We start from the raw sequence: 57,671 nt of genomic DNA, 5'->3' as shown, positions 1-57,671 counted from the left end.
GACTAATGACTAATCCCGGATTTCTCACAAAGATTTAAACGACTAACCCAAAACGTTTATGCCACTTAGACTTGAGATAAAATACCCCGTTCACATACTGTTGTGATTCGTGCAGTGTCTAAAACGCTCAAAATCTAAGCTCAATAAAGGTTTGGGTAATAGCGATCGCACCCCTTGTGAGAAATGCGGGTAATGACCAATGACTAATGACCAATGACTAAAATCCAGGTAATTCCAACCCACTGGTCAATTCTTCCATACGTTCCCGCATTGTTGCTGTGGACTTGTTGTATGCTTCTTTCATTGCCACTGTCACGAGATCGGAAAGTACTTCTGCACCTTCCCCAAGAGCATCTGGAGAAATTTCTACCCGCTTGGGTTCTTGGTTCCCACTGACAATTACCTTCACCAGACCACCGCCAGATTCTCCTAGAATCTCCATTTGCTCCAATTCTTCTTGGAGTCGCTTTGCGCCTTCTTGAACTTGCTGTGCTTTCTTAAAAGCATCGGCCAGTTCCTTCATTTTTCCTAAGCCAAAGCCGAATCCCTGTCCTTTTCCTGTCATAATTATTTGTACGCTTGTGCGTTGAATAACAAATCAAATTCAATTATAGATGCGGTAAGTAATTTGCCTCTTTTTTTACCAATAATTAATGCATTCGGGAATTGGGCATTGGGCATTGGGCATTGGGCATTTCTCCCTCATATCCCCATTCCCCATTCCCCATTCCCCACTCCCTATCCACAAGCACCTTGAAACTCTCCGAGCATTTTGACTTCTGGCTCTAAATTAATAGACCAACGTTCTTGTACCTGATGTTGGATGTGGCGAATGAGACAGAAAATGTCACTAGCTTTGGCTCCACCCCGGTTAACGATGAAATTAGCATGGAGTAGTGCTACCTGCGCTCCACCAATTTGGTAGCCTTTGAGGCCAGTTTGTTCAATTAACCAGCCAGCACTGTAAGGTTTGGGATTGCGGAACACACTCCCACAACTGGGGAAGTTGTATGGTTGGGTATTTAATCGATGTTTTTTGTGTTCTTTGGTGATTGCCACAACTTTTGCTGGGTCTGCACCTGGCGCAAGTTGTAAGGTGGCTTGGGTGACTATGCGATCGCCACCTTGCAATAATGAAGTCCGGTAGCTATAACCTAACTGTTCCGGGGTAAGAGTCTCCAGCGTCCCATCGGGTGAAAGTACTTCGGCACTCACTAACATATCTGCAATACAGCTATTATGTGCCCCTGCATTCATTACCACAGCACCTCCGGCTGTTCCAGGAATGCCAACAGCCCACTCCAATCCTTGCCACCCTAATTCTGCTGCCGCCAATGCCAAACTGGGAATTGATTCTCCCGCAGCAACGGTTAATTGACCGGTTTGGGGGTCAAAGTTGCTGAAGCGGAGATGACGAGTCGCAATGACTAAGCCTGATATCCCGCGATCGCTCACTAGGAGGTTAGAACCGGCTCCCAATGTTGTCACTTTTAAATCACGTTCTTTTGCGTATTTCAGACTGGCTTGCAGTGCTTCTAAATTTCGGGGGGCAACGTACAAATCAGCTGCTCCTCCAACCCTATAGGAAGTAAACGCTGACAAGTAAGCTTGGGGCCTGATCGCACAATCAGTATTTGGTAAATAAATTACTTCACTATCCACCGAATTAGTTGTTTGATGTTTCTTTGTATTCAAAGCAGAAACTGTGCAGACGTTTCCAGCTGCCTGGGAAATGGTCATCTTTACTTTGTATGGGTAAAATTTTTACATTAATTTACCGCAAAGATACGGTAATAGAGTTCATAGATGGAACCGTTGCTAGACGGGTGCTTTGCTCAGAAATGAAGTCTTTGCAAAGTCTCCACTTAAGATGTGGCTTTAGCAGGTTCGCAAAGTGCAGTAATTACTTCAGGAATCACCTGATTCAAGTTTCCAGCCCCCAAAAACAGCGCCAAGTCTCCTGGACGTAATGTTTTTAACAAGTACTCACACACTGAGGATAAAGTTGGTTGATAAACTACGTGCGAATGCTGTTTAGCAATTTTTGCTGCTAGCTGTTCACCAGTAATTTGCCCTAAATTGGGTTCGCCTGCACTGTAAATATCAGTCAGCACAACTAAATCAGCATGGGTAAAGGACTCGGCAAATTCTTCTAAAAAGGTCAGTGTCCGGCTATAGCGATGGGGTTGGAAGATAGCAACCACTCTTTGTCCTGGTCTTGCCTGTAAACGTGCGGCGGCGAGAGTAACGCGAATCTCGCTAGGATGATGAGCATAGTCATCAATGAAGGTAATACCATCAACTTCACCCCGGAGTTCAAAGCGTCGTCTTGCTCCTTCAAAGGTAGCAATTCCCTTAGCGATCGCTCCAAATTCTAAACCCAAAACGCGACCAACAGCTACTGCTGCCAGAGCATTGCTGAGATTGTGCCGACTGAGCAGCCGCAACTTCAACACGCCTAAGGCTTTGCCTTTTTCCCAAACTAGAGCCGTGGTGCCATCAGCACGATAATCAATATTAGTAACGGTGTAGTCAGCGTTGGTATCTGAGTGTAAGCTGTAGCTGATTGTGGGTTGTAAGCGATCGCGCACTGTCGCACAGTCAATACTACCGATTAAAGTTTTACAACCCTTAGCAAATGTCTGGAAGATGTCAATGACTTCTTCTAATGTATCGTAATGGTCAGGATGATCGAGTTCAATATTGGTGATGATGCCAATTTCTGGAGCGTGTTTTATCAAAGAACCATCAGATTCATCTGCTTCGGCTACCAAATATTGGCTTTGTCCTAATCGAGCATTACCAGACCAAGCATTGACTTCACCACCTACCAAAATCGTTGGGTCTAGACCTGCTTCCAGAAGCATATAACCAATCATGCTACTGGTTGTAGTTTTGCCGTGTGTTCCCGCCACTGCAATACTGTAGTAATCGGCAATTAAGGCGGCTAGTACATCTGAACGATGCAAAACTGGACAACCTAATTCCAGCGCTGCTTTGTATTCTAAATTATTAGTGTTAATTGCTGTTGAACAAATGACTTGAGGTAGTTTTGACTTACTATCAGCAGGTAATTGTTCTTGTGAATTTAATACTTGAGGGCGAAAGAATTCGAGATTACTTGCCTCTTGTCTACCAAAAATATGAGCCCCGATAGATTCCAATTTGTGCGTAATGTGGTTTGGACGAAGATCCGAACCTGATACTGGAAATTGACGCTTGGCGAGAACGTATGCCAGAGCAGACATACCTATGCCGCCGATGCCAATAAAATGAAATGGTCTACCACTAAAATCTACAGAATTAGTCATTTATTGCTCCTCTTACACCACACCACACCATAATCACAAATGACACGCGTATCATAACAGGAATTTGATTTTTACCGTAACTACTCCTATATCGTGTTTATGTTTAATGCCCAGATGTTGTTTCTGGTCTGGCTTTGCGCGTTCAGAATGATTTTACCTTGGTTGGAGGTTTTTACTATTTCTGAACTGTTGTTAAGATTATTCTGAAAATTTTGGCTACATCGGGAAAGAAATTCTTGTAATGTCAAATACATATTTTGTCTACCTTACTGGAATTGGCTACATAATACATTGTTTAGTGAAACTGATTTGAAATTGCATCAAGTTTAGCCGTGAATTGACTACAATAGTACATTGGTAATGAAACTATTTTTCAATTGCATAAAACCCAGGCATAACTGGATGCAGCAACTAGCAATTTTTGGTGGCACATTTGATCCAATTCATTGGGGACACCTGCTCGTAGCCGAGACAGCAATTCAAGAAGTATCCCTTGAAAAGGTAATTTGGGTGCCATCCCTAAATCCTCCTCACAAAGAAGCAGCTTTGTTTGAGCATCGCGTCAAAATGCTGCAATTAGCCATAAAAGATAACCCAGCGTTTACTGTCTCACTAGTGGAGGCAAATCGCTCTGGGACTTCTTATGCCATTAACACCCTGATTGACTTATCTGCTTGTTACCCAAATACTCACTGGTACTGGATTGTGGGCTTGGATACTTTCCAAACCTTACCCCGTTGGTACCGTGGACACGAACTAGCACAAATGTGTGATTGGTTAATCGCACCCCGACTGCTAGGTGGTGAGACTATAACTCAAAGCAAATTAATCTGCAAGCAAGTGGAGCAAGAACTGAGAGAGCAGTCACACGCCATTTACTGGCAACTCTTGAATATACCTTTAGTAGAAGTTTCGTCAAGTCTAATTCGCAAATTGTGCCGCGAACACCAGTCAATTCGTTATTTAGTCCCGGAAGCGGTCAGATCATATATCACTAACAACAGTTTCTACTCGAACAAATCTGAATAAATTATGTGTTTTTTTATTGATCTAACACTTTATGGTTAAAAGTGCCCCCCCCCTTTGCGATATGATTGGGGTCAACGATATCAACATATAAGCATAAATACAGAGGGCAAGACACTGTGATTAGAGTTGCAATCAACGGTTTCGGGCGGATTGGACGTAACTTTGCGCGTTGCTGGGTAGGTAGAGAGAATAGCCAAATTGATCTTGTCGCTATTAATGACACGTCAGACCCTAGAACCAATGCTCACCTGCTAAAGTATGACTCGATGCTAGGCAAGATCAAAGGTGCTGAGATTAGTGCCGATGATAACTCTATCATCGTTAACGGTAAGACAATTAAGTGCGTATCAGATCGCAACCCAGAGAACTTGCCCTGGAGAGATTGGGGGATTGACCTAATTATCGAAGCAACAGGGGTATTTACTAGCAAAGAAGGAGCGCTGAAGCATGTAAATGCTGGAGCCAAGAAAGTTCTGATTACCGCTCCTGGTAAAAACGAGGATGGGACTTTTGTGGTTGGTGTGAATCATCATGATTATGACCACAACGTACACAATATTATCAGTAACGCTAGTTGTACTACCAACTGCTTGGCACCTATTGCCAAGGTGTTGAACGATAAGTTCGGCATTATCAAAGGTACGATGACCACCACCCACAGCTACACAGGCGATCAGCGCTTGCTAGACGCTTCTCACCGGGATTTGCGACGGGCGAGGGCCGCAGCGATAAACATTGTACCCACCTCCACTGGTGCAGCGAAAGCAGTGGCGCTGGTTATCCCAGACCTGAAAGGCAAGCTTAATGGCGTTGCCTTGCGCGTACCAACCCCGAACGTCTCAATGGTAGATTTCGTAGTTCAGGTTGAGAAGCGTACTATTACTGAAGAAGTTAACCAAGCTCTCAAAGATGCTGCTGAAGGCCCACTTAAAGGTATTTTGGACTATAGCGAACTAGAACTGGTATCTTCCGATTATCAAGGTAGTGATGCTTCTTCGATTGTCGATGCTAACTTGACTTTGGTCTTGGGTAATGACTTGGTAAAAGTTATGGCATGGTATGACAACGAGTGGGGTTACAGCCAACGAGTTTTAGATTTAGCAGAATTAGTGGCCCAGAAGTGGCAATAATTTGTTATTTGTCATTGGTCATTAGTCATTAGTCATTAGTCATTGGTCATTAGTTTTAGACAAAGGACAAATGACAACTGACAACTGACAACTGACAAATAACTATTGATTAAAATGTTGAAATCCCTGGCTGAGACTTAGAACTTGGTCAGGGAATTTTTTTTGTTCGTCGTGCAATAGTACTGTTGATCCGGGTGTGATGTAGCCTACGATCGCAGCACCTTGACCAAGATGTTGTACTAAGGCTAATGCTGACTCTTGTGGCAAGCAAAGCACTAATTCAAAGTCTTCGCCTCCGTATAGAGCATAAGCTAGCGCTTGCTCTTCTGTGAGCCAATCTTCAAAAGCTGCTGGAGTGGAAATTTGTCTGCGTTCTAGGACAGCGCCAACACCACTGGCGCGGCAGATTTGAATAATCGCATCTGCTAAACCATCGCTGCTATCCATACCAGCGACAGGAATTTGGGATTTTAGGTCGCACCTTTGATGCGCTGACAGCGCAACTTGGATTTTGGATTGGGAATTTAAAATTTTCTGGAGGATTGGTAAGACATCTAATCGTGGTTGTGGGCGTTGGTGGGCGCGGGTTAGAGCCGTGCGTTCTGCATCTTTGAGGTTTTGCCCTAATTGGGGATGTAAGAGCAGTTCTAAGCCAGCGTGGGAGGCTCCATGAACCCCTGTAACGACGATCGCATCTCCAACTACAGCAGCAGAACGGCGGATAATTTGATTAGGGTGAACTTGACCAAAAGCGGTAATTGCCAAAGTCGTCACAGGCGATCGCACCACATCACCCCCGACAATTGAGGTATTGTATTTTTGCAGGCATTCTGTCATCCCCTGATACAGTCGCTCAACCCAACTCACCTTAACTTCACCGGGAAGTCCCAACCCGACGGTGATTCCCAATGGGGAAGCACCCATTGCGGCTAAATCTGATAAATTGGCAGCAGCAGCCCGCCAACCAGCATCTTCTGGAGAAGTGGTAAGGTTGCTAAAATGTATGCCGTCAATTAGCACATCTGTCGTTACAACCAAAGATTGCTCTGGTGCAGTTTCAAGTACTGCGGCATCATCGCCGATAATTTCTGGTGGACAGAAGCGCTGCAATCTTTCTAAAAGACCTTGTTCACCAATATCTTTGACTTTAGTCATTAGTCATTAGTCATTAGTCATTAGTCATTAGTATCCCTGCCTCCCCACTCCCTCAAGTTACGATAAAGGTATCGTCTAGGGGGATGTTGGAATGGTCTCTACACCAGTAACAAAGCTCACATTTGAAGAGTACTTAAATTATGACGATGGCAGTGGTTTTCACTACGAGCTAGTAGGTGGCAGGCTGGAATTAATGAATCCCCCTACAATTCAACATTTCTTGATTGTTGCTTTTTTAGATACCGCATTCACAGCAGAAATCCATCGGTTGAGTTTATCTTGGCTAACTTTTCGGAAAACTGGTACGAGGACAGGAAAAAATAAGTCTCGGTTAACTGACTTGTCTGTGGTGACGCAGGAGCAGGCAAGAGAATTGATCAATGTATCAGCAGTTTTTGAGTCACCACCAATTACTAATTGTAGAGGTAGTTAGCCCAGATTCAATCAAGCGAGACTATCGCTATAAGCGGTCTGAATATGGGGCGGTTGAAGTGCCAGAATATTGGATTGTAGATCCGTTAGAACAGAAGATTTCTGTGCTGTTGCTGGAAGATGGACTGTATGAAGAAACAGTTTTTACAGCCAGTGAGCAAATTGTATCGCGGACTTTTCCAGAATTAGCGATCGCAGTTGATCAAGTGTTCAGCGCCGATAATCTAAATCAGGGGAGTTAGGAGAGACGCGATTAATCGCGTCTCTACAGGAATTATTCTCCCCTTGCTCTCTTCTTATGCAGCTTGCGGCTCAACCAGATTTTCTATTCCCTGAACGACTTTTGCCGATTCAATTTTGTCACCCGCCTTTAGTTTATCCAAAACTTCCCTGCCTTCGGTGAGATAGCCAAAAACGGCATAACGACCATCCAATAGGTTGCGTCCGGCGGGGGTGAGTTCTGGTTCAAACAAAAAGAAGAAGAATTGTGAAGAACCACCATTTACTTCACTTTCGGGACGAGCCATCACCACAGCACCAAAGGCAGAAAAAGGTAGAACTGGCATATCAACATAACGACCAGCTTCTTCTAGAGTAATGCCATAAGTAGGTGCTTTATCACCCTGGACTAAGACTTCTAAGGGGATAGCGCGATATTCGCCCGTCTTGGGATCAATAAAACCCACGTCTTTCCCTGCGGGATCTCCAGTTTGCAGAAAGTACGATTCTTCAGAACGGGTAAATTCTAAGCCATTGTAAAAACCCCTCTGCACCAAATCTACAAAATTACCAGCAGTCACAGGGGCGCTATAACCGTCCACTACGACGGTCAAATCGCCTTTGTTAGTTTTGAATTCTACCTTGGCATGACCTTTAAGTTGTGGCAGGTTGCTGTATTCAGCAGGCACTTCAAAGGGAAATTCTTTCACCATTGACTCTTCTACCTGAGTCACTAGATTCAGAAGCTTGCCTCGCTCTTGCATAATTTGTTCTTTATCTTTGCTCTTCGCCAATTCTTCTAATTTACCCACCCCAGATTTCAACTCAGTAATCCAAGCTTCGGCTTGGGGTTGGCGTTCTGTGGGAACGCTTGTTAAGATTTGGGAGGGTTTATCGAGAACACGGGATGCGTTGCTGATGTCCTTGGAAATAGCACCCCACCGCCGATTTGCCCGCAGTTGGGCAGAGATGTCCTCTAAACTGGCTTGTAGTTGCCGTACAGGTTTGTTATCTATCGGGAGTGCATACCGCAACAAAGCCTTGCCGTCGGTAATTGCGTTGCCAGATGGCAGCGCGGCGCTACTGGAGGGAGTCCACCCAGCTGTAGTTATGCCTAAAAATATTGTTACCAGCAGTATTGCCATTAGGCTGTTCTTCAGCCAGGATTTTAATAAGTTAAGCATGGGATAACTCAAATGCAGCATTAAATTGTTGACTGGACGTAACCCATCAATAATCTTCCCACGTTAAGGGCGGAGGATAAATGACAAATGACAAATGACAAATGACAAATGCCCAATGACGACTCTAGAAGGGTACAATAAATGCCGATTGTCTTCCAAAATTTGAAAGTTTCATGATCTCCAGTAACGACTTTCGACCCGGTGTTTCGATTGTATTAGATGGGTCTGTATGGCGAGTGCTTGAATTCCTGCACGTCAAGCCAGGCAAAGGTTCTGCCTTTGTCCGAACTAAGTTAAAAAATGTTCAGAGTGGCAGCGTGATGGAAAAAACGTTCCGAGCCGGGGAAACTTTGCCCCAAGCCACTCTAGAAAAAAGTACGATGCAGCATACCTATAAAGAGGGCGATGAGTTCGTCTTTATGGATATGGAGACATACGAAGAAGGTAGATTGACCCGCGCACAAATTGGCGATCGCGTCAAATACCTCAAGGAAGGTATGGAAGCTGAAGTTATTAAGTGGGGCGACCAGGTTCTAGGAGTAGAATTGCCTAAGTCTGTGGTTCTCGAAATTGTCCAAACAGACCCAGGTTTAAAAGGTGACACTGCCACCGGTGGCTCAAAACCCGCAACTCTGGAAACTGGTGCAATTGTGATGGTTCCTTTGTTTATTTCTCAAGGAGAACGCATCAAAGTTGATACCCAAGAAGATAAGTATATCAGCAGGGAATAACTTTCATCTCTACAAAGATGCAAGTCCCGATTGAAATCCCTACATCTGGATTAAATCCCTGCCACACTTAAGATGCTAATTTACGGATAGGTCGAGGTAATAAAAACTGTGCCATTGGACTTTAATGAAATCCGCCAACTATTGGCAACTATCGCACAAACAGATATTGCAGAAGTCACGCTCAAAAGCGATGATTTTGAACTAACAGTCCGTAAGGCTGTGAACGTCAGCAATCAGATGTTGTCGGTAGGTCAACCGACCTTCGGCGGTGTGGTAGGTTCGGGCTTGACATCGGGTTCATCTGGGGGAAACCAGGTGAACACGAGTCAGGTAACGGAGGTGTCAACATCTCGTGTGTTTGAGAATACTGGAACTAACACACAATTACAGTTGTCAGTAAATTCTCCCTCAATTCTTGACCAGAGATTAGTAGAAGTGCCTTCCCCAATGGTGGGAACATTTTATCGCGCTCCTGCGCCTGGGGAAACGGCATTTGTGGAAGTTGGCGATCGCATCCGCAAGGGTCAAACAGTCTGTATCATTGAGGCCATGAAGTTGATGAATGAAATCGAAGCCGAAGTCTCTGGACAGGTGATGGAAATTCTTCTCCAAAATGGTGACGCTGTAGAATATGGTCAACCTTTGATGCGAATTAACCCCGATTAAGTATTAATCTATATATGAAGTGAGTCATTGTTAAAACTTCAGTCCTTGCGGGTTAATCCTGATGAAACAAACGTTGCCTTTACCGCCAGAAGTGGTGCAACAAGTAGCTGAATACTTCAGCCTGTTAAGTGAGCCGATGCGCTTGCGGCTGCTCCACTTATTACGGGATGAAGAAAAATGCGTGCAAGAGTTGGTAGAGGCAACACAGACTTCTCAGGCAAATGTGTCAAAACACCTGAAGGTAATGTGGCAAGCAGGTATCCTTAGCCGCCGCAGTGAAGGAACTTGCGCCTATTACCGGGTGGAAGATGAAATGATTTTTGATTTGTGTAATCGGGTTTGCGATCGCCTTGCCACAAGGTTAGAAGAGCAAGCCCGTAATTTTCGTGTATTAAATACTAAACTTTAGGTCAGTTGTCCTTTGTCACTTGTAAAAACTAATGACCAATGACTAATGACTAACCCTCTTTTATTACTCCGAAAAAATAAAATATTCGTAGGTTGGGTTGAACTTTAGTGAAACCCAACAAAACCAGGGATTTTTGGTGTTGGGTTTCGTTCCTCAACCCAACCTACACCTAAATTCATCAAAGTCCTTAAAAATAAGAGTGGATGATTTTTATCCGACGAGAGTCATAAAAGAGCGCTAATGACCAATGACTAAAGCTGATAATTTTTCTCAAAGCTTTCACGAGTTAGTGGCTGTTGTAACTCTACGCCTTCACCACCTAAAACATCCAACGGTTTGCCGTTCACGTCAATGTACACCTTAGCTTTGGGATTTAAAGTTGTCGCAGTATAAACAACTTGTCCCACACGTCCCATCATTGATGTGCTACCACCACCACTGGTAAAATCTTCAGATAAATTAACGTGAACTTCGTCATTTTCTGACTTCAGCCCCAACAGCTTAGTTCCTTTGGGGATAGTTGTGGAATCTGTGCCTTCTGTCGGCCCTGCCAACAAACTTTGAAAAGCTGCTTCTAAAGGCTGGTTGGCTCGTATAGAAGCGACTTTAACAGGTTGGGGAACCAAAGCAACACTTTTGTCTTTTGGTCTGAGCCAATAAACATTAGGGGTTTGCTCATTAGCTGGCTGCCTAGTTGATAGCTGTGCTGGTTCAGCGATGCGCCCAGTGGGGTTTGATGGTGTGGGAGGATTGCTGGAGTGTGTAGTAAACCAAGCCACACCGCCACCCACTGCTACAACCGCAGCTGAGACGGCCGCAATTGCGCCTGAAGAAATGCGATTAGATCCTTGTTGGTCTTTCATGTTCAAAACCTTCCTGACTGAGGGCTGATATGGGAGTTATGTGAGGAGCAGCCTGGTTAACGACGATACTTACAAGTGGAGAGTTTCCCAAAACCTGGAGGAGACTTTATGCCTCAAAATACATTAATCTGGTGAGTCCCTAATTTAATTTTAGAATTTTTACTTCTAATCCGTCACCTGCCAAATTATGTAAATTTCATTCTTTCTGGAGATGATTGAAGATTAAATTTACAACGCAGAGGAACGCAAAGTAAAGTATTTGTTCATCTGCGAAGCTTTGCGTTTAATTTTTTACCTGAATGGCGGCGGTAATCCATTGTTGAAGTGTGGTGGTAACTTCATCAATGACTATTTCTTGAGATTTACGGGTGGCTCTTTCTACAACTTCGACTTTGCCGTTAGCGATCGCCCGCCCGGTTACAATTCTGTAAGGGATGCCAATCAAGTCCGCATCTTTAAATTTCACTCCAGCCCGTTCGTCGCGATCGTCTAGTATGGTTTCAATTCCCGCTTGATTAAGTTCTGTGTAAAGTTTTTGGGAGATTTCGACTTGTTGAGCATCTTTAATGTTAGGAATTGTGACGATCGCGTGGTAGGGTGCGATCGCAACTGGCCAAATAATCCCATCTTTATCGTAAGATTGCTCTACAGCAGCTTGTGCTAACCGCGACACGCCTACACCAAAACAACCCATAAATAGCTGCTTTTCTTCGCCCTGTTCATTGGTATAAGTTGCACCCATCGCTTGGGAATATTTCGTCCCTAATTGGAAAATATGACCGGCTTCGATTCCACGAGCGCTTTGTAAGGTTTGTTCTGGGTTATGGATGGCGCGATCGCCTGGTCTTGCCTTACGAATATCTACTATTCGCTCTGGTAATTTAAATTGCTCACCCCAATTAGCACCAACTACGTGATAACCAGCTTCATTCGCACCTGTAACAAAGTTTTTTAAATCAACGGCTGTTTGATCTACCAAGCGCAAAAACTTCGGATGAATCTGTTTATTAGCAGTAATATACTCATCTGCAATGTCTGGCGCAATGTAGCCTAAAGGTAGAGATTTAGCTGTCCATGTTTGCTGGGCTTCTGCATTTGGTACATTCAAACTAATAATAGTTTTAGCGCCGTATTCCGAAGCTAATTTAGTCAATTCATTTTGCAACTTGACTTCATTAACTTCCTGATCGCCTCGGATGTTCACCAGAACTAACACCGTTGTACCATTATCATAAACTGTTTGATAAAGGACATTTTTCACCAATTGAGTGGGAGAACAGTTGAGGAGTTGACAGACCTTTTCAATCGTTTCTGTTCCAGGTGTATCGCGTTTCTCGTAGGTTGTAAACCGTGAGGTTTCGGCATCAATTGGTAAAGAAACAGCCTTTTCTACGTTAGCGGCGTATTTACCATCCTCAGTGTAGAGAACTTCATCTTCGCCAGCTTCGGCCAAAATCATAAATTCTGTGGAACCAGAACCGCCAATTGCACCAGAATCAGCTTCTACTGCCCGAAAAGCTAAACCAGAACGCCGCAGCATATTGCTGTACGCTTTATACATATCCTGGTAAGTTTCTTTGAGGCTGGCTTCATCGGCATGGAAGGAGTAGCCGTCCTTCATGATAAACTCCCGTCCGCGCATCAAACCAAAGCGGGGACGAATTTCATCGCGGAATTTGGTTTGAATTTGGTAGAGATGTAGCGGTAGCTGGCGATAAGAGCGAATCATATCACGAGCGATCGCTGTGATTACTTCTTCATGAGTTGGGCCTAATCCTAATTGTTGCTCACGGCGGTCAATTAGGGAAAACATGATCCCCTCAGCTTTGGTGTAAGTGTCCCAGCGTCCCGATTCTTTCCATAAATCAGCAGGTTGTAATTGTGGTAGGAGACATTCTTGTGCGCCTGTAGCGTTCATTTCTTCCCGCACAATCTGGGAAACTTTTTGCAGTACCCGCCACATTAGCGGCAAATAAGCATAGATACCACTACCGATGCGACGAATGTAACCTGCACGGAGTAATAATTTATGACTGGGAATCTCAGCATCAGCTGGATCATCCCGGAGTGTAACGAATAACATTTGTGACAGTCGCATCGTTTATTCCCTTATTCCCTTTCCAGAATCTCTAATTTGTTTATAAACCAATACGGTTCAGTTAAGGTCTACTGGCAACAATTTTGGGTTTTCGAGACGCGATAAATCGCCGTCTCTACAAGTGTTTTGTTGCTCATTCTGAACTGGATTGTGATAGAATCTTTGCAACTATTTAATCTCGGTCTAGGTTATGAGTCCTTTGACATTAAAACTAGACACCGTTCACTTTAGTGACGAACAATTTTATCACTTATGTCAAAATAACCGCGAATTGAAATTTGAACGCACTGCCAAGGGAGAATTAATCATCATGTCCCCCGTTGGAGGTGAAAGCGGGAATCGAGAAGCAGATTTAATTATTGATTTGGGAATCTGGAATCGGCAAACTGGCTTTGGTTACACTTTCAGTTCTTCTACTATATTCAAATTACCCAATGGTGCTGATCGTTCCCCAGATGCCGCTTGGATTCAACGAGAACGTTGGCAAGCACTTACACCTGAACAAAGACGCAAATTTCCCCCTATTGCACCCGATTTTGTCATTGAATTAAGGTCAGCAACGGATGATTTGGAAATGTTGCGTTCCAAAATGCAAGAATATATAGATGCAGGGGTGCAATTGGCATGGTTAATTAACCCCCAACAGCAGCAAGTGGAAATTTATCGCCAAAAACAAGATAAAGAAGTGCGAAATCTACCCACACAATTATCGGGTGAAGATTTATTGCCAGGATTTAGCTTGAGTCTATCCTATTATTAAGATTTGCAAGTGCTGCTAAACCTCCACTATCTGCCCACAATTCCATTGCAGCAGAAAATACTTTATAAGTCTGCGTAAGTACGCTTCATTAAAATCGGCGTTGCTGAATCAAGGGATGATTCTTGTGGGGTGGGCATCCTGCCCGCCCGAAAATATAAGGGACGGGCAAGATGCCCATCCCACAAAACTAGTAAAATCATCCCGCAATTATGCAACGCCTTAAAATCTTACTTTTCACGTCATTTGGAAAAGCCCACGAAAAACCTAACCCCCTAACCTCCTTCCCGATGCGAGAAAGGGGAAAATTCAAAGTCTCTCTCTTTTTAGGCTACGGTGTACACACAAGTCTTTTAGAGTTGCAATGGTATTGTTAGTCGAAACAATGGCATTGTTAGTCGAAACAATGGCATTGTCAGTCGAAACAATAGCATTGTCAGTTGAAACAATGGCATTGCACTCTAAAAGTTTAATATCGTTCGCGTAGCGCCCGGCTATACCCCTCGTACATCTACACCTACATCTACAATCACAACACAAATTACCGCGATTACTCGACAAACGGAGGCGGAGGAGACTGTACTAACTTTGCCTCTCAAATTCTTCGTGCTGGCGGCTGGACGGATGTGAATGGTTATTACACGGATTACCACTATTGGTGGTACACCTTTGCCAACCAAAGCTACACCTGGGTCGGTGCTTATCCTGTCTATAACTTTCTCAATTATTCCGGCCGTGGCACACCCAAAAACCGCAGCAGTGACCTTGTTGTAGGCGATATTCTTCAGGCTAATTGGGGTCACGGTGAAGGGATTAGCCACAGTATGATTGTGTCAACAAAACATAACGACGGCAGGGTATACCTGTCGTATCACACTAACGACACACTCGACCGACCGCTCTCGGATATTGTTGCAACGAGTCCTGGCGCTAGTTTCTACGCTTGGCACATTAACGATACTTTCTCAAGCTTGAAACCTCAGACAGTTGTTGGAAAGAAATAGGAGATAGGCGACAGTCAACACCATAAAACTTCGCTGAAGCACGGTGTTGACTGTTTAGTTTCCTTCCTATGGCCCACCTAAGAGTGAATAAGGCACATAACATCCTGGCTCAACGAGCATAAATACCGCTGTTGGTGTGTCTTGTTTTAGACGGCTTTCTACAAACAGCGGACGCGACGCACTCAGCAGTGTAGGAATAGACCCAACCCGTTCAAGTGGCCACCATCCTTTATTGATTAAATCTGTTTGTGACCTGCAATTTAGAGTTTTTCCATACATATAATCCCGATCACACTCCAGAGGCCCGACGTAGCTACGCTGACCGTATGGAATTGTACAAGGAATGCCGTTTCGTCCGGGCAAGGCATAACCGTGTTGCCGAAGTACACGTGGTAGGAACATGGCTGACAGTAAGGAAAATGCCAGGATTCCTGCACCAAAGCGTAAAACAGTTCTGTTAATAGCCATAAAGTCTTAACGAGGCAAATAGAGGTCAATCAGCGCATTTTCCGCGATTACAGACGGAAAGATCAATCTATAACGGGGCTTGAACAAAGTTCAAGCCCAAACAAACCCTAAACGCTTTAGGTGTAAAGCAAATACGTCTGTGTTCTCCTCTAGCCAACCAACAAAACGATAAGATATAGCTGTTCTAAACGCTGATAAAGCTTCAGTAAATGTATTCAACAGTTTATTTGCCCAGCGCCGTCTTAAAACTCCGGTTAATTGTTGCCAAACAATAAAAATACAGTTGGGGTTAGAGTAATGGCGATCGCAAATGGTAAAGGGAATGGCACAGTATCACATTTAGATAGGTTGCTGGAGAACGCGACCCACAAAAATTAGCAGCACTTAAACATCCACGGATTAAAAGTAGCGTTGAAGATATTGCAGCAGCCCTAACTGGGGACTATCGTATTGAACATCTGTTTGTACTCCAACAGGAGTTGGCTCTGTACGATGCTTATCAAGTCCAGATTACAGCTTGTGATTACCAAATTGAGCAGTGTTTTTCCAACTTTGATTCCCAGGTCGATGTTGAAGAATCACCTCTACCTAAATCAAAACGTCGTGGAACTAAACCACAAGGCAACCAACCTGACTTTGATTTACGGACTCATCTTTACCGGATCAGTGGTGTCGATTTTACCCAGATTGATGGTCTGGGGATTTTGACCGTACAAACGATTTTGTCCGAGGTGGGACTCGACCCATCACGCTTCCCCACTGTCAAACACTTTGCTTCTTGGTTGGGATTATGTCCCGGTAGCCGGATTACAGGTGGCAAAGTTAAAAGCTCTCAAACTCGTCCTGTTGTCAATCGTGCTGCAAATGCTTTCCGTATGGCTGCTCAAACCGCAGCTAAGTCACATTCTGCTCTTGGGGCTTTTTATCGTCGTTTACGCTCTCGTTTGGGAGCGCCAAAGGCAATTACTGCTACGGCACATAAACTCGCACGAATTTTTTACCGACTTTGGACGAATCTAGATTCTTACGCTGACCCTGGTATTGATGCCTACGAACAACAGTACCGAGACCGGATGCTTCAAAATCTTAAGAAAAAAGCTCAAGCTTTCGGCTTAGAACTCATCCCTATTTCTCACTCCACCGAATGAGTTTCTTGAAAGTCCTAACCGTGAAAAGTCAGCATTAAAATAACCTGCGTAGACTAAGAAGGTATCCTATTTTTTAACCTGAGTGATGTGCTGTGCTTGGCACAATAGGCAGGTTTTAACGCTACTTCATTACTCAGGGCATATTACAGCCACTAGGATATCTTAAAAGAAATAACCCCAGGCGATTAGAATCAGGGCATCTTTAGGAGAAAACTACCTTGGCAAATGTAATTTATCAAGCACAAGCACCTTTAGAATTTATTCCTCCAGCGTTTAACCCCCTATTGCTACGAGTTGTCCATCTGTTACTACCCAGTTGGATAAACTGGCAAACACCTATTACCCAAATTGAAGCAGACAACGTAGAGGTTCTGGTGGATCTCTATCGCCAGTTTCAGGAGGGTAAGATCCGTTTTATGCTGGCATTTCGCCATCCGAAAACAGACGATCCACTTTGTTTAGGTTACTTGCTGTCTCAACTTGTACCAAAGATAGCGCGATCGCAAGACACAACACTACAACTTCCGATTCACGCTCATTTTATCTACGATCGCGGCATTCCTCTATGGGCAGGTTCATACGTTGGTTGGATTGCTTCTCATTTAGGTGGGACTCCGATTCAGCGAGGTAAAGCTGACTGGACGGGTTTACGTTCGGCGCGTGACTTGTTTGCTAATGGAAAATTCCCGATGGCTGCTGCGCCAGAAGGTGCAACCAATGGTTTATCGGAGAATATCAGCCCCCTAGAACCTGGTATCGCCCAATTAGGCTTTTGGTGTGCTGAAGACTTGCAAAAAGCTGAACGCCCCGAACAGGTTCTAATTGTACCAGTTGGGATTAAATATAGTTACGTTGATGCTCCTTGGGGTGCGATCGCAAATCTTCTAGCTGAATTGGAAGCGGCTAGCGGTTTACCTGTAAATCCACCAGAAAATGCTTCTATAGAGTCGCTTTATCCCCGGTTATTGACTTTGGCAGAACATTTACTTTCGTTGATGGAAAAATTTTACACGCGCTTTTATCATCTAAAGCTGCCAGATACCAAAACAGCAGTAGGAGAAATTGAAGATAGAAATGAAGCGCTAGCAGTTCGTTTACAAGCTTTATTGAATGCGGCGCTAATAATATCAGAACAGTATTTTGATTTACAGCCAAAAGGTACTTTGAGTGACCGGTGTCGGCGGGTAGAACAAGCTGGGTGGAATTATATATTTAGAGAAGATTTTAAGGATGTAAAAGGAGTATCTGCTGTTGAAAGAGCTTTAGGCGATCGCGTTGCTGAAGAAGCGAATGCGCGGATGTGGCACATGCGTTTAGTAGAAAGTTTTGTGGCAGTTTCTGGTAATTATATTCGTGAAAATCCAACGGGAGAAAGGTTTGCTGAGACAACTTTAATTTTATGGCAAATGATTGCTAAAATCAAAGGCGATAAAAGTGTACAGCGTCCACAACTGGGTAAGCAAAAAGTAAAAATCACTGTGGGTGAACCCATATCTATCTCTGAGTATTATCCAGCCTATAAGGAAAATCGCTTGGCTGCTAGACAAGCTGTTGCTGATGTGACAAATGATTTGCAACACGCGATGGAAGGTTTGATTTGATTAGAAGGGTTGCATCTTTGGCTAGGAAGCAGAATAAAGGTGTCAGTCGTCAGGAGGCTTATTAATTTTGACCCCTGACTCCTGACTCCCTTACAGCACTTTCGGCGGCTATGAGGTACATCCTCAAAGCTGAAAGCTATGACAAAAGAGGAGCAAGAGGAAAACTGTATTGCATAATAGCCGGAAGCGCTGTAACTAGCGAGAGTGCAATATAAATGTCCCAGTCTTCATCCTAAATCAATGCAGACAAAAAACTTTTAGCGATCGCGAGTTTAGATGCCCTGTACGGAGATGCTAGCAGTATATGGTTTATTAAGCTTACACAAACCCAAAAGTTTTTCAAAACCGTCTAAGTAAATGGGTGCAGACAATCGTAGGCTACTAGTCCCACTTGGCTTTTCTTCTATTTCACCTTTAATACAATTGGGTTAGACAAAAGCAATTTTTACTAAAAGTATCATTTTTTATTTGAGTTTTATAAAATTACCGTTAAGGTTTCCAAATTATATTTTCAGAAGAATCACGCTTTTAGGTTTTTGTAATTCCAATTACAAATAGATAAGTCAAACAAATTGTGATTCTCTAAATCAATCAAGTTATAAATCATGAAAACTCAAACCTTATTCAATTTACTGAAGGTTGGCATAGCTACTTTTGGAATCTTCTTTGTGGCTGGTCAAGGAGCCTATGCTTCCGACTTAAAGGGAACAGCATTTAGCATATCTTTGGAGTGTATGAACGACACTACCGGTCTTTTGATGGGTCAAAACTCCACTGATGCTAGCGGCTGGCAGTATGCATTTGATTCAAACAAAGATGGGATGAACGGAAATTACTGGGTTGGTGCTGCACCAGGGTCAGTAAATCCCTACGATATCTCTGGTATGGCTATCAAAGAAACTGCTACCAGCATCATTGTGGCAATCAATGGCAATATGAAGTTAACAGGAGAGGCTGAACAGGGTGCTGCCGGTGGTCAGATTGGATACGGTGATTTGTTTTTCAACATGGCAGGCAAAACCTTTGAAAATGCTATGAGTAGCGGGGATTTGTTTGGTATTCATTTCGCTTCAGCGAATGCTTCAGGGGTACAACAACTAGGTGTTTATAGTTCTGTTCAGGCGAAGACAGTTACTGATATCAAAGAAGGCTACACTGTTGGATATGGTGGTTTGGCAGGAGATGGATGGATTTCTTACGAAACTCAGGTCAAACAAGGTGGTGGTGTTGTTGGTTATGGTGATTTGACCAGTAGTTACTTTACCAATGACGGCAAGGACAAGACATTTAACCTCAATGTTATCGACTCTGGAAAGTATCTGAATGGAATCTCGTTTCTAGCACAGGGTGATGTAACGCAGCAGTTGCTAACCACTGGTTATGATGCCAACAAATTCAATGGCACACAAACAATTGCATTTGAATTCAAGAAATCTGGTATTGTGCAACCAACTCCTGAGCCTGCTAGTCTCGCTGGTTTAGGAATCGTCGGTCTGGCTTTAGCTGGTAGCAAGCTACGCAAGAAATCATCGTAGCAATTGGGTGGAGACTATTCGCAATATAGCTTGATTTATCTTCAGTGATTATAGACAAGATAAAAGACTATTTTCTCTTAGAAAAAATGATAGCTGGAGTGATGGAATTTTAGATAAGGCTTAAGCGAAAAGTAAGTATCCCAACTTGTATAGATTTACTCACTAAATATTAAATAGGTAAATTGCAATGCCCTTACTTTTCAACAAGGGCATTTTTTTTGATAAGATATAGAACTCATATTTGATTTTTGATTTACAACAAATAGGGGTAAAATTTTACCCCTACAAAATCATGTATTATTTTAAGAAAAGCTAGAGAAGGTTATTACTCTGACAGGGTAAGCGCATCTCAAACCCTATTGACACGGTAGTTTTGGGGTTCACCCAAAGCACAAATAAGTTCAAAATTACTACACTGAGCCAAGGGGTGGGATTGACATTTTCGTCTTTATGTGGTTAAAAAACATAAAAAGCTATTTGACCCATGTTTTTTCAATCATTTACGACAATTCGTCCTATTTTGAATGAAAAATTGATATTCAGATAAAGTTTTAAGCTTTTTGTCTGTATCAAGAGCTACAAAATTAGATGCGCTTACCCTGATTACTCTGAAGTTAAGTGACTTTCTAGCAAAGATGCGATCGCTTCAGGATGAATATTCTTGTATTTCTTTTTACCAAGCTGTAAAACACAGTTGGGAGCGCTGCCGCAGCATTTTTGGCAACTGGTATGTTCAATGGTAACTTTGTCTAACAAACCGCGATCGCACAAAGTTTTTTCTAACTCTGATAATAACCCTTTACCACCACGTTTCAGACAACCGCCCTTTTGACATACCATAATCCTCGCTTTGGTTTGAGGTGGTAACTCTTGCTTTGGACACCCCTTAATTGGTGTTACCTGATAGGCTTTAATTTTAATTTCACTTGTACGCGAATCTATCTTACTATAACCACAAACGCGAATTTGCTGACCAGGAACTAAGGATGAACTTAAAGAACGGCGCAACTCTTTAGACAGTTTAATTTCTACATTTCCAGATGGAATTGCCAATTGCAAGTATTTATATTTTCCTGATTCACCACCAACAAAACCTAGTAACTGTCCCTCAAGGTTCAATTCTGATAACGTCAAATGCTTGTCACCCATGATTGATAAAAAGTTAGTAATCAGTCATTTGTCATTTGTCATTCGTCATTAGTTAAGAGTTAGAAGTTAAGAGTTATAATTCATCACTCCTAACTTCTAACTCCTAACTGTTTTTATGCGAGACGTTTAGCTTCTACTGTTTGAGGTAGATTTGCTGTGTCCGGCAAATCACGAAATTCTAATTCCCAACCATTTGCTAGGGTGAGAATCTTGCCATCATTTCCATCGGTTTGTTTGACGACTTCTTCTTCAAGGTCTTTTTTAGCAACGTAAACTACTAAAGTACCGGCATCATTCATGCGTAGCATTACTTTCATGAGATTCCTCAACAGATTCTAGTTCTTTTTTCTTACAGCCGACGACGAATCCTGTTTCCAAGAAATGCACAGCATAAATATAGGAAGTCTGCAAATATGTCCCTATACTCGCTATGTAGCCGATATCTCCTTTGTTCACTAAAACTTGCCCGACTTCTTTACCAGGAAAGGTACCATCGTTTTTGAGCAGTTTCCGAACTCTGACTTTTTCACCAATTTCAAAAGCAGGTGGCAAGTTTAGCTCTAATTCATCGCGTTGCATGAGAGTACCTCTGTTCTCTGACCAAATTCAATAGTTCTTCTGTCGTCAGGCTGCGTTTTTTCTGTACCGATTGATGGCGCACTGCATCTAAAACAGATTGGGTTTCTTGAGAGTTCAAGAAAATTCCATGCTGTTCTAGCAAGTTTGAAACCAAATGCCGTCCAGAATGTTTACCTAGTACTAAACGCCGTTCCCAACCCACCTCTTCAGGAGCAAATGGTTCGTAGGTAATGGGGTTTTGCAATACCCCGTGAGCATGGATGCCAGATTCGTGAGCAAAGGTGTTTTCGCCAACGATCGCTTTCCAAGGTGGTACGCTAGCACCTGATGCGGCTGCAACTAGTTGAGACAGTTCCAGCAAACTGGGAGTGTCGATGCCCAAATCAACGCCGTAGATGCGTTTAATCGCCATGACAACTTCTTCTAAAGCTGCATTACCCGCCCTTTCGCCCAATCCGTTGACTGTGGTATTCACTGATAAAGCTCCGGCTTTGATACCCGCAAGGGCGTTGGCTGTTGCCAGACCAAAATCATTGTGGGTGTGGATTTCTAGGGGAATCATCAAAGCTGAAACCAGCCGTTTGACCTTGGTGTAGGTGGTGAAAGGGTCGAGAACTCCTACGGTGTCGCAGAAGCGGAACCGGGATGCACCCCATTCTTGGGCATAAAGCGCTACATCTAAAAGGAAGTTTTCATCAGCCCTGGAAGAATCTTCTCCGCCAACTGCTACCCAAAGACCTTGATCGACGGCGAAGCTGATACAGTCTTTGAGTTTTTGTAAACTTACTCGCCATTGACCGTGGAATTTAGCGGCGATTTGGATACCAGAGACAGGAATGGCAATATGCACCCGATTTAGACCGCAAGCAATAGAAGCCTTAATATCTGAGATGACAGCGCGGTTCCAGCCGAGGAGTTTTGCTTGTAAACCTAAATCAGAAATTGCTGCGATCGCACGTGTTTCTTCATCACCCATTGCCGGTATACCGACTTCTAATTCGGGAATACCAATAGCATCGAGAAATTTAGCGATCGCTACTTTTTCTTGTAGGGTAAAAGCAACACCTGCCGCCTGTTCGCCATCACGTAGTGTAGTGTCATTAATTATGATTTGATTCATTGCAAATATCCCTCTCTTGGAAGTATTCTTAATATCCTTTCTCTCTACAATCCCCAGCGATGGCAAATGCTAAAAATATCACAATTCATAATGTAGGATACATGATCCTTAATTATTGACCTATTAGCAGCATCACATCTGTATGGCAGGGAACTAAAACAATGTATAATTTACTAATCGTTTTTACCGATGTCAGTTGAATTCTGTTCAAGTAGCAATGAACTAATATAACTATTAGCAAACCCTGAACAAAGTAAAACACAGAATCCAGCAATTAAGGATGTAATCATCTTAGTAACCTCAGATTTTCTAGAGCATTGGTGTGTACTTTAGGCAGGTAATGGGACTCAGAGCTACAGGGTAAAAATTCGCTAACTGTGTTCTGCTAGCCAATCAAAAATCTTTCCTAGCTGCTCCAAATCAACTAAACCATACTGCCAGAGGAGCATCGGTAGTGGCCCATTTTCTAATTCACGGTGTCGCAGAGCTACAGCAATATCGGCATTTGAAAGTTCAAGTTCGTTGTGCAAATAATTGAGGAGTTTTATATCTCTATTCCGAGTCGCCATAATTGATTGAACTTTCAATTTCTTAATTTGGGAAAACTTAAAAATCAGAAATTCCAATTTTTAATTGTTGCTATATGTCAGGGGAATTTCAGATTTAGCAGAAGAAACAAAATCTAAACCCATCTAATCCATCTCAGTCTGCAATAAATTCTGCTAGCATACAGTAGCTTCAAACTCTAAAGCTATCTGAGCTTTGTGCATCTATGAACAAAAAGGATAAAGTGCAGTGATTTCGTCATGAATTCAAGATTAATGTTGTCTTGAACAGACGCGATTAATCGCGTCTCTACCGATCGCTGTAATGCCAGCAACGCTCTAGCCACTCTAATAATTCCTGACGAGAAGCGAGAAATTGCATAACTGTACTGCGAATTAGAATCGCTTCTAGCAAATTGTTCACTTGCACTCGTAAAGAACCATCGGGGGGACAAGAGCTATTAATTTTTAACTCTTGCAATCGGTGATAGATGCGCCAGCGATCGCTCAACGGAATCTGCAAAACTTGATCGCCTAAAGTTTGATTAGTCATTTGTCCTTTGTCCTTTGTTCGTTGTCAGTTGTCAGTTGTCCTTTGTCATTTGCAAATGACCAATGACTAATGACTCTTAACGCTTAAAGTTTGCAGTTGTTTTTCGAGTTCTTCAACGCGCGAGAGCAAAGAACGAATCACGGTTGCTTCCATATCGGGTAGCTTTCCATGTTCTAAAGGAGAAAGGCTGGCGTTTTCATTTCGGGAAATGATTCGGCCGGGAACGCCCACAACAGTGCAATCGCTGGGGATATTCCGCAAAACAATGGAACCTGCGCCAATGCGGACGCGATCGCCAATTTGCAAATTACCCAAAACTTTCGCACCCGCCCCGATCACTGCATTTTTGCCCACCGTGGGATGACGCTTACCAGTTTCTTTACCAGTTCCGCCAAGGGTAACGCCCTGGTAAATCAGTGTGTAGTCGCCCACGATCGCAGTTTCGCCAATCACGACACCCATTCCGTGGTCGATAAACACACCCTGGCCAATCTCTGCACCTGGATGAATTTCAATTCCCGTCAAAAATCTCCCCAAGTGAGAAATAAATCGGGGGATAAAACTCACTCCTCGACCATGTAACCAGTGAGCAAGACGATGCAAACAGAGTGCGTGCAATCCTGGATAGCAAAACACCACCTCTAGCCAGTTCCGTGCTGCGGGATCGCGCTCAAAAATAATGCGAAAATCACTCAATAATGGCTCAAAAAAACCGCCAGAGAGGAAATTTTTCAGCATGGATGTATGTGTAGAATCCTGCGTTTTGGTAGTTGGGGGATCGCTAATACTGTCTAAAGACTGTTGCATCGGTAATGTCTATCTGGTAAAAGAGTCATCTGCTATTTTTATGCTTATATCAGGTGACATCCAACTCGATAGGAAACCCAATGCTGATTGGATTTATTGGATTGATTAAGGTTGTACTCAAACGCCAAAACCCCGACTTAACATAAAGTTAAAATTTGTCTGGGGTTAGGGGGGCTAGTATTTAACGATGGGGGTACTAGTATTTTTGGGGCAGGGGTTAAGAATTTCTGTACTCGCTACAAGAAACTTTATCTGTAAGCCTTTGCTAATATTTCGTCAAGATATTTTGCAATATATTAAGTTGTACTCAGATGCACTCAAACATGAGTTAGATGAAGCTACAAATTGATTTTTTGTATATGCTACTACTATTAGTATCTTATTATTTAGTTGAGCGAAAGACAGGTTTCTTTATTTTCTTTTAGGATTTGCTGTCTGTATGCAGATATACGTTTCAAAATATAGTTATCGCTCATCGTGACTGTTTTCTTATTATATAGATGTCTGAGAATAGCGATGCCTTCGGCAAGCCGCTTCTCTACGAGACGCTACGCAAAATCTTAGAACAGCAAAATAGGTAAATTTTTCTATAGCAATTAGACTTCTTACATGAATCCTTGCACTCACCCTAAATCCCTCTCCCAAGCTTGGGAGAGTGACTTTGAAATTGTCTCTCCTTCTCCCAAAATTGGGAGAAGGGGTTGGGGGATGAGGGTTAGTTTTGCATTGGTGCAAGAGATATTTACCTTATCAAGGCTTTGTTGGGTAACGTTTACGCTCAACCCAACCTACTATTCTTCTTAACCCAAGCGTATTGAGTTATAAACTGTTTGTGTCTGATTTTAATTTTTGCATTTTGTACCTTAGTTGCTTGCAAATTACTGTAGCAATCCTGAATCATTCGTAATAAACAAGTTCCCCTACTCATTAAATAAGCCAGGGAACTGCGGCTTGTAATTCTCGCAAATCAAATAAAATTGCTATAACAAGCCTTTATTTTGCAGTTTCTATTGTGAATAGTAAATCAGTCCGCAAATATGCAATCCTGCTTCAAACCCTAGCAATTGGGGTATTTGGTTGATTACGCTTAGACCAAAAAGGACTATTACCAATACCAGTTAGTTCCTCATACCTTTTTCTATACTTCATGTACTCTCGATTAGCTTTCTTTGCTTCCTGCTTGCAATAATTCATTTCAGTCTTTATATGTTTGACATATTCAAGCAAAGAATTTAATTTCTTTTTTTGTTTTACTACTTGATTATCTCTTTCTCCCTTAGACATAGCAAACATTACATTTATTAATGCGAACATTGAAACACCAAGGAGAATTTCAAAATCATTGATTGCAATTTCTTTAGTCATCCCTAAGTTCCGTTTTAAAATTGGAACAAGTACGCCATAGCCAATTAAAGCCTCAGCAAGCCAAATCAAAAATACTAATACGTGAATTGGTTTTATCCAATCTGGTATCCAACCAACTTTTAATAATTTAGATGAGGCAGATCGATTTTCTGATGGTTGGCTAATAAACCAATTGTAGATAGATGCTGAAGTTAGTTCTACCAAAGCAATACCAGAAAGAAGACCTACCCAAAAAAATGGGTTTTCAAGAGTTTCTGCATCAGGGTTTCTTAAAATTTTAGGATCTAAAATCCCCATAGTGGAACTAACAGGCACAATACCTAAACCTGCTTTTAAAATCCACTGAAAAATAGTGTTAGCTATGTCAGGGATAGAGCCTGGCCAAGAAATCTTACCACCTTCCCAAAACTTTAGCCCTCCTTGAGCTTTACCAACAACACTACTGACTCTTGTTAACTCTCCTTTGAACCACCTCTCTCTAACCTTAAGCGTATCTCTCTGAGACTGATTCTTGAACATTTCAAAGAGAGTTCGCCGCACCTCAACTGCAAGTTGAGGACTTGCCGAAAAAACTTGATCAAGTTTTTCCCAACTTTCATCTAAATTCTTTTTGGCTTCTTGCTGGGACTTTTCTTCTATTTCTTCATACTTAAGCTGTGTTGATTGATTATCTTGCGGTTCTTGATAAAAACCAAAAAAATCGTCATCCTGATTGATATTTGCTGTTACTACCATAATTACTAACTCCTTACATTAAATTCAAATTATCTAATTTACTGCTGTTTTGGTGCCATTAATGTTCTGATTTGCTCGATACTATTTCGTGCTGAACCAGTATCTAAGTTAGATGAAGATACTTTAGCTTTTGGTTCAAGTTCATGAAAAATATTTGGAATCTCGTTTGTTGTAACTCCAAAAAGATATACTTTTGATATTCGTTCATTACCTTTAATCTTATTGATTTCTTGCTGAAGTTCCTTAAGGGTTTTCTGATCTAAACCTGTCCAAGGTGCTTGGACGATCAGAACTACTTGGTTATCAATCTCTGTAGATTTTGAAGATTTTAGATTTTTTAAGTAACTATCTACTAAGTTAATTAGGGAGGCTAGCGTTTTAGGAGAGTCAGTACACTTATCAGTTCTAGTGTTTAGCAGCCAGTCTTCAATTTGCCCTCGTGGAATAATAGCTTCACTTTTTAAAGTTGCGTCTGAATAGTTTGTTGTAGCAATGGGAGATAATTGCCCTTTATTACATATACCTTTGATTTGAAAAGAATTACCTACTAAAACCAAATCTTTCTTGACATATCCAACAACTTTACTTGCTAAATCCCACTGGGTTGTATCAGTAGCATTATTAGGGTCTTCAATAGGTGCTAGCACTAAAAAGATGGTATAAGGTTTGGAACTAAACTCAGCTTTATTTGAACCACATGACATTAAGAAAAGTAGCCAAAAACTAACAAATAAGATTTTTAGTCGTTGCATAATAGTTTCTTTGGAGATGTTTTTAAGATTCCTAGCCAGGAACTAATAATACCAATTTGTATCAATGCGTAAAAGGTAGTAATTGCTAATAGGCACTTTGTTCTACATAATTAACCATTATGTATAGCTACCTCAATCGCTATTTAAAACACAGATTGGTATTGGATATTTAATATGACGCATTAAAAAAGTTTTAGGTTAGAGATAACCATTTTGATGTGTCATATTTAGTATTTTAGAAACCTGTAAATCATGAAGGGATGTTACATGATTTACCATAAGAAAACATAATTACAATAGAAGAAAATAGCGAAAAAGTAAAACTACCCAAAATGGGTTTAAAAATCAACCCAGTAGTAACCTGAGTTACACCCCAAATAGCTAACCAGTCCAGCATAATACTCGCCTCTGTTGAGATTTGGATTACGAGTAGATACACTAGTTTGGATCGTGTTTCCAGATTTTAGAGTTTCGAGTTTGATGCAAGAACATATAAGATTAACTCGCAACCGCTATGTCTACGACGGGCTGCGCCTACGCAATTTTTCATATCATACATTCACTCTCGCTATAACCCCGATCTGCTATTAATTATACCAAGGGTTGTGTGCGCTCAATTACCACACGGATTTTACTAGGTTAAATTAATTCTTTGAGAAGAACCAATTCTTGAACGCTTATGGTTTTTCAAATACTAACTTGGCTTATTGATAGGAGAATAACGCCTACAAGACGTTCTGTACAAGGTTTAATGGCTAGGTATGGTGGTGATAACTTTGTTGGGTTTGAGGACTTCTTTAGTTAGAAAGAGCGATCGCTGTGCCTTTCTTTGTAACTCTTGGTTCACCCATTTTTTTATGTCTGAGGAAAAATAGCAGTATATATACTATATAAAGATATTTAACGAAGTGTTTTCAAAAACAAGTATGCTGAGTAATGTTTGTTCTGACTCTCGGAAAAATCGGCTAGCCGAGAGTTACGTGTAAGATACATCACTACCAGGCTAGAGAAAAGTTAAAAATGGTTATGTTTTCCCTAAACCCAATACGGATGCTTAGACACATATTGTCTGCATCGCTAGTTAGTTTGATTCCCTCAGTTGCTAGTTTAATGTCCTTAGAGGTTTTTTCCACCGCAGCGTTTGGCCAACCGCCTGCTGCGTCTGTTGAAACCAAGCTGAAAGTGCCTAGTAGCATGAACTATGCGCCCTTCAATATTAACCGTTACTTGAAAGTACCCCCTAACTTTTCTATCGCTGTTTATGCTCGCATTAACAAAGCTCGCTTTATGGCAGTTGCGCCTAATGGGGATCTTCTGGTATCACAGCCCAGTGCGAATAAAGTATTAATTGTCCGGTCAAATGGCGGCAAAGACCCAATTATTTCTGACTTCGTGACTGGTCTACGCAAGCCACACGACATTGTGTTTCATAAGATTAACAACACCACATACGTTTATATCTCTGAAACTCATCAAATCAACCGCTTCATCTACAACTCTGGAGACTTAATCGCAAAAAATCGTCAAATTGTTGTAACTGGTTTACCAGACAGCAGCACAGGAGAACTAAAAGGCGCTTATGGTCACGAACTGAAAAACATCGCACTTGATGCCAATCACAAACTGTATGTGTCCATTGCCTCTACGTGCAATGCCTGCAAGCAAGATACTATCAGTAATCCAGTGCGTGGTGCAGTCTACCAGTACAACGCAGATGGAGGCAATCGGCGGCTTTTTGCCCAAGGCTTACGCAATGCCGAAGGATTAGGATTCTTGCCTAACACAAATGACCTTTGGGTAGTTGTTAATAATCGAGATAACATCGCCTATCCCTTCAATGATGGCAGTGGCAATTACGGTAAGATTATCCCGTCCTACGTGGACAACCACCCACCAGAGGAGTTTACGCGAGTTCGAGATGGCGGTAACTACGGTTGGCCATTTTGTAACCCCAATCCTGATACTTCAAATGGCGTGAACAATATGCCCTTTGACCGCGACTATCAGTTCAATGGTAATGGAAATGTTAATTGCAATGCAATGGACAGGATTAGCAAGGGTATCCAAGCCCATTCCGCTCCTTTGGGACTAACATTCTTACAAAATACCAACTTTCCCAGTCTGTACTCAAATGGGGCAGTGGCGGGGCTGCATGGTTCATGGAATCGACAGAAAAAAACGGGCTACAAAATAGCTTACTTTCCCTGGAACAATACCACAAAGACTCCAGGGGAGGAGATGGATTTAGTCAATGGTTGGCTAGTTCCAGCAACACAAGAAGTCTGGGGACGACCCGTGGATATGGTAGTCGATCAACAAGGTAATTTGTTAATTTCGGATGATTATAGCGGCACCATTTACAAGCTCTCCTACACGCCGTCAGAAAAGGCGGTTAATGCCTACTCAGCAAAGGTAGTTAAGGCTTACAGAGATGCTAATTTTGCTGGAGCTTCCCAGTCTTTTGCTACAACTCCAGGAGTATACAAAGCCAACCAAGGTGACTTAAAGGTTGTGGGAAATGACGCTATTAGCTCATTAAGTGTCCCACCAGATACAGTGGTACGTGTATGCCAACATGAAACTGGTGGTCGATGCCGTGAATTTAGTGCTGGTGATTATAAATCCCTTGGGGCTGACTTAGATAACACGATCTCGTTTATAGAGGTTAAGTAGCACCACTCGCCGAATTTTAAATTTTTCCCCTTCCCTACGTGGGAAGGGGTTTAAGTTTTTTGCTAAGGTTTGTAATGAGCAATTCAGAAAATTCATTGCGATCGCTCGATCATGTTAGATTATAGTTTGTTGTTTCTCTCAAACACAAAATTCGAGAGTTTCCTACCCATCTCCTCATTGTGGAAATAAAAAAATAGGAGTTAAAAGCTAAGTTTTTGAAAATTATGTGCAGCAACACATCTATTTCCACTAGCTTATATGGCTTACCAGATAAGACTTAGAACCCCAATTGAATATCATTGTTAACACTGAGCGAAGTCGAAGGGTCAAAGCAAAAATTAAATAAATATGAATTGCATTTTTACCCTCAAAAAAATGATATGTTAGATACAGAATTGAATTTCGCTTTTTTTCTGGAGTAGAACGATATAGACTACTCCAGTTTTTCACCCTCAAACCCTTGGCATTTATTGCTTTTGACGGAATTTGAGGGCAATCTGAGTACACATTTAAATAACCCAAACCCAGTTACAAGTAGATTAAATTCCTTGCTGGGATTGGGTTTTGACTGAGTACAAAGAAATCCTGAACCCCTATCTATAAACACTAGAACCCTAACCAAAAAAGACTAGAACCCCTACCCGAAAAAAACTTTTTTAATTCTTGTAATGCTTAAAGAATTAGGGTTTTTAGTATTTGAGTACAAAAGTAATAAATCCAATAAATTCTATCCTAGATAGACATATCGCCTAACTTCAAGACGGCTGATATAAATCTTTTATCGCCAATCACTTAACGCTCTGAAACGAAACAAAGCGAAAAGTGAGTGGAGGGATGAGATAGCACCATGCCTGAAGTGAAGAGAAGTCGCGGCTGTAAGCACCAATTCTACCCAAGAACCGAACGTTGACACACACCAGCCGAACATCAGATATCTATCGTCTGCCTGACTTGAAAACAAGTCGCCCGAACCCAAGGGTTTGCAGGCAGTGTGGAAGACGCGACTTCAATTCTGGGCATGAAAGAGTAGCAACAGCATCTCCCACAGTGGCAGCCAAGTCCACCGACCTTTTGCGAAACTCAATGACATCACCGTCTACACGACTCCTCAACTCCCCTGCTACGGAATCGCCAACCCAAGCAAAATCAGGTGGTTGCGGCTGCGACAGCACCAGCAGCACCACCGTGGAAAGGGACGAACAGCTCCAAGAACGCATTGCTAAACATCCCTGCTACAGCGAAGACGCTCATCACCACTACGCCCGGATGCACGTTGCAGTTGCACCAGCTTGCAACATTCAATGCAACTATTGCAACCGCAAATATGATTGCGCTAACGAAAGCCGTCCTGGAGTAGTTAGCGAATTGCTAACACCAGAAGAAGCAGCACATAAAGCTTTGGTCATTGGTGGTAAGATTCCGCAAATGACAGTCGTGGGAATTGCCGGCCCTGGCGACCCATTGGCGAACCCAGAAAAGACCTTCCGCACATTTGAGTTGATTGCAGCGCAAGCACCAGACATCAAGCTGTGCTTATCAACCAATGGTTTAATGCTGCCGGACTACATCGATCGCATTAAACAATTAAATATAGATCACGTGACGATCACCATTAACATGGTAGATCCAGAGATCGGTGCTAAGATTTATCCTTGGGTTCACTACAGACGCAAGCGTTATAGAGGCATTGAAGGCGCAAGAATTCTCCACGAAAGACAGATGGAAGGATTGCAAGCTCTAAAAGATGCTGATATCCTTTGCAAAGTTAACTCCGTGATGATTCCCGGAATTAATGACCATCACTTAGTTGAAGTGAATCGAGTCATCCGTGAAAAAGGTGCATTCTTGCACAACATCATGCCATTGATTTCTGCACCAGAACATGGCACACACTTCGGTTTAACCGGTCAACGCGGCCCCACACCCAAAGAACTTAAAGAAGTTCAAGACAACTGCTCTGGTAACATGAAAATGATGCGTCACTGTCGCCAGTGTCGTGCCGATGCAGTCGGATTATTGGGAGAAGACCGCAGCCAAGAATTTTCCAAAGAGAAATTCTTGGAAATGGCTCCCGAATATGACATGGAACAACGCGCTACTGTTCACGAAGGGATTGAGAAGTTTAAAGAAGAACTTAAAGTAGCCAAAGATAAGGCGCTAGCCGGTAAGAAAATTGCCAATAGTCCGAAAGTTTTAGTTGCAGTCGCAACCAAAGGCGGCGGATTAGTTAACCAACACTTCGGTCATGCCAAAGAATTCCAAATTTACGAAGTGGGTGGAAACGAAGTTCGCTTTATCGGTCATCGTAAAATTGACCAATACTGCCAAGGTGGATACGGCGAAGAAGCTTCCTTTGAGCATATTATGAAAGCGATCGCAGATTGCAAAGCAGTTTTAGTCTCCAAGATTGGCAACTGTCCTCAAGAAAAATTGCAAGAAGCTGGAATCAAGACTGTTGAAGCTTACGACGTAATTGAAAAGGTTGCTTTGGAGTTCTACGAGCAATACGTTAAGGAATTAGGGAATTAGGGAATAGGGAGTAGGGAGTAGGGAGTAGTGAATTTCAATATTTACCACTCACCACTCCCCATTCACCAGTACAGACGCGATTAATCGCGTCTCTCCCACTCCCCATTCACCACTCCCCATTCCCAAAAGGAGAATAAATCATGGCTTACAAAATTCTTACTAGCCAGTGTATTTCCTGCAATCTCTGTCTAACGGTATGTCCCACAAATGCAGTTAAAGTGGTTGACGGACAGCACTGGATTGACCCTGAACTTTGTACAAATTGTGTTGGTAGTATTCATACCGTGCCTCAGTGTAAAGCTGGTTGTCCCACCTGCGACGGTTGCGTTCAGCTGCCTAGCGATTATTGGGAAGGCTGGTTTGCCAATTACAACCGCGTAGTCGCTAAATTAACAAATAAACAAGATTACTGGGAACGTTGGTTTAACACCTATTCTCAGAAATACTCGGAACAGTTGCAAAAGCGCCAACCCCAAATAATTCGTAATTCGTAATTCGTAATTCGTAATTGAAGACAACAATGCAAAATAACTGCATCTATCTCGATAATAATGCTACCACTAAGGTAGACCCAGAAGTTATAGAGGTAATGTTACCTTACCTGACGGATTATTACGGTAATCCCTCCAGTATGCATACCTTTGGTGGGCAAGTCGGTAAAGCAGTGAGAACAGCAAGAGAACAACTTGCAGCCATTCTGGGAGCCGATGAGTCTGAAATTGTCTACACAAGTTGCGGTACTGAGGGAGATAACGCGGCGATTCGAGCCGCACTGTTAGCGCAACCAGAAAAGCGTCATATCATCACCACCCAAGTTGAACATCCAGCAGTACTCAATGTCTGCAAACAATTAGAAACCCAAGGTTACACTGTTACCTATCTATCAGTAAATCATCAAGGGCAGCTGGATCTAGATGAACTAGAAGCTTCCTTGACGGGTAACACCGCCTTGGTGACAATTATGTATGCTAATAATGAAACCGGCACGGTTTTTCCAATTGAGCAAATTGGGTTGCGCGTTAAAGAATATGGCGCTATCTTCCATGTAGATGCGGTGCAAGCAGTGGGAAAAATCCCGTTGAATATGAAGGCTAGCACCGTGGATATGTTAACCCTATCTGGTCACAAGCTGCACGGGCCAAAAGGAATTGGTGCTTTATATATTCGGCGCGGGGTTCGGTTCCGTCCCTTCATGATTGGGGGACACCAAGAACGCGGACGGAGAGCGGGAACTGAGAATGTTCCAGCAATTATCGCCTTGGGCAAAGCTGCGGAACTAGAACTGTTACACTTAGAAGAAGCGACAGCAAGAGAAAGAAAGCTGCGCGATCGCCTGGAACAAACTTTACTAGCTACAATTCCCAATTGTGTAGTTAACGGCGACGTTACGCAGAGATTGCCAAACACCACAAATATCGGCTTCAAGTACATCGAAGGTGAAGCAATTCTACTGTTATTGAACAAATACGGTATCTGTGCATCATCCGGTTCTGCTTGCACCTCCGGTTCTCTGGAACCTTCCCATGTCCTTCGGGCAATGGGCTTACCCTACACAACTTTGCACGGTTCCATCCGTTTCAGTCTTTGTCGCTACACAACAGAAGCCGAAATCGATCAAGTCATAGAGGTAATGCCCAGTATTGTAGAACGTTTACGCGCCCTCTCACCCTTCAAAAATGATGATGCAGGTTGGTTGCAAGGACAAGAACAAGCACTAGCGCATCGTTAGAGACTAGGAATTTTAGATTTTGGATTTTAGATTTTAGATTGAAATCCAATCCAAAATCCAAAATCTAAAATCCAAAATTGTCTGCCAATCCCCCAATCTAAAATCCAAAATCTAAAATCTAAAATTCATTATGTGGGACTACACCGATAAAGTATTAGAACTGTTTTACGATCCCAAAAATCAGGGAGAAATTGAAGAAACGAGCGAAGCTGGAGTTAAGGTTGCAACGGGAGAAATCGGTAGCATTGCTTGTGGCGATGCTCTGAGATTGCACCTGAAAGTGGAAGTAGAATCTGATAAGATTCTAGATGCTCGCTTTCAAACCTTTGGTTGTACTAGTGCGATCGCATCTTCTAGTGCATTAACCGAAATGGTCAAAGGTTTAACCTTAGATGAAGCCCTGAAAGTGTCCAACAAAGACATTGCAGATTACCTGGGTGGTTTGCCAGAAGCAAAGATGCATTGCTCTGTCATGGGACAAGAAGCCCTAGAAGCCGCTATCTATAATTATCGTGGCATACCTCTAGCTACCCACGATGATGATGATGAAGGTGCATTAGTTTGCAGTTGCTTTGGCATCAGCGAGTCTAAGATTCGTCGCGTGATTCTAGAAAATCATCTCACGGATGCTGAACAAGTAACAAATTATGTAAAAGCTGGTGGCGGATGCGGTTCCTGTCTGGCTAATATCGATGATATTATTAGATCAGTTCAACAGGAATACGCCTCACCTGCTCTCAACAATTACGGCGTAAAAGTTGCCACAGAAATTGTTACGTCTAAAGAGCGATCGCTAACCAACGTGCAAAAGATTGCTCTAATTCAAAAGGTTCTCGATGAAGAAGTCAGACCCGTACTGATTGCAGACGGTGGAGATGTAGAACTCTATGATGTAGAAGGCGATCGCGTTAAAGTTGTACTGCAAGGTGCTTGCGGTTCCTGTTCTAGTAGTACAGCAACTCTGAAAATTGCGATCGAAGCCAGATTACAAGATCGTGTCAGCAAGAGCCTTGTAGTCGAAGCAGTTTAGGAATTGCTGTAGGACTTATCGTACTCGACAAATACGCCCTAATATGCATTCAGCCAGAAACAGAAAGTAGGACTTGAATCGAATCATTGTCTCCACTCAATGCTTCATCCCAATTCTTTCTTAATTACGAATTACGAATTACGAATTACGAATTGGTATCAGTCCTACCACTATTACTGCTAACAGCATATAGGCAGAGAGATTAAGCGCCTACTTGCAAATTTCATCATCCAACTCGCTTCAAAGGAACAGGATATGAGTACATTGTACGACAACATTGGTGGACAACCAGCTATTGAACAAGTAGTAGATGAACTCCACAAACGCATTGCCGCAGACAGCCTCCTCAGTCCCATTTTTGCTGGTACAGACATGGCGAAGCAACGTAATCATCTAGTTGCTTTCTTATCTCAAATATTTGAGGGGCCAAAGCAATACGGCGGTCGTCCAATGGACAAAACCCACGCTGGAATGAATTTACAGCAACCACACTTCGATGCGATCGCCAAGCATCTCGGTGAAGCAATGGCTGTGCGTGGAGTGTCAGCAGAAGACACCAAAGCTGCACTAGATCGCGTCACAAATATGAAGGGCGCTATTTTGAACAAGTAATAGGACTTATACCAATTTTGGATTTTAGATACTTCGACTTCGCTCAGTACAAGTTTTGGATTTTGGATTGAAAAACTTGACTACAAGGCTATTCCAAAAATTCCAAACAATACTACGTATCCCAATTTGGTATTACGCATTGATTGTTGACAAATAGCAAAGTCAAATCCTATTTGGTTTTTTCAGCTAAAGCACATTATGACGTATTTGTAAATTGCGTAATTTTCTTTGTTCTTTGTCAAAACAAATGACAAAGGACAAAGGACAAAAAGAAAAGAAATTTAACCAGGAAATATATGTACTTACTTTCAATAATTTTAGCTGTGGAGCGATCGCCCCCAGCAGGCATTTATGCCAACGCTACCAACGATGCTCTACACGCGCTCACTACTGTCGCTCAACTGGCGTGAACGCAACTGACAAACGCACAGACCCACCAACCAACCAATTGCAGGGAAACACGAACAATGACAGAAGAAAACATAAGACAGATAGCTTTCTATGGTAAGGGCGGTATCGGTAAATCTACCACCTCCCAAAACACCTTGGCAGCTATGGCAGAAATGGGTCAACGCATCCTCATCGTCGGTTGCGACCCTAAAGCTGACTCCACCCGTTTGATGCTACACAGCAAAGCTCAAACAACCGTTCTTCACCTCGCCGCAGAACGTGGTGCAGTAGAAGATATCGAAATCGAAGAAGTAATGCTCAAGGGATTCCGTGACGTTCGTTGCGTAGAATCTGGTGGGCCAGAACCCGGTGTAGGTTGCGCTGGTCGTGGTATCATCACCGCCATCAACTTCTTAGAAGAAAATGGTGCTTACCAAGACCTAGACTTCGTATCTTACGACGTATTAGGTGACGTTGTGTGTGGTGGTTTCGCAATGCCAATCCGCGAAGGTAAGGCACAAGAAATCTACATCGTTACATCTGGTGAAATGATGGCGATGTATGCAGCTAACAACATCGCTCGTGGTGTTCTTAAGTATGCTCACACCGGTGGCGTGCGCTTGGGTGGTTTGATTTGTAACAGCCGTAACACAGACCGGGAAATCGAACTAATCGAAACCTTGGCAAAACGGTTGAACACCCAAATGATTCACTACGTACCCCGTGACAACATTGTTCAACACGCAGAATTGCGCCGGATGACTGTTAACGAGTACGCACCTGAAAGCAACCAAGCTAACGAATATCGGATTTTGGCTCAGAAAATTATCGACAACAAGAATCTAGCTATTCCTACACCCATCGAAATGGAAGAACTAGAAGAATTGTTGATTGAATTCGGTATTCTCGAAAGCGACGAAAATGCTGCCAAGTTGGTTGGTAAGACTGCTGCTGAAGCTCCTGTATCATAAGTCGCTGCTAAGAAATAACGCTTTAGCACAAGGAAAAAGGAAGAGTTTTATATTCTTCCCTTTTACCCTCTCTCTTGCATCTCCCCCCTAACCTTAGAGGGGACTCCTAGTCCCCCTATGCCCCGATCCTTACGAGTCACAGAGGCTAAATATGACACCTCCAGAAAATCAAAACATCATCGAAGAAAGAAAAGAACTAATTAAAGAAGTTCTAGACGCTTATCCCGATAAAGCTAAGAAAAAACGGGAAAAGCACTTAAGTGTATACGAAGAAGGTAAGTCCGATTGCGGCGTTAAGTCTAACATCAAATCCCTTCCAGGTGTAATGACCGCTCGTGGTTGTGCTTACGCCGGTTCTAAAGGTGTGGTTTGGGGTCCTATTAAGGACATGATCCACATCAGCCACGGGCCTGTAGGTTGCGGTTACTGGTCTTGGTCTGGTCGTCGTAACTACTACATCGGCACCACAGGTATTGATACCTTTGGTACCATGCACTTCACCTCTGACTTCCAAGAAAGAGATATCGTGTTCGGTGGTGACAAGAAACTTGTCAAGCTCATCCAAGAACTAGATGTACTGTTCCCCCTCAACCGTGGTGTTTCCATTCAATCTGAATGTCCCATCGGTCTAATTGGGGATGACATCGAAGCTGTTGCTCGGAAGACATCCAAAGAAATTGGCAAGCCAGTTGTACCTGTGCGTTGCGAAGGCTTCCGGGGTGTTTCCCAATCCTTGGGACACCACATTGCTAACGACATGGTTCGTGACTGGGTATTCACCAGATCCGACCAAGCTAAGAAAGACGGTACACTCAAGTTTGAAGGTACTCCTTATGATGTAGCCATCATTGGTGACTACAACATCGGTGGAGATGCTTGGGCTAGCCGCATCCTGTTAGAAGAAATCGGCTTGCGCGTAGTCGCTCAGTGGTCAGGTGATGGCACCATCAACGAAATGTTGATGACCCCCAATGTGAAGATGAACCTCATCCACTGTTACCGGTCGATGAACTACATCAGCCGTCACATGGAAGAAGCTTATGGAATACCCTGGCTTGAGTATAATTTCTTCGGCCCCACCAAGATTGCTGAATCTTTACGGGAAATCGCTTCCAAGTTTGACGAAACAATCCAAGCAAACGCTGAGAAGGTTATCGCCAAATATCAACCCACAATGGATGCGGTAATTGCTAAGTATCGCCCCCGTTTGGATGGTAAGACTGTTGCCATCATGGTTGGTGGTCTACGTCCTCGCCACGTTGTCCCAGCTTTCCTAGACTTGGGCATGAAGATGATTGGTACTGGTTATGAGTTCGCTCATAATGACGACTACAAACGTACCACTCACTACATCGAAAACGGCACCATCGTTTATGACGACGTTACCGCTTACGAATTCGAGGAATTTATCAAAGCGCTGAAGCCTGACCTAGTAGCTTCTGGTGTGAAAGAGAAGTACGTCTTCCAAAAGATGGGTCTTCCTTTCCGTCAAATGCACTCTTGGGATTACTCCGAACCTAGCGATGCCTACGGCGGGCTACGCGCCAACGCACTTCAACATCATATAATGCAAGGTTTTTTCGCGACGGGAGGAAAAAGAGTCTATTTCTAGCCTAAATGCAAGTTGCAGGGTTATCTAAGAATAATCGGTTTTGATACTTTAGATAGCATAACTCTTATGGAGTCTGGGTTTTAGATTTTTATTGCATTTTGCTCTAAGAAAAACTGTAAAACAAAAGACTATTTTTAACGACCATTTTTTAGATTAAATATAGCGTAGTAGCTAAATTGAGCAGCAGCAGATAAAATTTTCATTCACACTATAGTACAATATTTTGTCCATTTGCTCCATAAAGTGTTAACCTGCTAGACTGAAATGATTGGACGCAGAAAAGACGGATAAATAAGCTCTGGAGGTTCCCTCTTCCCAATCGAAATATGTGTGATATTGTCTTTCGATCGCCTTCTGTTTAACTATTGAAACAATGCATTCATCATTCTGAGTTTTATACTCAATAAATGTTTGAACCATTCGACAAATCTCATGTTCAAAGTAGCTTGCTGCTGAGAGTAGTAAAGTTTTGGTAAAAACAATATTAAATTGAACCATAAAAGATGGCTCGTTTTTCTCCTCTAGAAATTTGAGAAGGTCTAGATTATCTTGATAAATTCGGTCAACAATACTTTGTCTTATCATAAATCACAATTCTTTACGCAGAATAATTGCCGCTTTTTGTAATCTTTTGTTGACATTTTCCTTACTGGTAGTTTGAGATTGTATGGCTTCTACAAACTCTGTATCACTTTTTAGTTCTTCGAGCTTTTCAGTATCTATCTTTCCTTCAACAAACTGACGTGTTTCAAAAAAATGTCCACATTGAGCGACAAACACCGCTTCAAAAATAGAAATATTAAACTTATTAGTTGTCTTTCGATAAAATGCTTTTTCTGGCAATTCTGAGCAAGCCTCTAAAAAAGAGTGGAATAGCCTTTCAAGGTAATCTATCTGTTCAGTTTTCAATTTTTTACAGTTCTTAGAAAAGCTATTGAGAAACTTCACCATAGACGACTGATATTCTTGGCGCTCAACTAACATTGCAAATCCTCTTAAGAGAATTTCAATGTCTTTCATATTCAGATCCGGTTCGTCAACTCCAATTATTCGTCGCCAGGCAGGTAGAGTATTGAGCCGATACAACATATTGTAGAAATCAGAATAATATAGGCTTGTCCTAATCTCTTGAGGTTTTAAATTTATACCGCCAGAGTTTAGGCGATTAAAAATTTCATATATACAAGAATCATCTTCTTCTGGAAAGTTCTGCTTGATTATGATATTTCTTATAGTTCGCAAATCGAATGCAATCTTATATTCATCTAGGGTTGAGTAGTTGATTTTATTTAACTTATTGGGATGATTTGGTAAACTTGAGGGCAATTGCAAGTTGAATTTGGTGAAATAGGCATCATCTCCCAGAATTTCATCTGGAATCTTGCCATTCTCTTCAAAAATTCGCCTCAAAATAGTTCTCTTTTCGTCTTTTGGAAAGCGTTGCTCAATGAAATAGTAGAGAGACATTAAGCGTTGTTGCCCATCTATTACCAAAAATTTGTTTCTTGATTCCTGATAAAGAAATATCTGTGGAATAGGTAAGCCAACTATGATAGATTCAATTAGTTTTGAAGCTCTTTTAATATCCCAGACATAATTACGTTGGAAACCTGGAATATTGATAGCGCCAGATTTTATAAAGTCATACATCGTCTTAATATTAAAATCATTAGGCGATGTAGTTATTTCATACTCATTGATTGAATATGTCTCATCAGGCTGAGAATCGCTATCAAACCATTTGACTGGTTCATTTTTTTCAAACTGCGCTTCGGACACTTCGGTATCCTCATTAGTTTGAGGGTTTGATGAGTTAGTCATTCTAAATTACCTAAGATACAAAGTGCCAATTGCTTTACTCCCAATGTTGAAACTATACTAACCGTTAACTTCATCGCAACTAGGTGCTGAACATTAACACATAACCTCTAACCATTGACCTCAGTCAGAAATGAAGCTGTTAACTACATATTATACATATTTTCCGTATAACAATCCTTACTTAGAGTATTCGTAAATTTCCTTAATAAAATTCGATCAAACAAAGCCTAAGTAAATCAGCAAACTTCTACCTCTGATCTTTTGACTTTGTTGGTTACTCATCACTGGGATCGCCCCAACTTGACAACACGCCACTGTATATTTAAAGATTGTGTGTGAGATGCACGAGAAGTAGAGTGTTGTAGCGATGTCTGCGACGGGCTATTCGGTGTCGCATTAAACCGTCCAATCCTCAATTAACAGTCCGACTACTTTGCTGAAATCCCGATGATTGCGCGTTAATAAAACTAATTTACGAGATAGTGCGACGCTGAATAGCCCGTTGTAGACATCGCAGTAAAAGAAGTAGACTGTTGTTGTGATCGCCCTGACTCGACAATAAACTAGGCGAACAGCGAACCCTTGCACCGCTATGTGAAGCTGTTTTAGACTTAGAAAGATGCTACGCAGTTTATAATCACCATGAGCTATCACGATATTATTACAATTGAACCGGACAAGCGAGGTGGTAAACCTTGCATTCGACGGATGCGAATCACCGTGTACGATGTTCTAGGCTGGTTGGCAGCTGGTATGTCTCATGGAGAGATATTAGACGATTTCCCTGAATTAACAGAAGAAGATATTAGGGCAAGTCTAGAGTTTGCTGCTGACCGTGAACATCGTTTAGTTGCCTCTCTACCAAACGCTACGCAAACGGTAGGTGGTGTTTGAAGCTGCTTTTTGATCAAAATTTGAGTCGCAAGCTGGTAACTCAATTAGCAGACGTTTTCCCTGATTCTAGTCATGTTCAGTTTCATGGACTGGAAGTGAAGACTGATACTGAAATATGGGAATTTGCTAAAACCAATGACTTTTGCATCGTAACTCAAGATGTAGACTTTGCCGAAAGAAGCCGTTTGTACGGTTCTCCACCTAAAGTTGTATGGCTACGTTGCGGAAATGCACCCACAAAGCAAGTTGGATCTTTACTTCGTTCTGGGGTGGAGATAATTCAGGAGCTTTTGAATAATCCAAGTCTGCATTGCTTAGAATTGTACTAAAGCTTTGCGGGGGATTGTCTGTGAGATGCACAGGAAGTAAAGCGTCGTCGACATCTTAGTAAAAGAAGTAGACTGTTGTTGCGATCGCCCCAGTTCGACAACACGCCACTGTATATTTATACTGGGTGAAGTTAAGCGTAGACGCTCTTAGCGGCTTGCCGAAGGCATCGCCTCTAACTCAGGAATATGTTCAGTTTCGTAGTTTTCAATTAAAACGCCGATAACTTCCATTAGAGACGCGAGTGGATGCTTTTCGTCTTCACCAACTTGATCGATGAGACAATCAAGGATCTCAACTAAGCGTTCATATTCCTCTTCTGTGTGAGGAACAAAGACGTTTTCCGCAATAGATGACCAAGCAATGATGGTTTGATTTAGGTTGAAACTTTGCATTATTCCTTCCACTTTCCTTCATCATATTCTGAATGCGTTAACACAGCCCGAATGTAGACTTTTTTGCGGTTGTAATGAATTGCGGCAATGAGTCTAACTTTGTTACCACCAATATTAAATACTGTCAATTTACCGACTTGATCTGCGGATGGAAACATTTCACGGAGTTCTACAAATGAGACAAACTCATTTCCCTTGACTAATTGATACCACTGAGTCAAGGCGTTATTTGTATCTGGATGAAGTTTAGCAAATTCATTCAGCCGTTTACGAGTAATAACATGCATCTGAAGACCCCTGATGTTTTAATAATTCTGTAATGCATATAATTCACCTCTCCCTGATAATCTTATATTTTAATCATTGCCTTTATTCAACAACACACTACTGTATATTTAGAGATTGTGTGTGAGATGGACAAGAAGTAGACTGTTGTAGATCGCCCTGACTCAACAATAAACTAGGCGATGTCTACGACGGGCTGTTCGGTGTCGCATTAAACCGTCTAATCCTCAATTAGCAATCCGGCTACTTTGCCCAAATCCCGATGATTGCGCGTTAATAAAACTAATTTACGAGATAGTGCGATACCGAATAGCCCGTCGTAGACATCGCAGTATAAAGAAGTAGACTGTTGTTGCGATCTTACTCGACAATAAACTAGGCGATGTCTACGACGGGCTGTTCGGTGTCGCATTAAAGCGTCTAATCCTCTATTAACAATCCGGCTACTTTGCCCAAATCCCGATGATTGCGCGTTAATAAAACTAATTTACGAGATGTGCGATCGCCGAATAGCCCGTCGTAGACATCGCAGTAACATTCCCTATCATACCCCGCAGATAATGCAAACTTAACCGATCGCTCCTATGCTTCGGCTTCAATACCTTGTTGTGTTGGGGATTCTAGAACTTTTGTCTGCTGCTCTTTGTACTGTATAAGGTAGGGATATTGTTTCTGAAGTTGAATATAGTAATTCACCAACTTCTGAGGATTGTGTCCATTCTCTAGAGATATAATATGGCGAATTTTACGTATTTGGCTAATTCCCTCATCATTCTTCGTCATTTTGCGCTCCTATCAACTCTAACGGCGTAACTAGCGTTGGAACGTATAACCCCAGCATAACGTTCAGCCGTCGAATATGCCCAAACTTATTGGCATTTGCCAAGTGACGACAATTCCAAGTTAAGAGAAAATCACATTTATGATACGAAGCTAGGGCAAGATGTAGTGCATCTCCAAGTGGATCTTTGGGCATCAGTTGTTGCTGAATATACACTTCAACGATTTCAGCAACCACAGATTCAATCGGGACAAATAACAAGCCACTAATCAGTTTTATTGCCTCGTTCTTTCCAGGAAAGTTACCTCGATTGAGTTCATCCAGCACTGCAAGACTAGTTACAAGCACATAGTTGTCACTATGACTCCACCATTCCCGTGTCCAGTCCCGCCGCGCCACCATATCAGGTTCAGTACGTGCCTCGTAATAAAAACTGGGAATGGAGGTTTCAATGTAAACTTTTGGCTTCATTGCGGTAAGGAGTGACATAAATGAACGGCTTGACCATCTTTGCCAATGCCTGATACTCCAACATTATCGTCTTTAATTAACCACCTAAGCGATGTCTGCGACGGGCTATTCGGCGTCGCCCTCACTCGGCAATAAACTAGGCGATGTCTACGACGGGCTATGACGCTCCTGCGTCGCTAACGCTACGCTATCGGTGTCGCATTAAACCGTCCAATCCTCAATTAACAATCCTGGTACTTTGCCCAAATCCCGATGATTGCGCGTTAATAAAACTAATTTACGAGAAAGTGCGATCGCCGAATAGCCCGTCGTAGACATCGCAGTAAAAGAAGTAGACTGTTGTTGCGATCGCATTCATCTAGTAACTTTTTACTTTTGCCCCATTTGGTGAGCTTCTGCATAGATTCGCAGTGCTGCGGCCATTCTTTTTTCATAATCTTCACCCTGAGACTGGAACCAAGCCAATGTTTCAGGTTCTATCTGAACAAGAACATTCAACGACGCAACAGGCTTCCACCATCGAGAGTTGCTAAAAAACTCCTCAGTTAAAGGAGGAATATCAGATGTATCAATTTCTTCTTCTGTGAGCGAATCAACTTTCTCCCAGTTCGTTCTTGAGGTATTGTTCATAGCGTTTTCGTTCATAAGGTAAAGCTTTACGAAGTGAAATAATTCGGATTGTTTCTTCGTCTAGTTCTGTGAAAACTACAACTACAATGCGTCCATCAAGCATTCCCAGCCCAATTAATCGATCTTCTCCATAATCTTGACGGTTATCCAGAGAAATCCGAAGTGGTAGTCTGAAAATCCGATACGCATCCGCAAAATCCAGTTCATGTTTTACAATGTTAACCTCATTTTTTTGCTGATCCCATTCAAACTTCATATACTTATTTTATCGAATTCTGACAATTAATATGAAAACTGTAATGTGACTACATAGGTCATTTGAGGTAGCGATCGCTCCTCAACATCATACTATGCAAGGTTTTTTCGCGGCGAGAGAAAAAAGAGCCGATTTCTAGCCTAAATGCAAGTTGCAGCGTTATATAATAACAATCTGTTTTGATGTTTTAGATAGTATAACTCTTATGGAGTCTCGTTTTTAGATTTTGCTTGCATTTTGCTCAAAGGAAAACTGTAAAATAAAAGACTATTTTAAATGACGATTTTTTAGATTAAATGGTGCGATCGCTTTTACTTGACAACAAGCTACTAAATATTAGAGTAATTGTAGAAGATGCAATTCTCCTAACTTTTGTCTGACGTTAAATTGAATGACGGCAAATACAGCAGTTTGCAAGCAAATGAGGTACACGACTAGAGAATTAAGGATAAAAACAATTCTTCTCCCTCCTGCCTCCTGCCCCAAAATCAATTAATTTGTACCTCATGCAAATGAAATCTGCTGTAATATTTAAAACTGCATTAGGATTTGTTAGTTGCCCGCTTTAACATACTATCATGTTGCTTGCTTCTCACCCATAGAACATAACTAGACTCACATAGCCCAACGCTTGTTATTAATAAATGTTACCTTATTATAAACAGTTTCTAATGGCCGGTAAACTCCGTTATTCTCTGCGAATCTTTTCAATAAACGATTGCAACCTAAATCCCAGCTTACTACCTCAATTTGCCAACCATGTTTGTGTGCTAGTTCCAACTGTTTAATAAAGCCTTGATCATTATTGTAACCACTACCATCACCTGTTAGAAGTACTATGACACCTGGTGGGTTTACACCAAGTACCTGATTAGCCATCTGAAGTTGGATGATTTCATCTACAGCAACTTCACCACCACTACTTTGCCCTCGCTCTTGCTTATTGAACTTAATCCCTAAATTTGCAAATCTCTGCCACAGTGGATCGCTATCTGGTGGGATAGAACCGCCAACAAAAACATAATCTACTTTGCGATTATCTACAACAAAATCGAACAGATTAGAAAAGTGAATACGGAAACTATTTTGATCGCTAGGTTCCTTTTGTTGGCAAACATTACGACCTACTAACCAAATATTTGAATTGTCCCAAAAAATATGAATTGACATATATGCTAGCTAGCAATAGATAGGATGAATATAGGTAAACTGACAATCTATTTTAACTATCGGCTCTAACCGAATTGTTAGACTGCTCGCTACCACTATAATTGGCTAATGAATTTAAGTTACTTGTATCATTTTATTAAACTAAATTTTAGCGATCACTTTTACTTAACAGAAAACTATTACCTAAAATGTGATCGCATGACAGCAAACACTATCACTAAAAGCAAAAGTAATATATAGGCAAGACTCAAGTTTGCTAATCTAGTTTCGCTAGTTCTGCTAAATGTTTAGCAGCATCAGCTTTATGCAGAAATTTTTTAGCTTCGTATGTATTGCTTCCGGGTTTTAACGCAAACCAAATATCATCTTGCTTTATAACAATACCTACTGAAACTCCCTTAAATAAAACTTGGTATTGATTGCTGTCAGTGTCTTTAGCGGTGATATCTATATATAGAAAGCCCATACCAGTGACCCTCTTCATTTGCATAACCATATTTTCTCTGGCATTTTCAGCAAGTTCCCTAATTCGAGAATAGAAGGCATCCTCAAAAAAAGTTTTATTCTTGTCCAGAAAAGCCAAGCAAGAATTTAAAAGCTTTGCAGCTGTATCAAAATCTCCAATATTTGCGAAATCCATTGGAATATGTTCATAAAAGGTTATAATGCCGAACGGAGACATACCTTCTTCAATCAATGATTTTTCTGCTGAGAAAGCTCTTTGTTTAGCTTCATCAAAATTACCTATACCAAGGTTGAAGCGAATCGCTGAAACTTTATTTACTAGTTTGTTTTGTTGCTGTTCATTTAGGGCTGTGTTCTGAGACATCTTGATTAGTTGTTATACCTCATTTAACAATATCAAAATACCTTAACCTCAACTTTATTTTATTGCGACCGAAATATTACTTAGACGTAATTACATAAAATTTCATTTTTAAAAAGTTTCCGTAAAAATACCCTTAAACAAAATCAGCCTGCGATCACCCCAATTCAACAAAACGCGACTTTATATTTAGAGATTATGTGTGAGATGGACAAGAAGTAAACCGTTGTAGCGATCGCCCTGACTCGACAATAAACTAGGCGATGTCTACGACGGGCTGCGCCTACGCATTAAACCGTCCAATCTTCTATTAACAATCCAGGTAATTTGCCCAAATCCCGATGATTGCGTGTTAATAAAACTAATTTACGAGATAGTGCGATGCCGAATATCCTGTCGTAGACATCGCAGTAAAAGAAGTAGACTGTTGTTGCGATCGCCTTTAAAGATTATCTGTGAGATGGACAAGAAGTAGAGCGTTGTAGCGATCGCCTCGTTGCAGCACGATGTAAAGCTGTTCTAGACTTAGAAAGATACCATACAGTTTAAAATCACCATGAGCTATCACGATATTATTACAATTGAACCGGATAAGCGAGGTGGTAAGCCTTGTATTCGACGGATGCGAATTACCGTGTACGATGTTCTCGGCTGGTTGGCAGCTGGTATGTCTCATGGAGAGATATTAGACGATTTCCCTGAATTAACAGAAGAAGATATTAGGGCAAGTCTAGAGTTTGCTGCTGACCGTGAACATCGTTTAGTTGCCTCTCTACCAAACGCTACGCAAACGGTAGGTGGTGTTTGAAGCTGCTTTTTGATCAAAATTTGAGTCGCAAGCTGGTAACTCAATTAGCAGACGTTTTCCCTGATTCTAGTCATGTTCAGTTTCATGGACTGGAAGTGAAGACTGATACTGAAATATGGGAATTTGCTAAAACCAATGACTTTTGCATCGTAACTCAAGATGTAGACTTTGCTGAAAGAAGCCGTTTGTACGGTTCTCCACCTAAAGTTGTATGGCTACGTTGCCAAAATGCACCCACAAAGCAAGTTGAATCTTTACTTCGTTCTGGGGTGGAGATAATTCAGAGGCTACTCAATAATCCAAGTCTGCATTGTCTAGAATTGTACTAAGGCTTTCTTTTCGAGGGATTGTGTGCGCGAGATTCATAAGAAGTAGTTCCTTGGAGCGATCGCCCTCGCTCAACAATAAACTAGGCGATGTCTACGACGGGCTGTTCGGTGTCGCATTAAACTGTCCAATCCTCTATTAACAATCCGGGGAATTTGCCCAAATCCCGATGATTGCGCGTTAATAAAACTAAGTCTGCAAAAATAGAAAGACCCGCCACTAACCCCATTCGAGATATATTACAGCGCTTCCGGCTATTATGCAATACAGTTTTTTTCCTTGCCCTCTCCTATCAAAGCTTTCAGATTTGGGAATGTACCTCATAGCTGCCGTAAGTGCTGTATTGATGTATTGTGTTTTTTAACCTAGAAGGAAACTCATGGCAAAAATAAAAAACAATGCACAGCTAACTTTCAACCAAGTTGAACTTGAAGAACTCTCCGATGTAGAGATGAAATGGGTGATGGGAGGGGCGTCGTTGCCTTCAGTGCCGCAGTTCCAAGTGCCGCAGTTCCAAATCCCGCAGTTCCAACTTCCTCAATTTCAATTCCAACTGCCTCAATTTGAATTCCAAGTGCCGCAGTTCCAAATACCGCAAATTCAACTGCCCGAGTTCCAAATGCCCGAATTTAATTAGTCTCTGCTTCACTTGCCTGCACTTGATTTCAGCAACTTGTCGCTAACTCTCATACTTGGGGCTTAAATCGTACCTTCAATAGCATCAAAATCTTAAGGCTTGATAAACTTCTGTCACTTCCGGCGTTCTGTACTTAGTATTGTTTTCAAAGCAATTGCTCCCAAGCTATGTAATTGACTAATTTTCGACAGCACTATCCCCAGAATCAAAATTGGTTTGGAGAAGAGCTATAGGCGATGTCTACGACGGTCACTGAGCGAAGTCGAAGTGCGGGCTACGCCTATGCAACACCTGTAGATAACGTTTGCCATATTCAATTATTAGCGATAAGTTGTAGCTCAATACACTTGAGGGACAAAGAACTGCTCATTGCGGGGTGCGCGAACATAATCCTCAGCCAAAGGTCTAGACGGAAGCTCTAAGGGAGGAGGTGTCATATCTTCGTAAGGAACTTTGCTCAATAAATGATGAATGCAGTTGAGCCGCGCCCGTCTTTTATCATCTGCTTCAATTGTAAACCAGGGGGCTTCTGGAATATTCGTGTAAGCAAACATGGTATCTTTTGCTTTGGAGTATTCTACCCAACGATTACGTGATTCCAAATCCATTGGGCTAAGTTTCCAACGCCTTGCTGGATCGTGACTGCGAGAAAGAAAGCGTTGCTCTTGTTCTTCGTCGCTAACGGAGAACCAGTACTTGATTAAAACAATGCCCGATCGCACCAGCATTCGTTCAAATTCCGGGCAAGATTGCATGAATTCTTGATATTCTGCTTCACTACAAAAATCCATTACCCGTTCAACTCCGGCTCGATTGTACCAACTGCGATCGAAAAGGACAATTTCGCCTGCTGTCGGAAGATGTTGCACGTAACGCTGAAAATACCACTGAGTTTTCTCGCGATCGGAGGGGGTTCCCAGAGCAACTACACGACAGCCACGAGGATTGAGTGGATCGGCAATGCGTTTAATTACTCCTCCTTTGCCGGCAGCATCGCGCCCTTCAAATATGACGACAACCCGATAGCCGACGTGCTTAATCCAATATTGCATTTTGACTAGCTCAATCTGGAGTTGCTCTAGTTCAGTTTCAAAAGTCTTTTTGGGAATTTTCTTAGCAAAAACTTCTGTGCTACCATCAAAAATCCGTTTGGATTTTTTAGATTTTTTCTTGTCTTTTGCCTTTACTAGTTTTTCTATTAAGTCTGTAGAGGGTTGAACTAGACCATTATTTTGTTGGTTTTCAACTTCATCAATTGACATTGCAGTGACTCCATGCCATTGAATCGGCATAATTATCTATAAGGTATATATTTTAATGCAAACTGAGTGTAAATATACACCTTTATAAGTATAACAATACTAAAGATGTAAAATTTTTATCCATCTGCGTTATGGTCAATTTCAATTTTTAGTTTAATAGCAGAACGCAGCAAGACCTATCGAAAAGCGATCGCTCACCGGACGAAACTTTTAGCTATTTATTTGTTGTAGTTGTTTGATTTTTTCTATCAACAGACGAACTTGAACAGGTTTGTTACGAAACCAATCTGTTGACCAAATGCGGTGAATTTTCCAACCTAGCCTTTCAAGCACCTGTTGTCTGAGGCGATCGCGATCTCTGGCAGTAGGTGAACTATGGTAAGATACACCATCACACTCAATCCCTAGTAAAAACTCACCAGAGCGATCGTTATTGACTACACCAAGGTCAATCCGGTATCCTGAACATCCAACTTGGGTGCGGATAGTGTATCCCTGCTGGACTAAAGTATGGTAAACATCTTCTTCAAATGGCGAGTCAAAGTGAAGCGTATCTGTGTAAGAGTTACCTTGCAGTTTTTCTCCACCACTCGCTGCGTACTCCAGGTAATCGTGCAGTAATTTTACACCTTTGCTGCTGGTGCTTGTTGTATTGATATCACCAGCCACAATGGAAGAAACAAGCGTAATTTTACTTTTTGCCCGCGTGACGGCGACGTTGAGCCGTCGTTCTCCACCTTGCCGATTTAAGGGGCCAAAATTGAGAGAAAGTTTACCTTGCTCATCACGAGCATACCCAACGCTGAGTATAATGGCATCTCGCTCATCACCCTGAACGTTTTCCAGGGCTTTGAGAAAAAACTGAGGTGAGTTATCACTGCAAAATGTCTCTAGATCAAGATATTCTTTCCCCAAAATTTCAATTTGCTCCCGAATCGCGTCTGCTTGGGCTTCGCTAAAGGCAATAATACCAAGGGATTGTTCGGGAAACCGTTGAAAATGCTCCAACGCCAACTGAGCAACCACTTCAGCTTCACGTCGATTATCTCTGCGTTTCCCGCGATCGTAAACGCCATCAGAAACGTGCTTAAACCACACTCCTAAATCTGGGTTTTGAACTGGGTTTGGAAATGTAACTAATTCGTTGCCGTAAAAATGACAGTTGGAGAAAGCAATCAAACGCTCATCCTGACTGCGGTAGTGCCATTTCAATATGTGTTCAAACATAAATTTTGAACATTCATCCAAAACGCTTTCATACCTTTCATCATCTTCATCATCGATATCTTCTTGACTATCTCCGGTTGAAAAGAATGAAGTGGGAGGAAGCTGTTTATTATCCCCAATCACAATGACTTGATTTGAACGGATAATTGAAGGAACAACATCCTCAGTCCGAAGCTGAGATGCTTCATCAAAAATAAGACAATTCAGATTGAGCCAAGTTTAAGAAGCTTTCTAGCTCGACAAAAGTAATTTGATTACGAGGTAAGTAATAATCTGTAATGTCACTTTCATTAAAGTGCGATAAGAGGAAATCTAATCCTTGCCTAATACTGTGATGGGCTGACTCATATTCCTTAACTAATTCAGCCATTTTGCGCCGTTTAGAAGGAGAATTTAGAATGCGCTGGACGGAATCAGCAGAAAGCGAAAACTTTTGTAAGCCAATCAACCAATTTAAAGCTTGTTCAATTTCTTTTAACTCTGCTTCACTAGAAACTTCTGGATTAAACAAAGATCCAAACACCTGATGAGGCTGGTAGTTAATATGACGTAGCCTATTTTGTACAGACTCAATAGGATTAAGTTTGTTATCGCGCAAAGCATCTAAGAAATCTTGGACTCCTAAACTTTCTAGTCGTTCATAGATTTCTTTATATGTCAACCATTGGCGAAATTCTGGTAAGTCTAATTGAGCTAGATTTAAAAAACTTGCCAGTTCGGTAAATGAAATTTGATTATGAGGCAGATATTGCCCAATAATATCATTCTCATTAAAGTATGAGAATAAGAAATCCATACCCTCTTTAATATCTTCAGGAAGGGATTCAAGTTTCTTAACTAATTGATCCAGTTCACGTCGTCTAGAGGGAGAATTTACAATCTGTTGGGCTGACTCAGCAGGAAGTGAATACTTTTGTAAGCCAGTCAACCAACTTAAAGACTGTTCAATTGCTTTTAATTCTTCTTCACTAGAAACTTCCGGGTTAAATAAAGATCCAAAAATCTGGCGGGCTGGGTAATTGCTTTGATATAGCTTGTTTCGTGCGGCTTGTATTTGAACGGCTTGTGTCAAATCACGTTTTAATTCGTTGTGAGAAATCTGTCCCTCTTTAGTGCTTAGTTTCTTCAAAAGTTTGATATCGCGCCTGTATTGGGGATTAAAAATTCTAATCAACCAAAAGCGACTATATTTTTGATATCTGTTGGCTAAAGCAGGTAATTCTGAAGAGAATAATTCAGGATTATATTTTTGTTTTAAAATTGGCTCAGTTTCTTCTAGTAACTTAATATCGCCTTTCAACTTACTGAAGGCATCCTGAGTAGTTGAAATATCCAATTCATGCCAATTTTCTGGTAACTTATTTGGCACTTGCAGTATATGTTTAAGAGCAGGAAAGCAAGCTTCTACATTTTCCAAATTTAATAAGGGTTGAATCCTCATAATCATTTGAAGCTGTTGGCTAGCTGTCTGAATCAAAGAAATTGCTTGTTTCAATTTATTGATTTTATTCTTAATTTCTAGCTCTAGAGTATCAGAGCAAGAGTTTAAAGTACTTTGTGCCCAAATAGTTGTTTTTTCTCCTCTTAAAAATGGTAGAAATGAAGAAAGCCGATCCAGCAAATTTTGCACTTCTTGCGAAAGCTTATTTTTTTCAATATCTTGAACGTCTGTTTGCAGAATAGTGAAAGCATTCTGAGCAATTGCAATATCTACTCCAGTCCAGTTTTCTGGCAGATTTAATGGAGCTTTTCGTATGTAGTCTATGGCTGGATAAAACTTATCTAGAGACTCTAAATTCAATAAAGGTTGAACTTGGAGAGTTTCTTGCAATTCTTGATTAATCTTTTGGGATAAAAAAATGGCTTGCTGAAATTCCTCTATTTTCTCTGTAATTTGCAGTTCCATTTCATAGGAATAAGAATCTAGAGAACTTTTTGCCCAAATAGTTGTTTTCTCTCCCTTAAATAAAGGTAAAAATTGCGCCAATTGATTTAATAAATCTTTTGCTTCTTGTAATCTACTAGGATTCCATTGGCTGAAGTTGGAAAATATGACATTAATATTGGGAATTGCTTCGCGTTCTTTTTTCAAAAGCTCACCAAATATCTTAGCTCTTTTACTGTTATAAATACCTGCATGACAGAGTAGAAAAAACAAAAAAAGTTTTTTTGATTGGGTTTTTTGAACACCCAATAATATTGACTGAAAAAAGTTCTGTAAATCAATATTGACTATTACATTTGCACCAACATGGGGTTTAGCATTGGTGACTATCGAACGATTTTTACAAAAGCCGTGCGCTGCATTATGAAGTTCTAATTTCTCTAAAATATTCTCTAGAATCCACCTTTGAGCAGCTTTAAGTTCGGGCTTTGGTGCAGAAATAATTCTTTCTCCACCTGTCTTTTTTGGGATTTTGAAAGGGAGGTAATGTCTAATTAGGGATGTATTAGTTGTTAAAAAGCGCAGTTTTTCAAGACTTATTCCCATCGCCAAGGCTATTTTTTCGGCAGTATTATATTCAGCTAAACCATGCGATCGCAAAAGTGCTAAATTATCAGTTCGCAACTTTTCTAGATTACTTTCAGCCGCTAATTGGGTAGTGGTTAGATTTTTGTTGTACATAATACAAAAGATTTTTTTACTCTGCAAGTGCAAGTGTTTACAGTTTAGGTGTGGGCAAAAGCTTCTCCAAAGCTGGATTAAGATTGCTGTTACTTTTCCCAAACTGCTCAATGGCAATTTAGAAAAAGAGAACTGCGCTCAAATATACCGTTCATTTACCAATGCAGAATCCCAAAGGAAAACTAAATGTAGAAAACGAAGGGACATACTCAAGTTAAGGAAAAATGCAGTTGCGCTTGCTCCTTGACTGTGGCTACCGAACATTGCCCTTATGAGTCATGACCGATAGCAGAACACTTGCACCGCAGAGTTAAGAAAATGAGGGGTCTCGAATCTTTTGAGATTCGTACCATATTGGCTACCGTGACAGGGTAGTGTCTTTTGACCCGGACAGGGTTGGTGGAAAGTATAGGAATCGAACCTACAACACATCGATTATGAGTCGATTGCTCTACCAGTGAGCTAACTTTCTGGGGTTTGATACAGGAGTCGAACCTGTGACCAATCGATTATGAGTCGATCGCTCTACCAACTGAGCTAATCAAACGATATAGTTTAAAGTACTCGGCGACATACGCTGATACCAAAGGTTGGCGCACCAGTTAGGCTTATGGAACCTAAACTATAGCTTTGTAACTTTATTACTATCCCGCTTCAAATCTAGCATAGGAAGAACCTTTACAATGTCTGCGCTGGGTTAGGCCTACGCCTCAATTTAATAGATGCTCACGATTTATTCTTGTAGCTCAGTCTGGGAAAGCTAGACCAGTCATGGGGTCACGGATATACAACCCTAATGTGAGACTACGCATCGCTTCATCCCAAAAGGGTATTAATTGTTCTGCTTGATCTGCCCAATAATCGAATGTAATCAAGCACTGAACATTTGACCCCAAACCAATGCAAGTCCGCGAAAAAGCTTCCCGTGGTTCTTCTTGAGTGTCAATGAACTTCATCTCTGTCCAGACAATTCTGGCAGTTTGGCGCTTGATGGTAATAATTTCTCCCTTGGCAATGATGTTACGGCTGTCGTCTTCCATCACTTTTTTCAAAGTAGATTTTAGCGGAAACTGGCTCCAGTCGTTGGGTGGCAGGCGATTAAAAGATACTTCCAGACAGCAATCATCGTTGGGCGGTTTTTTATCGAGGAATTTGAAAGATTTTTCTTGTGGCTCAAGAACCCAATCCTGGGGAACATTGAAGCGAACAGCGCCTCGATCTGCTACAAATATTTTGTAGCCTGATGGAGATTCCCAACGATGATCGGGTTTTAGTTCAAGCGTTTCTTTGATCCACTGGAGATTGCTTTTTTTACGCTTTGCCATAGTGTTTCTGCATTTTCTGCTGAAGAGGGCGACGCGGAATAGCCTATTGTAGACATCAGCCCTTTTTGTTAATGTTATCAAATTGCTAGCATTTTGAATAACCCTTATTACCCTACAGATAATCTCCAAATGATTGGCTTTACGGATTGAAGCAAAGCTATCTCCTAACTAAACAGCGATCGCAAAAATTTATAAGTTACGTTTTACTAATAAACTCCGACTCCTCTTGCGGAATGCCTGTGAGTCCAACGGTCGAGTCAGAAAAGTTTTTTCCCGACAATTATCCACCCTGCCACGGGAAGGGGGTTAGGTTTTAACTTTTCCACATAAGGTGAAAAGTTAAAACCTACGGCTAGAGATAAATCTGCTGCAACACCTACAGTAATTAAATAATTCGTAATTCGTAATTCGTAATTCGTAATACTTCGACTTACCTCGGCTTCGCTCGGCACAAGTCGCTCAGTACAAGTTCGTAATTCGTAATAGAGCCTCCGGCACGCTCCGCGTTAAGCGAAGCTATGCCGCAGGCTTTACGTAATTAAGTTTTGTAATGGGGATTTAACCCCAACACAAAACTTGCTTTTTTATTGAACCGGGGGACTTAAACCCACGGAACTAGTTAAAAAAACTAATTTAAGCAATTACTAAAGTCTATTTTTATTACCAAAAAAGTTCAAAACGTAGATATATTTATCTACATAGATAGATGCCACATATTTAAATATCTTTCTTTAGCAAGATATATTTTTTAAAAAACTAGTTTTCTTATACCATAATTTGAAAAATAAATAATAGATATACATTTCATTCAATGATATTCATCAGATAAATCTTACAAATCTTAGTTTTTTGTTAACGTTTACTAGCTATGATACCAGAGTAGTGAATGGTAATAATTCGGATTTGAATATCTAGGGATAATTGTGTCATCTAGGAAGAATGCCCTAGATTTATCCCCCAAGCTGCAAAATGTAGCAGAAAGCAAGCACTGATTAGGTAAATCTTTAAGGTAATAAGCATGAGTTATACTATTGAGTCCGCACGCAATATCTTCTCTAGCACTCAAGTGGCAGATGCTGTTCCAGCCACTACAGCAATGTTTGCTGAACTCAACATTGATGATCAATTGGCATTTCTCTGGTATGCCTACGCTGAACTAGGTCGTACTATTACCCCAGCTGCTCCCGGAAAAGCTAATCTCCAATTAATGGAAGGTATATTTAACGAAATCAAGCAGATGTCTCATGAAGAACAAACGCAGTTAATGAGAGATTTAGCGAGTAATGCTGATACTCCTATCAGCCGTTCTTATGCATACTTTGGTGTCAACGCTAAATTGGGATTCTGGTGGCAGTTAGGAGAGTGGATGAAAGAAGGTATTGTCGCTCCCATGCCAGTTGGTTATCAAATGTCAACTCAAGTTAAAGCAGTCCTAGAAGCTGTTCAAAAAATCGATCAGAGTCAGCAAATTACTGTACTACGCAATACTGTAGTAAATATGGGGTTCGATCCGTCTCTGGCTGATAAGAAACAAGCACAAATAAACTTTAAGTTTCCACGTGCATCTCTAAGTCCTCAATTTACTATTGAGGGAGTTACAGAACCAACAGTGCTGAAATACATTGAAGCCATGAATGCAGATAACCTTGAAGCTGCTGTTGCTTTATTTGCTAACAACGGTGCGCTGCAACCACCTTTCCAAAAACCAATTGTTGGTCGAGAAGCTATCACTTCCTATCTACGAGATGAGGGACAAGGGTTAGTGATGAAGCCAACTAAAGGTGTCTCGGAAACTATAGAAGATGGTTATACACAGCATAAAATTACTGGTACGGTGGAAACTCCTTGGTTTGGAGGTAATGTTGGGATGAACATTGCTTGGCGATTTTTACTCGATCCTCAAGGTCAAATTTACTTTGTGGCTATTGACTTACTTGCTTCTCCTAAAGAACTGCTTAACTTAACTCGCAAGTAAAGTTTCTTTGTTTTAATGCAAAAGGAATTGCGCTTGTCTAAGATGATGTTTTAAAAGGGTTTTTTGCTCTTGTCGTTAGCATAGCAAAGCATCTTAGTACATAGCTAAAATCTTGATTTGGCGTTGTACTTAACTCAGTAATAACTGTAAAATTATAACTTTTGGGACTTTTAAAACATCTTCTAAGCGCCATGACCCTCATCAAATAAAATCTCAATAAATGCTCGGTTCTAGGTGAACCGAGCATTAGTCAAATGTAGGCAAACTTGGACTGGTTCGCCTAAAACTTGATTGTGTCAATAAGATAAGCATTGTTAAATCTATTGTGATGTCTAAGAGAAGAGGTTGTTTGAAAAGTCTTATTCTTGGTAACAAAAGTTCTAGATCCCCCTAAATCCACGCCACTTGCTTCATTCGGGGTCTCCCCAAATGAAGCAAGTGGCTCCCCTTAAAAAGGGGGACTTTAATTCCGGTTCCCCCCTTTTTAAGGAGGGTTAGGGGGGATCAATAAGTGCCTAAAATCACAGCTAAACACTTTTTAAACAACCTCTAAAACGGGCTACGCTTACGCACTGCCATCACAACGATCAAAACTAGCCATTACAGCGCAAAAATATAAATAAAGTCGAATTTAGTTAGTAAAATGGCATTTGACTTACTCAAAATGAGCTTTTACTTTCTCATTTTGGTGTTTTCCGCAAGTAAAATGAGCTTTTACTTACTCAAAAGCAGCTTTT

59 protein-coding genes, 2 tRNA genes and 2 pseudogenes are annotated in these 57,671 nt (G+C 41.5%); 25 read left to right on the top strand and 38 right to left on the bottom strand.

Annotation, left to right across the window (positions count from 1 at the left end):
• Positions 1-217: 217 nt before the first annotated feature.
• From HWQ36_RS16315 to murC, 3 genes are all read right to left on the bottom strand, one after another.
• Positions 218-565, bottom strand: coding sequence for a YbaB/EbfC family nucleoid-associated protein (locus HWQ36_RS16315; RefSeq protein ID WP_100900466.1), 348 nt, complete (start codon positions 563-565; stop codon positions 218-220).
• 173 nt (positions 566-738) lie between these two features.
• Positions 739-1,740, bottom strand: coding sequence for a UDP-N-acetylmuramate dehydrogenase (gene murB / locus HWQ36_RS16310; RefSeq protein ID WP_292704699.1), 1,002 nt, complete (start codon positions 1,738-1,740; stop codon positions 739-741).
• Positions 1,741-1,865: 125 nt separating this feature from the next.
• A complete protein-coding gene (murC, locus tag HWQ36_RS16305) occupies positions 1,866-3,311 on the bottom strand; it encodes a UDP-N-acetylmuramate--L-alanine ligase (RefSeq protein ID WP_292704697.1) in 1,446 nt (481 codons plus the stop codon).
• Between the two features lie 402 nt (positions 3,312-3,713).
• Here murC and nadD point away from each other — a divergent pair, with 402 nt between their 5' ends.
• Both nadD and HWQ36_RS16295 read left to right on the top strand, forming a co-directional pair.
• Complete coding sequence (gene nadD / locus HWQ36_RS16300) at positions 3,714-4,340, top strand: nicotinate (nicotinamide) nucleotide adenylyltransferase (protein ID WP_292704695.1); 627 nt, start codon at positions 3,714-3,716, stop codon at positions 4,338-4,340.
• Positions 4,341-4,456: 116 nt separating this feature from the next.
• Positions 4,457-5,470, top strand: coding sequence for a type I glyceraldehyde-3-phosphate dehydrogenase (locus tag HWQ36_RS16295; RefSeq protein ID WP_292704693.1), 1,014 nt, complete (start codon positions 4,457-4,459; stop codon positions 5,468-5,470).
• A 102-nt stretch (positions 5,471-5,572) separates the two neighbouring features.
• On the opposite strand, the gene thiL is transcribed toward HWQ36_RS16295, so the two are convergent.
• Positions 5,573-6,625, bottom strand: coding sequence for a thiamine-phosphate kinase (gene thiL, locus HWQ36_RS16290; protein WP_292704691.1), 1,053 nt, complete (start codon positions 6,623-6,625; stop codon positions 5,573-5,575).
• 91 nt (positions 6,626-6,716) lie between these two features.
• On the opposite strand from thiL, the pseudogene HWQ36_RS16285 reads away from it, so the two are divergent.
• Positions 6,717-7,299, top strand: a pseudogene (locus tag HWQ36_RS16285) (Uma2 family endonuclease).
• Positions 7,300-7,353: 54 nt separating this feature from the next.
• Here HWQ36_RS16285 and HWQ36_RS16280 read toward each other — a convergent pair.
• Positions 7,354-8,460 carry a peptidylprolyl isomerase gene (locus HWQ36_RS16280; RefSeq protein WP_292704689.1) on the bottom strand — a complete coding sequence of 369 codons (1,107 nt, stop codon included), beginning with the start codon at positions 8,458-8,460 and terminating at the stop codon, positions 7,354-7,356.
• A gap of 173 nt (positions 8,461-8,633) precedes the next feature.
• Between HWQ36_RS16280 and efp the strand changes: the two genes are divergently transcribed.
• From efp to HWQ36_RS16265, 3 genes are all read left to right on the top strand, one after another.
• A complete protein-coding gene (efp, locus tag HWQ36_RS16275) occupies positions 8,634-9,191 on the top strand; it encodes an elongation factor P (protein ID WP_292704687.1) in 558 nt (185 codons plus the stop codon).
• A 108-nt stretch (positions 9,192-9,299) separates the two neighbouring features.
• Positions 9,300-9,857 (top strand): acetyl-CoA carboxylase biotin carboxyl carrier protein, encoded by a 558-nt coding sequence (accB, locus tag HWQ36_RS16270; protein WP_292704685.1) that lies wholly within the window; start codon positions 9,300-9,302, stop codon positions 9,855-9,857.
• A gap of 61 nt (positions 9,858-9,918) precedes the next feature.
• The gene (locus tag HWQ36_RS16265; protein ID WP_292704684.1) at positions 9,919-10,266 is read left to right on the top strand and encodes a metalloregulator ArsR/SmtB family transcription factor; all 348 of its coding nucleotides are present in this window, start codon (positions 9,919-9,921) and stop codon (positions 10,264-10,266) included.
• 251 nt (positions 10,267-10,517) lie between these two features.
• Here HWQ36_RS16265 and HWQ36_RS16260 read toward each other — a convergent pair whose 3' ends face one another.
• Both HWQ36_RS16260 and HWQ36_RS16255 read right to left on the bottom strand, forming a co-directional pair.
• Positions 10,518-11,129, bottom strand: a complete 612-nt coding sequence (locus HWQ36_RS16260) for a GerMN domain-containing protein (protein ID WP_292704682.1) — start codon at positions 11,127-11,129, stop codon at positions 10,518-10,520.
• A 283-nt stretch (positions 11,130-11,412) separates the two neighbouring features.
• On the bottom strand, positions 11,413-13,227 hold the full coding sequence (locus HWQ36_RS16255; RefSeq protein WP_292704680.1) for a proline--tRNA ligase: 1,815 nt from the start codon (positions 13,225-13,227) through the stop codon (positions 11,413-11,415).
• 190 nt (positions 13,228-13,417) lie between these two features.
• Between HWQ36_RS16255 and HWQ36_RS16250 the strand changes: the two genes are divergently transcribed.
• Both HWQ36_RS16250 and HWQ36_RS34380 read left to right on the top strand, forming a co-directional pair.
• A complete protein-coding gene (locus HWQ36_RS16250; RefSeq protein ID WP_292704678.1) occupies positions 13,418-13,987 on the top strand; it encodes a Uma2 family endonuclease in 570 nt (189 codons plus the stop codon).
• 506 nt (positions 13,988-14,493) lie between these two features.
• Entirely contained in the window at positions 14,494-14,988 is a 495-nt protein-coding gene (locus HWQ36_RS34380) for an amidase domain-containing protein (RefSeq protein WP_366829139.1), read from the top strand.
• A 66-nt stretch (positions 14,989-15,054) separates the two neighbouring features.
• On the opposite strand, the gene HWQ36_RS16240 is transcribed toward HWQ36_RS34380, so the two are convergent.
• Positions 15,055-15,390, bottom strand: coding sequence for a hypothetical protein (locus HWQ36_RS16240; RefSeq protein ID WP_292704674.1), 336 nt, complete (start codon positions 15,388-15,390; stop codon positions 15,055-15,057).
• A 156-nt stretch (positions 15,391-15,546) separates the two neighbouring features.
• A pseudogene (locus HWQ36_RS16235) lies at positions 15,547-15,732 on the bottom strand (IS701 family transposase); the annotation flags it as partial.
• Between the two features lie 203 nt (positions 15,733-15,935).
• Here HWQ36_RS16235 and HWQ36_RS16230 point away from each other — a divergent pair.
• From HWQ36_RS16230 to HWQ36_RS16220, 3 genes are all read left to right on the top strand, one after another.
• Positions 15,936-16,604: a transposase gene (locus HWQ36_RS16230; RefSeq protein ID WP_292704672.1), complete on the top strand. Its 669-nt coding sequence runs from the start codon at positions 15,936-15,938 to the stop codon at positions 16,602-16,604.
• A gap of 218 nt (positions 16,605-16,822) precedes the next feature.
• A complete protein-coding gene (locus tag HWQ36_RS16225; RefSeq protein WP_292704670.1) occupies positions 16,823-18,205 on the top strand; it encodes a 1-acyl-sn-glycerol-3-phosphate acyltransferase in 1,383 nt (460 codons plus the stop codon).
• A 605-nt stretch (positions 18,206-18,810) separates the two neighbouring features.
• A complete protein-coding gene (locus HWQ36_RS16220; RefSeq protein ID WP_292704668.1) occupies positions 18,811-19,740 on the top strand; it encodes an XDD3 family exosortase-dependent surface protein in 930 nt (309 codons plus the stop codon).
• 603 nt (positions 19,741-20,343) lie between these two features.
• On the opposite strand, the gene HWQ36_RS16215 is transcribed toward HWQ36_RS16220, so the two are convergent.
• The 9 genes from HWQ36_RS16215 to HWQ36_RS16175 all read right to left on the bottom strand — a co-directional run bounded on the left by HWQ36_RS16215 (position 20,344) and on the right by HWQ36_RS16175 (position 27,345).
• On the bottom strand, positions 20,344-20,889 hold the full coding sequence (locus tag HWQ36_RS16215) for a (2Fe-2S) ferredoxin domain-containing protein (RefSeq protein WP_292704666.1): 546 nt from the start codon (positions 20,887-20,889) through the stop codon (positions 20,344-20,346).
• A 113-nt stretch (positions 20,890-21,002) separates the two neighbouring features.
• Positions 21,003-21,206, bottom strand: coding sequence for a putative nitrogen fixation protein NifT (gene nifT, locus HWQ36_RS16210; protein ID WP_114083693.1), 204 nt, complete (start codon positions 21,204-21,206; stop codon positions 21,003-21,005).
• Entirely contained in the window at positions 21,181-21,468 is a 288-nt protein-coding gene (locus HWQ36_RS16205; protein WP_012407236.1) for a nitrogen fixation protein NifZ, read from the bottom strand. Before HWQ36_RS16205 ends, nifT begins: the two co-directional genes overlap by 26 nt.
• The gene (gene nifV / locus HWQ36_RS16200; protein WP_292704660.1) at positions 21,455-22,588 is read right to left on the bottom strand and encodes a homocitrate synthase; all 1,134 of its coding nucleotides are present in this window, start codon (positions 22,586-22,588) and stop codon (positions 21,455-21,457) included. Before nifV ends, HWQ36_RS16205 begins: the two co-directional genes overlap by 14 nt.
• A 371-nt stretch (positions 22,589-22,959) precedes the next feature.
• Complete coding sequence (locus tag HWQ36_RS16195; protein WP_041565135.1) at positions 22,960-23,157, bottom strand: DUF2949 domain-containing protein; 198 nt, start codon at positions 23,155-23,157, stop codon at positions 22,960-22,962.
• A gap of 286 nt (positions 23,158-23,443) precedes the next feature.
• Positions 23,444-23,686: an Asr1405/Asl0597 family protein gene (locus HWQ36_RS16190; protein ID WP_292704658.1), complete on the bottom strand. Its 243-nt coding sequence runs from the start codon at positions 23,684-23,686 to the stop codon at positions 23,444-23,446.
• Positions 23,687-23,752: 66 nt separating this feature from the next.
• On the bottom strand, positions 23,753-24,493 hold the full coding sequence (gene cysE, locus HWQ36_RS16185) for a serine O-acetyltransferase (protein WP_292704656.1): 741 nt from the start codon (positions 24,491-24,493) through the stop codon (positions 23,753-23,755).
• A gap of 1,050 nt (positions 24,494-25,543) precedes the next feature.
• Positions 25,544-26,593, bottom strand: coding sequence for a hypothetical protein (locus HWQ36_RS16180; RefSeq protein ID WP_292704654.1), 1,050 nt, complete (start codon positions 26,591-26,593; stop codon positions 25,544-25,546).
• A 38-nt stretch (positions 26,594-26,631) separates the two neighbouring features.
• A complete protein-coding gene (locus HWQ36_RS16175) occupies positions 26,632-27,345 on the bottom strand; it encodes a hypothetical protein (RefSeq protein WP_292704652.1) in 714 nt (237 codons plus the stop codon).
• 1,050 nt (positions 27,346-28,395) lie between these two features.
• Between HWQ36_RS16175 and HWQ36_RS16170 the strand changes: the two genes are divergently transcribed.
• From HWQ36_RS16170 to nifD, 8 genes are all read left to right on the top strand, one after another.
• Positions 28,396-30,018, top strand: coding sequence for a sorbosone dehydrogenase family protein (locus tag HWQ36_RS16170; RefSeq protein WP_292704650.1), 1,623 nt, complete (start codon positions 28,396-28,398; stop codon positions 30,016-30,018).
• 1,083 nt (positions 30,019-31,101) lie between these two features.
• Positions 31,102-32,547, top strand: a complete 1,446-nt coding sequence (nifB, locus tag HWQ36_RS16165; RefSeq protein WP_292704717.1) for a nitrogenase cofactor biosynthesis protein NifB — start codon at positions 31,102-31,104, stop codon at positions 32,545-32,547.
• Between the two features lie 140 nt (positions 32,548-32,687).
• Complete coding sequence (locus HWQ36_RS16160; protein WP_292704648.1) at positions 32,688-33,041, top strand: 4Fe-4S binding protein; 354 nt, start codon at positions 32,688-32,690, stop codon at positions 33,039-33,041.
• A gap of 26 nt (positions 33,042-33,067) precedes the next feature.
• A complete protein-coding gene (nifS, locus tag HWQ36_RS16155) occupies positions 33,068-34,276 on the top strand; it encodes a cysteine desulfurase NifS (RefSeq protein ID WP_292704646.1) in 1,209 nt (402 codons plus the stop codon).
• A gap of 130 nt (positions 34,277-34,406) precedes the next feature.
• Positions 34,407-35,306 (top strand): Fe-S cluster assembly protein NifU, encoded by a 900-nt coding sequence (gene nifU, locus HWQ36_RS16150; RefSeq protein WP_292704644.1) that lies wholly within the window; start codon positions 34,407-34,409, stop codon positions 35,304-35,306.
• Between the two features lie 255 nt (positions 35,307-35,561).
• The gene (locus HWQ36_RS16145) at positions 35,562-35,918 is read left to right on the top strand and encodes a group 1 truncated hemoglobin (RefSeq protein WP_196526300.1); all 357 of its coding nucleotides are present in this window, start codon (positions 35,562-35,564) and stop codon (positions 35,916-35,918) included.
• Positions 35,919-36,385: 467 nt separating this feature from the next.
• Positions 36,386-37,279, top strand: coding sequence for a nitrogenase iron protein (gene nifH, locus HWQ36_RS16140; RefSeq protein ID WP_292704640.1), 894 nt, complete (start codon positions 36,386-36,388; stop codon positions 37,277-37,279).
• A gap of 151 nt (positions 37,280-37,430) precedes the next feature.
• The gene (gene nifD, locus HWQ36_RS16135) at positions 37,431-38,891 is read left to right on the top strand and encodes a nitrogenase molybdenum-iron protein alpha chain (protein ID WP_292704638.1); all 1,461 of its coding nucleotides are present in this window, start codon (positions 37,431-37,433) and stop codon (positions 38,889-38,891) included.
• 246 nt (positions 38,892-39,137) lie between these two features.
• Here nifD and HWQ36_RS16130 read toward each other — a convergent pair whose 3' ends face one another.
• The gene (locus tag HWQ36_RS16130) at positions 39,138-39,476 is read right to left on the bottom strand and encodes a HEPN domain-containing protein (protein WP_292704635.1); all 339 of its coding nucleotides are present in this window, start codon (positions 39,474-39,476) and stop codon (positions 39,138-39,140) included.
• 3 nt (positions 39,477-39,479) lie between these two features.
• A complete protein-coding gene (locus HWQ36_RS16125) occupies positions 39,480-40,712 on the bottom strand; it encodes a DUF262 domain-containing protein (RefSeq protein ID WP_292704633.1) in 1,233 nt (410 codons plus the stop codon).
• A gap of 642 nt (positions 40,713-41,354) precedes the next feature.
• On the opposite strand from HWQ36_RS16125, the gene HWQ36_RS16120 reads away from it, so the two are divergent.
• Positions 41,355-41,606: a DUF433 domain-containing protein gene (locus HWQ36_RS16120; RefSeq protein ID WP_292704608.1), complete on the top strand. Its 252-nt coding sequence runs from the start codon at positions 41,355-41,357 to the stop codon at positions 41,604-41,606.
• Complete coding sequence (locus HWQ36_RS16115; RefSeq protein ID WP_292704631.1) at positions 41,603-41,935, top strand: DUF5615 family PIN-like protein; 333 nt, start codon at positions 41,603-41,605, stop codon at positions 41,933-41,935. Before HWQ36_RS16120 ends, HWQ36_RS16115 begins: the two co-directional genes overlap by 4 nt.
• A gap of 147 nt (positions 41,936-42,082) precedes the next feature.
• Here the strand turns inward: HWQ36_RS16115 and HWQ36_RS16110 are convergent, their stop codons facing one another.
• The 11 genes from HWQ36_RS16110 to HWQ36_RS16060 all read right to left on the bottom strand — a co-directional run bounded on the left by HWQ36_RS16110 (position 42,083) and on the right by HWQ36_RS16060 (position 47,315).
• Positions 42,083-42,328, bottom strand: coding sequence for a hypothetical protein (locus tag HWQ36_RS16110; protein WP_292704629.1), 246 nt, complete (start codon positions 42,326-42,328; stop codon positions 42,083-42,085).
• Positions 42,328-42,615 (bottom strand): type II toxin-antitoxin system HigB family toxin, encoded by a 288-nt coding sequence (locus tag HWQ36_RS16105; protein ID WP_292704627.1) that lies wholly within the window; start codon positions 42,613-42,615, stop codon positions 42,328-42,330. The genes HWQ36_RS16110 and HWQ36_RS16105 overlap by 1 nt, the downstream gene beginning before the upstream one ends.
• Positions 42,616-42,833: 218 nt before the next feature.
• Entirely contained in the window at positions 42,834-43,025 is a 192-nt protein-coding gene (locus HWQ36_RS16100) for a hypothetical protein (protein ID WP_292704625.1), read from the bottom strand.
• 170 nt (positions 43,026-43,195) lie between these two features.
• Positions 43,196-43,396 carry a hypothetical protein gene (locus HWQ36_RS16095; RefSeq protein ID WP_292704623.1) on the bottom strand — a complete coding sequence of 67 codons (201 nt, stop codon included), beginning with the start codon at positions 43,394-43,396 and terminating at the stop codon, positions 43,196-43,198.
• The gene (locus HWQ36_RS16090; RefSeq protein WP_292704621.1) at positions 43,383-43,883 is read right to left on the bottom strand and encodes a type II toxin-antitoxin system VapC family toxin; all 501 of its coding nucleotides are present in this window, start codon (positions 43,881-43,883) and stop codon (positions 43,383-43,385) included. The genes HWQ36_RS16095 and HWQ36_RS16090 overlap by 14 nt, the downstream gene beginning before the upstream one ends.
• 183 nt (positions 43,884-44,066) lie before the next feature.
• Positions 44,067-44,219, bottom strand: coding sequence for a hypothetical protein (locus HWQ36_RS16085; RefSeq protein WP_292704620.1), 153 nt, complete (start codon positions 44,217-44,219; stop codon positions 44,067-44,069).
• Between the two features lie 15 nt (positions 44,220-44,234).
• Positions 44,235-44,495 (bottom strand): hypothetical protein, encoded by a 261-nt coding sequence (locus tag HWQ36_RS16080; RefSeq protein ID WP_292704618.1) that lies wholly within the window; start codon positions 44,493-44,495, stop codon positions 44,235-44,237.
• Positions 44,458-44,751 (bottom strand): BrnT family toxin, encoded by a 294-nt coding sequence (locus HWQ36_RS16075; RefSeq protein ID WP_292704616.1) that lies wholly within the window; start codon positions 44,749-44,751, stop codon positions 44,458-44,460. The genes HWQ36_RS16080 and HWQ36_RS16075 overlap by 38 nt, the downstream gene beginning before the upstream one ends.
• 615 nt (positions 44,752-45,366) lie before the next feature.
• Positions 45,367-45,921, bottom strand: coding sequence for an NYN domain-containing protein (locus HWQ36_RS16070; protein WP_292704614.1), 555 nt, complete (start codon positions 45,919-45,921; stop codon positions 45,367-45,369).
• Between the two features lie 256 nt (positions 45,922-46,177).
• The gene (locus HWQ36_RS16065; RefSeq protein WP_292704612.1) at positions 46,178-46,750 is read right to left on the bottom strand and encodes a hypothetical protein; all 573 of its coding nucleotides are present in this window, start codon (positions 46,748-46,750) and stop codon (positions 46,178-46,180) included.
• Between the two features lie 439 nt (positions 46,751-47,189).
• Positions 47,190-47,315 carry a hypothetical protein gene (locus HWQ36_RS16060; RefSeq protein ID WP_292704610.1) on the bottom strand — a complete coding sequence of 42 codons (126 nt, stop codon included), beginning with the start codon at positions 47,313-47,315 and terminating at the stop codon, positions 47,190-47,192.
• Between HWQ36_RS16060 and HWQ36_RS16055 the strand changes: the two genes are divergently transcribed.
• The 3 genes from HWQ36_RS16055 (at position 47,304) to HWQ36_RS16045 (ending at position 48,519) form a co-directional block, all read left to right on the top strand.
• On the top strand, positions 47,304-47,555 hold the full coding sequence (locus HWQ36_RS16055; protein ID WP_292704608.1) for a DUF433 domain-containing protein: 252 nt from the start codon (positions 47,304-47,306) through the stop codon (positions 47,553-47,555). The two genes, HWQ36_RS16060 and HWQ36_RS16055, sit on opposite strands and share 12 nt — an antisense overlap.
• On the top strand, positions 47,552-47,884 hold the full coding sequence (locus HWQ36_RS16050; RefSeq protein ID WP_292704606.1) for a DUF5615 family PIN-like protein: 333 nt from the start codon (positions 47,552-47,554) through the stop codon (positions 47,882-47,884). Before HWQ36_RS16055 ends, HWQ36_RS16050 begins: the two co-directional genes overlap by 4 nt.
• Before the next feature lie 377 nt (positions 47,885-48,261).
• Entirely contained in the window at positions 48,262-48,519 is a 258-nt protein-coding gene (locus tag HWQ36_RS16045; RefSeq protein ID WP_292704604.1) for a hypothetical protein, read from the top strand.
• A 338-nt stretch (positions 48,520-48,857) separates the two neighbouring features.
• Here HWQ36_RS16045 and ppk2 read toward each other — a convergent pair whose 3' ends face one another.
• The 7 genes from ppk2 to HWQ36_RS16010 form a co-directional block, all read right to left on the bottom strand.
• Positions 48,858-49,811: a polyphosphate kinase 2 gene (ppk2, locus tag HWQ36_RS16040; RefSeq protein WP_292704602.1), complete on the bottom strand. Its 954-nt coding sequence runs from the start codon at positions 49,809-49,811 to the stop codon at positions 48,858-48,860.
• A gap of 180 nt (positions 49,812-49,991) precedes the next feature.
• A complete protein-coding gene (locus HWQ36_RS16035) occupies positions 49,992-51,131 on the bottom strand; it encodes an AAA domain-containing protein (RefSeq protein ID WP_292704600.1) in 1,140 nt (379 codons plus the stop codon).
• A gap of 64 nt (positions 51,132-51,195) precedes the next feature.
• Complete coding sequence (locus tag HWQ36_RS16030; RefSeq protein ID WP_292704598.1) at positions 51,196-53,634, bottom strand: reverse transcriptase domain-containing protein; 2,439 nt, start codon at positions 53,632-53,634, stop codon at positions 51,196-51,198.
• 397 nt (positions 53,635-54,031) lie between these two features.
• Positions 54,032-54,106, bottom strand: a tRNA-Met gene (locus tag HWQ36_RS16025).
• A tRNA-Met gene (locus tag HWQ36_RS16020) sits at positions 54,106-54,181 on the bottom strand. Before HWQ36_RS16020 ends, HWQ36_RS16025 begins: the two co-directional genes overlap by 1 nt.
• A gap of 199 nt (positions 54,182-54,380) precedes the next feature.
• The gene (locus HWQ36_RS16015; protein ID WP_292704596.1) at positions 54,381-54,959 is read right to left on the bottom strand and encodes a hypothetical protein; all 579 of its coding nucleotides are present in this window, start codon (positions 54,957-54,959) and stop codon (positions 54,381-54,383) included.
• Positions 54,960-55,216: 257 nt separating this feature from the next.
• Complete coding sequence (locus tag HWQ36_RS16010) at positions 55,217-55,411, bottom strand: hypothetical protein (RefSeq protein ID WP_292704594.1); 195 nt, start codon at positions 55,409-55,411, stop codon at positions 55,217-55,219.
• A gap of 566 nt (positions 55,412-55,977) precedes the next feature.
• Here HWQ36_RS16010 and HWQ36_RS16005 point away from each other — a divergent pair.
• Positions 55,978-56,934, top strand: coding sequence for an orange carotenoid protein N-terminal domain-containing protein (locus tag HWQ36_RS16005; protein ID WP_292704592.1), 957 nt, complete (start codon positions 55,978-55,980; stop codon positions 56,932-56,934).
• The last annotated feature ends 737 nt before the right edge of the window (positions 56,935-57,671 follow it).

Origin of the sequence: Nostoc sp. NMS2 (assembly GCF_017115105.1) — a bacterium.
Taxonomy (GTDB): Bacteria; Cyanobacteriota; Cyanobacteriia; order Cyanobacteriales; family Nostocaceae; genus Nostoc.
This window is presented reverse-complemented; position numbering and strand designations above follow the sequence as displayed.

Bases quoted from the DNA above. Each gene is read 5' to 3' on its own strand.
- HWQ36_RS16100 (WP_292704625.1), bottom strand. From the start codon at position 43,025: ATGCGACACCGAACAGCCCGTCGTAGACATCGCCTAGTTTATTGTCGA.
- HWQ36_RS16215 (WP_292704666.1), bottom strand. From the start codon at position 20,889: ATGGGTGACAAGCATTTGACGTTATCAGAATTGAACCTTGAGGGACAG.
- HWQ36_RS16065 (WP_292704612.1), bottom strand. From the start codon at position 46,750: ATGTCTCAGAACACAGCCCTAAATGAACAGCAACAAAACAAACTAGTA.
- nifH (WP_292704640.1), top strand. From the start codon at position 36,386: ATGACAGAAGAAAACATAAGACAGATAGCTTTCTATGGTAAGGGCGGT.
- ppk2 (WP_292704602.1), bottom strand. From the start codon at position 49,811: ATGCCGATTCAATGGCATGGAGTCACTGCAATGTCAATTGATGAAGTT.
- HWQ36_RS16190 (WP_292704658.1), bottom strand. From the start codon at position 23,686: ATGACTAATCAAACTTTAGGCGATCAAGTTTTGCAGATTCCGTTGAGC.
- HWQ36_RS16205 (WP_012407236.1), bottom strand. From the start codon at position 21,468: ATGCAACGCGATGAATTAGAGCTAAACTTGCCACCTGCTTTTGAAATT.
- HWQ36_RS16180 (WP_292704654.1), bottom strand. From the start codon at position 26,593: ATGGTAGTAACAGCAAATATCAATCAGGATGACGATTTTTTTGGTTTT.
- HWQ36_RS16110 (WP_292704629.1), bottom strand. From the start codon at position 42,328: ATGCAAAGTTTCAACCTAAATCAAACCATCATTGCTTGGTCATCTATT.
- HWQ36_RS16015 (WP_292704596.1), bottom strand. From the start codon at position 54,959: ATGGCAAAGCGTAAAAAAAGCAATCTCCAGTGGATCAAAGAAACGCTT.
- HWQ36_RS16175 (WP_292704652.1), bottom strand. From the start codon at position 27,345: ATGCAACGACTAAAAATCTTATTTGTTAGTTTTTGGCTACTTTTCTTA.
- HWQ36_RS16240 (WP_292704674.1), bottom strand. From the start codon at position 15,390: ATGTTCCTACCACGTGTACTTCGGCAACACGGTTATGCCTTGCCCGGA.
- murB (WP_292704699.1), bottom strand. From the start codon at position 1,740: ATGACCATTTCCCAGGCAGCTGGAAACGTCTGCACAGTTTCTGCTTTG.
- murC (WP_292704697.1), bottom strand. From the start codon at position 3,311: ATGACTAATTCTGTAGATTTTAGTGGTAGACCATTTCATTTTATTGGC.
- HWQ36_RS16125 (WP_292704633.1), bottom strand. From the start codon at position 40,712: ATGACTAACTCATCAAACCCTCAAACTAATGAGGATACCGAAGTGTCC.
- thiL (WP_292704691.1), bottom strand. From the start codon at position 6,625: ATGACTAAAGTCAAAGATATTGGTGAACAAGGTCTTTTAGAAAGATTG.
- HWQ36_RS16315 (WP_100900466.1), bottom strand. From the start codon at position 565: ATGACAGGAAAAGGACAGGGATTCGGCTTTGGCTTAGGAAAAATGAAG.
- nifD (WP_292704638.1), top strand. From the start codon at position 37,431: ATGACACCTCCAGAAAATCAAAACATCATCGAAGAAAGAAAAGAACTA.
- HWQ36_RS16005 (WP_292704592.1), top strand. From the start codon at position 55,978: ATGAGTTATACTATTGAGTCCGCACGCAATATCTTCTCTAGCACTCAA.
- HWQ36_RS16075 (WP_292704616.1), bottom strand. From the start codon at position 44,751: ATGAAGTTTGAATGGGATCAGCAAAAAAATGAGGTTAACATTGTAAAA.
- HWQ36_RS16090 (WP_292704621.1), bottom strand. From the start codon at position 43,883: ATGTCACTCCTTACCGCAATGAAGCCAAAAGTTTACATTGAAACCTCC.
- HWQ36_RS16130 (WP_292704635.1), bottom strand. From the start codon at position 39,476: ATGATAAGACAAAGTATTGTTGACCGAATTTATCAAGATAATCTAGAC.
- nifU (WP_292704644.1), top strand. From the start codon at position 34,407: ATGTGGGACTACACCGATAAAGTATTAGAACTGTTTTACGATCCCAAA.
- HWQ36_RS16265 (WP_292704684.1), top strand. From the start codon at position 9,919: ATGAAACAAACGTTGCCTTTACCGCCAGAAGTGGTGCAACAAGTAGCT.
- HWQ36_RS16260 (WP_292704682.1), bottom strand. From the start codon at position 11,129: ATGAAAGACCAACAAGGATCTAATCGCATTTCTTCAGGCGCAATTGCG.
- HWQ36_RS16120 (WP_292704608.1), top strand. From the start codon at position 41,355: ATGAGCTATCACGATATTATTACAATTGAACCGGACAAGCGAGGTGGT.
- nifB (WP_292704717.1), top strand. From the start codon at position 31,102: ATGACATCACCGTCTACACGACTCCTCAACTCCCCTGCTACGGAATCG.
- nifT (WP_114083693.1), bottom strand. From the start codon at position 21,206: ATGAAAGTAATGCTACGCATGAATGATGCCGGTACTTTAGTAGTTTAC.
- HWQ36_RS16250 (WP_292704678.1), top strand. From the start codon at position 13,418: ATGAGTCCTTTGACATTAAAACTAGACACCGTTCACTTTAGTGACGAA.
- HWQ36_RS16160 (WP_292704648.1), top strand. From the start codon at position 32,688: ATGGCTTACAAAATTCTTACTAGCCAGTGTATTTCCTGCAATCTCTGT.
- HWQ36_RS16055 (WP_292704608.1), top strand. From the start codon at position 47,304: ATGAGCTATCACGATATTATTACAATTGAACCGGATAAGCGAGGTGGT.
- cysE (WP_292704656.1), bottom strand. From the start codon at position 24,493: ATGCAACAGTCTTTAGACAGTATTAGCGATCCCCCAACTACCAAAACG.
- HWQ36_RS16095 (WP_292704623.1), bottom strand. From the start codon at position 43,396: ATGACGAAGAATGATGAGGGAATTAGCCAAATACGTAAAATTCGCCAT.
- HWQ36_RS16085 (WP_292704620.1), bottom strand. From the start codon at position 44,219: ATGCGATCGCAACAACAGTCTACTTCTTTTACTGCGATGTCTACGACG.
- HWQ36_RS16255 (WP_292704680.1), bottom strand. From the start codon at position 13,227: ATGCGACTGTCACAAATGTTATTCGTTACACTCCGGGATGATCCAGCT.
- HWQ36_RS16080 (WP_292704618.1), bottom strand. From the start codon at position 44,495: ATGAACAATACCTCAAGAACGAACTGGGAGAAAGTTGATTCGCTCACA.
- HWQ36_RS16170 (WP_292704650.1), top strand. From the start codon at position 28,396: ATGCTTAGACACATATTGTCTGCATCGCTAGTTAGTTTGATTCCCTCA.
- HWQ36_RS16045 (WP_292704604.1), top strand. From the start codon at position 48,262: ATGGCAAAAATAAAAAACAATGCACAGCTAACTTTCAACCAAGTTGAA.
- efp (WP_292704687.1), top strand. From the start codon at position 8,634: ATGATCTCCAGTAACGACTTTCGACCCGGTGTTTCGATTGTATTAGAT.
- HWQ36_RS16030 (WP_292704598.1), bottom strand. From the start codon at position 53,634: ATGTACAACAAAAATCTAACCACTACCCAATTAGCGGCTGAAAGTAAT.
- nifV (WP_292704660.1), bottom strand. From the start codon at position 22,588: ATGAATCAAATCATAATTAATGACACTACACTACGTGATGGCGAACAG.
- HWQ36_RS16195 (WP_041565135.1), bottom strand. From the start codon at position 23,157: ATGGCGACTCGGAATAGAGATATAAAACTCCTCAATTATTTGCACAAC.
- HWQ36_RS16070 (WP_292704614.1), bottom strand. From the start codon at position 45,921: ATGTCAATTCATATTTTTTGGGACAATTCAAATATTTGGTTAGTAGGT.
- HWQ36_RS16145 (WP_196526300.1), top strand. From the start codon at position 35,562: ATGAGTACATTGTACGACAACATTGGTGGACAACCAGCTATTGAACAA.
- nadD (WP_292704695.1), top strand. From the start codon at position 3,714: ATGCAGCAACTAGCAATTTTTGGTGGCACATTTGATCCAATTCATTGG.
- HWQ36_RS16105 (WP_292704627.1), bottom strand. From the start codon at position 42,615: ATGCATGTTATTACTCGTAAACGGCTGAATGAATTTGCTAAACTTCAT.
- nifS (WP_292704646.1), top strand. From the start codon at position 33,068: ATGCAAAATAACTGCATCTATCTCGATAATAATGCTACCACTAAGGTA.
- HWQ36_RS16280 (WP_292704689.1), bottom strand. From the start codon at position 8,460: ATGCTTAACTTATTAAAATCCTGGCTGAAGAACAGCCTAATGGCAATA.
- HWQ36_RS16220 (WP_292704668.1), top strand. From the start codon at position 18,811: ATGAAAACTCAAACCTTATTCAATTTACTGAAGGTTGGCATAGCTACT.